At 61.9% G+C, this 55,430-nt stretch carries 59 protein-coding genes (2 of these 59 only partly in view); 8 read left to right on the top strand and 51 right to left on the bottom strand.

Annotated features, from left to right (window positions below):
* Positions 1-553: the start of an HlyD family type I secretion periplasmic adaptor subunit gene (locus ACQR1I_RS19530; protein ID WP_434866177.1), read on the bottom strand. It extends 902 nt beyond the left edge of the window; only the first 553 of its 1,455 coding nucleotides appear in the window; the start codon lies at positions 551-553; its stop codon lies beyond the left edge, outside the window.
* Positions 540-2,666: a type I secretion system permease/ATPase gene (locus ACQR1I_RS19535; protein ID WP_434866178.1), complete on the bottom strand. Its 2,127-nt coding sequence runs from the start codon at positions 2,664-2,666 to the stop codon at positions 540-542. Before ACQR1I_RS19535 ends, ACQR1I_RS19530 begins: the two co-directional genes overlap by 14 nt.
* A 490-nt stretch (positions 2,667-3,156) precedes the next feature.
* On the opposite strand from ACQR1I_RS19535, the gene ACQR1I_RS19540 reads away from it, so the two are divergent.
* Positions 3,157-4,293, top strand: coding sequence for an acyltransferase family protein (locus ACQR1I_RS19540; RefSeq protein WP_434866179.1), 1,137 nt, complete (start codon positions 3,157-3,159; stop codon positions 4,291-4,293).
* A 378-nt stretch (positions 4,294-4,671) separates the two neighbouring features.
* Positions 4,672-5,823, top strand: coding sequence for a phosphatase PAP2 family protein (locus ACQR1I_RS19545; RefSeq protein ID WP_434866180.1), 1,152 nt, complete (start codon positions 4,672-4,674; stop codon positions 5,821-5,823).
* A gap of 279 nt (positions 5,824-6,102) precedes the next feature.
* On the opposite strand, the gene ACQR1I_RS19550 is transcribed toward ACQR1I_RS19545, so the two are convergent.
* The 10 genes from ACQR1I_RS19550 to ACQR1I_RS19595 all read right to left on the bottom strand — a co-directional run bounded on the left by ACQR1I_RS19550 (position 6,103) and on the right by ACQR1I_RS19595 (position 15,177).
* Positions 6,103-8,547 carry a hypothetical protein gene (locus tag ACQR1I_RS19550; RefSeq protein ID WP_434888758.1) on the bottom strand — a complete coding sequence of 815 codons (2,445 nt, stop codon included), beginning with the start codon at positions 8,545-8,547 and terminating at the stop codon, positions 6,103-6,105.
* 192 nt (positions 8,548-8,739) lie between these two features.
* The gene (locus ACQR1I_RS19555) at positions 8,740-9,057 is read right to left on the bottom strand and encodes a hypothetical protein (protein ID WP_434888759.1); all 318 of its coding nucleotides are present in this window, start codon (positions 9,055-9,057) and stop codon (positions 8,740-8,742) included.
* Between the two features lie 110 nt (positions 9,058-9,167).
* A complete protein-coding gene (locus ACQR1I_RS19560; RefSeq protein WP_434888760.1) occupies positions 9,168-9,449 on the bottom strand; it encodes a hypothetical protein in 282 nt (93 codons plus the stop codon).
* Between the two features lie 76 nt (positions 9,450-9,525).
* Positions 9,526-9,915 carry a hypothetical protein gene (locus tag ACQR1I_RS19565; RefSeq protein ID WP_434888761.1) on the bottom strand — a complete coding sequence of 130 codons (390 nt, stop codon included), beginning with the start codon at positions 9,913-9,915 and terminating at the stop codon, positions 9,526-9,528.
* 5 nt (positions 9,916-9,920) lie between these two features.
* On the bottom strand, positions 9,921-10,310 hold the full coding sequence (locus ACQR1I_RS19570) for a hypothetical protein (RefSeq protein WP_434888762.1): 390 nt from the start codon (positions 10,308-10,310) through the stop codon (positions 9,921-9,923).
* A 15-nt stretch (positions 10,311-10,325) separates the two neighbouring features.
* The gene (locus ACQR1I_RS19575) at positions 10,326-11,159 is read right to left on the bottom strand and encodes a glycoside hydrolase family 108 protein (protein WP_434888763.1); all 834 of its coding nucleotides are present in this window, start codon (positions 11,157-11,159) and stop codon (positions 10,326-10,328) included.
* 119 nt (positions 11,160-11,278) lie between these two features.
* Positions 11,279-12,130, bottom strand: coding sequence for a phage late control D family protein (locus ACQR1I_RS19580; RefSeq protein ID WP_434888764.1), 852 nt, complete (start codon positions 12,128-12,130; stop codon positions 11,279-11,281).
* A gap of 181 nt (positions 12,131-12,311) precedes the next feature.
* The gene (locus tag ACQR1I_RS19585) at positions 12,312-12,539 is read right to left on the bottom strand and encodes a tail protein X (protein ID WP_434888765.1); all 228 of its coding nucleotides are present in this window, start codon (positions 12,537-12,539) and stop codon (positions 12,312-12,314) included.
* On the bottom strand, positions 12,536-12,958 hold the full coding sequence (locus ACQR1I_RS19590; protein ID WP_434888766.1) for a phage tail protein: 423 nt from the start codon (positions 12,956-12,958) through the stop codon (positions 12,536-12,538). The genes ACQR1I_RS19585 and ACQR1I_RS19590 overlap by 4 nt, the downstream gene beginning before the upstream one ends.
* Positions 12,958-15,177, bottom strand: coding sequence for a hypothetical protein (locus ACQR1I_RS19595; RefSeq protein WP_434888767.1), 2,220 nt, complete (start codon positions 15,175-15,177; stop codon positions 12,958-12,960). Before ACQR1I_RS19595 ends, ACQR1I_RS19590 begins: the two co-directional genes overlap by 1 nt.
* Positions 15,178-15,529: 352 nt before the next feature.
* Between ACQR1I_RS19595 and ACQR1I_RS19600 the strand changes: the two genes are divergently transcribed.
* Positions 15,530-17,059: a hypothetical protein gene (locus ACQR1I_RS19600; protein ID WP_434888768.1), complete on the top strand. Its 1,530-nt coding sequence runs from the start codon at positions 15,530-15,532 to the stop codon at positions 17,057-17,059.
* A gap of 243 nt (positions 17,060-17,302) precedes the next feature.
* On the opposite strand, the gene ACQR1I_RS19605 is transcribed toward ACQR1I_RS19600, so the two are convergent.
* The 20 genes from ACQR1I_RS19605 to ACQR1I_RS19700 all read right to left on the bottom strand — a co-directional run bounded on the left by ACQR1I_RS19605 (position 17,303) and on the right by ACQR1I_RS19700 (position 33,726).
* Positions 17,303-17,680, bottom strand: coding sequence for a phage tail assembly protein (locus ACQR1I_RS19605; protein WP_434888769.1), 378 nt, complete (start codon positions 17,678-17,680; stop codon positions 17,303-17,305).
* Between the two features lie 14 nt (positions 17,681-17,694).
* Positions 17,695-18,231, bottom strand: coding sequence for a phage major tail tube protein (locus tag ACQR1I_RS19610; RefSeq protein ID WP_434888770.1), 537 nt, complete (start codon positions 18,229-18,231; stop codon positions 17,695-17,697).
* A gap of 27 nt (positions 18,232-18,258) precedes the next feature.
* Entirely contained in the window at positions 18,259-19,734 is a 1,476-nt protein-coding gene (locus tag ACQR1I_RS19615; RefSeq protein WP_434888771.1) for a phage tail protein, read from the bottom strand.
* 80 nt (positions 19,735-19,814) lie between these two features.
* Positions 19,815-21,188 carry a radical SAM protein gene (locus ACQR1I_RS19620; protein ID WP_434888772.1) on the bottom strand — a complete coding sequence of 458 codons (1,374 nt, stop codon included), beginning with the start codon at positions 21,186-21,188 and terminating at the stop codon, positions 19,815-19,817.
* Positions 21,189-21,848: 660 nt separating this feature from the next.
* Complete coding sequence (locus tag ACQR1I_RS19625; protein ID WP_434888773.1) at positions 21,849-22,739, bottom strand: hypothetical protein; 891 nt, start codon at positions 22,737-22,739, stop codon at positions 21,849-21,851.
* Positions 22,740-22,745: 6 nt separating this feature from the next.
* Entirely contained in the window at positions 22,746-23,726 is a 981-nt protein-coding gene (locus ACQR1I_RS19630) for a hypothetical protein (protein ID WP_434888774.1), read from the bottom strand.
* Positions 23,727-23,728: 2 nt separating this feature from the next.
* Positions 23,729-24,079 (bottom strand): hypothetical protein, encoded by a 351-nt coding sequence (locus tag ACQR1I_RS19635; protein WP_434888775.1) that lies wholly within the window; start codon positions 24,077-24,079, stop codon positions 23,729-23,731.
* 10 nt (positions 24,080-24,089) lie between these two features.
* The gene (locus ACQR1I_RS19640) at positions 24,090-24,884 is read right to left on the bottom strand and encodes a hypothetical protein (protein WP_434888776.1); all 795 of its coding nucleotides are present in this window, start codon (positions 24,882-24,884) and stop codon (positions 24,090-24,092) included.
* Positions 24,885-24,963: 79 nt separating this feature from the next.
* Positions 24,964-25,242, bottom strand: a complete 279-nt coding sequence (locus tag ACQR1I_RS19645; RefSeq protein ID WP_434888777.1) for a hypothetical protein — start codon at positions 25,240-25,242, stop codon at positions 24,964-24,966.
* 46 nt (positions 25,243-25,288) lie between these two features.
* On the bottom strand, positions 25,289-25,597 hold the full coding sequence (locus ACQR1I_RS19650) for a hypothetical protein (RefSeq protein ID WP_434888778.1): 309 nt from the start codon (positions 25,595-25,597) through the stop codon (positions 25,289-25,291).
* A 45-nt stretch (positions 25,598-25,642) separates the two neighbouring features.
* Positions 25,643-25,945 (bottom strand): hypothetical protein, encoded by a 303-nt coding sequence (locus ACQR1I_RS19655; RefSeq protein ID WP_434866202.1) that lies wholly within the window; start codon positions 25,943-25,945, stop codon positions 25,643-25,645.
* Positions 25,946-25,951: 6 nt separating this feature from the next.
* Positions 25,952-26,152, bottom strand: coding sequence for a hypothetical protein (locus ACQR1I_RS19660; protein ID WP_434866203.1), 201 nt, complete (start codon positions 26,150-26,152; stop codon positions 25,952-25,954).
* Positions 26,153-26,361: 209 nt separating this feature from the next.
* Positions 26,362-26,979, bottom strand: coding sequence for a hypothetical protein (locus tag ACQR1I_RS19665; RefSeq protein WP_434866204.1), 618 nt, complete (start codon positions 26,977-26,979; stop codon positions 26,362-26,364).
* A 230-nt stretch (positions 26,980-27,209) separates the two neighbouring features.
* On the bottom strand, positions 27,210-29,462 hold the full coding sequence (locus ACQR1I_RS19670) for a hypothetical protein (RefSeq protein WP_434888779.1): 2,253 nt from the start codon (positions 29,460-29,462) through the stop codon (positions 27,210-27,212).
* Positions 29,463-29,479: 17 nt separating this feature from the next.
* Positions 29,480-30,709: a phage tail protein I gene (locus ACQR1I_RS19675; protein WP_434888780.1), complete on the bottom strand. Its 1,230-nt coding sequence runs from the start codon at positions 30,707-30,709 to the stop codon at positions 29,480-29,482.
* Between the two features lie 4 nt (positions 30,710-30,713).
* Positions 30,714-31,628, bottom strand: a complete 915-nt coding sequence (locus tag ACQR1I_RS19680) for a baseplate assembly protein (RefSeq protein ID WP_434888781.1) — start codon at positions 31,626-31,628, stop codon at positions 30,714-30,716.
* Between the two features lie 6 nt (positions 31,629-31,634).
* A complete protein-coding gene (locus tag ACQR1I_RS19685; protein WP_434888782.1) occupies positions 31,635-32,042 on the bottom strand; it encodes a GPW/gp25 family protein in 408 nt (135 codons plus the stop codon).
* Positions 32,042-32,635 carry a phage baseplate assembly protein V gene (locus ACQR1I_RS19690; RefSeq protein WP_434888783.1) on the bottom strand — a complete coding sequence of 198 codons (594 nt, stop codon included), beginning with the start codon at positions 32,633-32,635 and terminating at the stop codon, positions 32,042-32,044. Before ACQR1I_RS19690 ends, ACQR1I_RS19685 begins: the two co-directional genes overlap by 1 nt.
* Positions 32,636-32,638: 3 nt before the next feature.
* Positions 32,639-33,334, bottom strand: a complete 696-nt coding sequence (locus ACQR1I_RS19695; RefSeq protein ID WP_434888784.1) for a hypothetical protein — start codon at positions 33,332-33,334, stop codon at positions 32,639-32,641.
* A complete protein-coding gene (locus tag ACQR1I_RS19700; protein WP_434888785.1) occupies positions 33,331-33,726 on the bottom strand; it encodes a hypothetical protein in 396 nt (131 codons plus the stop codon). The genes ACQR1I_RS19695 and ACQR1I_RS19700 overlap by 4 nt, the downstream gene beginning before the upstream one ends.
* 150 nt (positions 33,727-33,876) lie before the next feature.
* Here ACQR1I_RS19700 and ACQR1I_RS19705 point away from each other — a divergent pair, with 150 nt between their 5' ends.
* A complete protein-coding gene (locus ACQR1I_RS19705) occupies positions 33,877-34,197 on the top strand; it encodes a nucleoside triphosphate pyrophosphohydrolase family protein (RefSeq protein WP_434888786.1) in 321 nt (106 codons plus the stop codon).
* A gap of 642 nt (positions 34,198-34,839) precedes the next feature.
* Here the strand turns inward: ACQR1I_RS19705 and ACQR1I_RS19710 are convergent.
* From ACQR1I_RS19710 to ACQR1I_RS19735, 6 genes are all read right to left on the bottom strand, one after another.
* Positions 34,840-35,865: a major capsid protein gene (locus ACQR1I_RS19710; protein WP_434888787.1), complete on the bottom strand. Its 1,026-nt coding sequence runs from the start codon at positions 35,863-35,865 to the stop codon at positions 34,840-34,842.
* A 30-nt stretch (positions 35,866-35,895) separates the two neighbouring features.
* Complete coding sequence (locus tag ACQR1I_RS19715) at positions 35,896-36,270, bottom strand: head decoration protein (RefSeq protein WP_434888788.1); 375 nt, start codon at positions 36,268-36,270, stop codon at positions 35,896-35,898.
* Between the two features lie 63 nt (positions 36,271-36,333).
* A complete protein-coding gene (locus ACQR1I_RS19720) occupies positions 36,334-36,783 on the bottom strand; it encodes a hypothetical protein (RefSeq protein ID WP_434888789.1) in 450 nt (149 codons plus the stop codon).
* Between the two features lie 10 nt (positions 36,784-36,793).
* Positions 36,794-37,723 (bottom strand): S49 family peptidase, encoded by a 930-nt coding sequence (locus ACQR1I_RS19725; protein ID WP_434888790.1) that lies wholly within the window; start codon positions 37,721-37,723, stop codon positions 36,794-36,796.
* A complete protein-coding gene (locus tag ACQR1I_RS19730) occupies positions 37,720-39,327 on the bottom strand; it encodes a phage portal protein (protein ID WP_434888791.1) in 1,608 nt (535 codons plus the stop codon). The genes ACQR1I_RS19725 and ACQR1I_RS19730 overlap by 4 nt, the downstream gene beginning before the upstream one ends.
* 128 nt (positions 39,328-39,455) lie before the next feature.
* On the bottom strand, positions 39,456-39,935 hold the full coding sequence (locus tag ACQR1I_RS19735) for a hypothetical protein (RefSeq protein WP_434888792.1): 480 nt from the start codon (positions 39,933-39,935) through the stop codon (positions 39,456-39,458).
* Between the two features lie 444 nt (positions 39,936-40,379).
* Between ACQR1I_RS19735 and ACQR1I_RS19740 the strand changes: the two genes are divergently transcribed.
* Complete coding sequence (locus ACQR1I_RS19740) at positions 40,380-40,955, top strand: hypothetical protein (RefSeq protein WP_434888793.1); 576 nt, start codon at positions 40,380-40,382, stop codon at positions 40,953-40,955.
* Positions 40,956-41,078: 123 nt separating this feature from the next.
* On the opposite strand, the gene ACQR1I_RS19745 is transcribed toward ACQR1I_RS19740, so the two are convergent.
* From ACQR1I_RS19745 to ACQR1I_RS19760, 4 genes are all read right to left on the bottom strand, one after another.
* A complete protein-coding gene (locus ACQR1I_RS19745) occupies positions 41,079-41,951 on the bottom strand; it encodes a hypothetical protein (protein WP_434888794.1) in 873 nt (290 codons plus the stop codon).
* A 184-nt stretch (positions 41,952-42,135) separates the two neighbouring features.
* Positions 42,136-42,363, bottom strand: coding sequence for a gpW family head-tail joining protein (gpW, locus tag ACQR1I_RS19750; RefSeq protein WP_434888795.1), 228 nt, complete (start codon positions 42,361-42,363; stop codon positions 42,136-42,138).
* Positions 42,360-44,396, bottom strand: coding sequence for a terminase gpA endonuclease subunit (locus ACQR1I_RS19755; RefSeq protein WP_434888796.1), 2,037 nt, complete (start codon positions 44,394-44,396; stop codon positions 42,360-42,362). Before ACQR1I_RS19755 ends, gpW begins: the two co-directional genes overlap by 4 nt.
* Positions 44,296-44,817 carry a hypothetical protein gene (locus ACQR1I_RS19760; RefSeq protein ID WP_434888797.1) on the bottom strand — a complete coding sequence of 174 codons (522 nt, stop codon included), beginning with the start codon at positions 44,815-44,817 and terminating at the stop codon, positions 44,296-44,298. Before ACQR1I_RS19760 ends, ACQR1I_RS19755 begins: the two co-directional genes overlap by 101 nt.
* A gap of 191 nt (positions 44,818-45,008) precedes the next feature.
* Here ACQR1I_RS19760 and ACQR1I_RS19765 point away from each other — a divergent pair, with 191 nt between their 5' ends.
* The gene (locus ACQR1I_RS19765) at positions 45,009-45,335 is read left to right on the top strand and encodes a DUF3489 domain-containing protein (RefSeq protein ID WP_434888798.1); all 327 of its coding nucleotides are present in this window, start codon (positions 45,009-45,011) and stop codon (positions 45,333-45,335) included.
* Here ACQR1I_RS19765 and ACQR1I_RS19770 read toward each other — a convergent pair.
* Together ACQR1I_RS19770 and ACQR1I_RS19775 are read right to left on the bottom strand one after the other, a co-directional pair.
* A complete protein-coding gene (locus tag ACQR1I_RS19770) occupies positions 45,317-46,594 on the bottom strand; it encodes a site-specific DNA-methyltransferase (protein WP_434888799.1) in 1,278 nt (425 codons plus the stop codon). The two genes, ACQR1I_RS19765 and ACQR1I_RS19770, sit on opposite strands and share 19 nt — an antisense overlap.
* 337 nt (positions 46,595-46,931) lie before the next feature.
* Positions 46,932-47,465 carry a hypothetical protein gene (locus tag ACQR1I_RS19775; RefSeq protein ID WP_434888800.1) on the bottom strand — a complete coding sequence of 178 codons (534 nt, stop codon included), beginning with the start codon at positions 47,463-47,465 and terminating at the stop codon, positions 46,932-46,934.
* A gap of 216 nt (positions 47,466-47,681) precedes the next feature.
* Here ACQR1I_RS19775 and ACQR1I_RS19780 point away from each other — a divergent pair, with 216 nt between their 5' ends.
* Together ACQR1I_RS19780 and ACQR1I_RS19785 are read left to right on the top strand one after the other, a co-directional pair.
* Entirely contained in the window at positions 47,682-49,121 is a 1,440-nt protein-coding gene (locus ACQR1I_RS19780; RefSeq protein ID WP_434888801.1) for a serine hydrolase domain-containing protein, read from the top strand.
* A 179-nt stretch (positions 49,122-49,300) separates the two neighbouring features.
* The gene (locus ACQR1I_RS19785) at positions 49,301-49,639 is read left to right on the top strand and encodes a HigA family addiction module antitoxin (protein ID WP_434888802.1); all 339 of its coding nucleotides are present in this window, start codon (positions 49,301-49,303) and stop codon (positions 49,637-49,639) included.
* A gap of 85 nt (positions 49,640-49,724) precedes the next feature.
* Here ACQR1I_RS19785 and ACQR1I_RS19790 read toward each other — a convergent pair whose 3' ends face one another.
* From ACQR1I_RS19790 to ACQR1I_RS19820, 7 genes are all read right to left on the bottom strand, one after another.
* Complete coding sequence (locus ACQR1I_RS19790) at positions 49,725-50,393, bottom strand: imm11 family protein (protein WP_434888803.1); 669 nt, start codon at positions 50,391-50,393, stop codon at positions 49,725-49,727.
* A 55-nt stretch (positions 50,394-50,448) separates the two neighbouring features.
* Positions 50,449-50,904 carry a DUF6362 family protein gene (locus tag ACQR1I_RS19795; RefSeq protein ID WP_434888804.1) on the bottom strand — a complete coding sequence of 152 codons (456 nt, stop codon included), beginning with the start codon at positions 50,902-50,904 and terminating at the stop codon, positions 50,449-50,451.
* Positions 50,897-51,094, bottom strand: coding sequence for a hypothetical protein (locus ACQR1I_RS19800; protein ID WP_434888805.1), 198 nt, complete (start codon positions 51,092-51,094; stop codon positions 50,897-50,899). Before ACQR1I_RS19800 ends, ACQR1I_RS19795 begins: the two co-directional genes overlap by 8 nt.
* On the bottom strand, positions 51,091-51,408 hold the full coding sequence (locus ACQR1I_RS19805) for a ribonucleotide reductase (protein WP_434888806.1): 318 nt from the start codon (positions 51,406-51,408) through the stop codon (positions 51,091-51,093). Before ACQR1I_RS19805 ends, ACQR1I_RS19800 begins: the two co-directional genes overlap by 4 nt.
* Positions 51,405-51,818: a hypothetical protein gene (locus ACQR1I_RS19810; protein WP_434888834.1), complete on the bottom strand. Its 414-nt coding sequence runs from the start codon at positions 51,816-51,818 to the stop codon at positions 51,405-51,407. The genes ACQR1I_RS19805 and ACQR1I_RS19810 overlap by 4 nt, the downstream gene beginning before the upstream one ends.
* 554 nt (positions 51,819-52,372) lie before the next feature.
* Complete coding sequence (locus tag ACQR1I_RS19815; protein ID WP_434888807.1) at positions 52,373-55,249, bottom strand: DUF927 domain-containing protein; 2,877 nt, start codon at positions 55,247-55,249, stop codon at positions 52,373-52,375.
* Positions 55,250-55,260: 11 nt separating this feature from the next.
* Positions 55,261-55,430, bottom strand: the end of a protein-coding gene (locus tag ACQR1I_RS19820) for an ATP-dependent DNA helicase (RefSeq protein ID WP_434888808.1). The gene runs 1,123 nt beyond the window's last position; only the last 170 of its 1,293 coding nucleotides appear in the window; the start codon falls outside the window, past its right edge; its stop codon occupies positions 55,261-55,263.

The raw sequence follows: 55,430 nt of genomic DNA on the forward strand, positions 1-55,430 counted from the left end.
TGGACAGCTGCTCGGCGGCCTGGGCCTGCAGCGCGGCGCGGGTGCGCGCGACGTCGGTGGGCGCTGCGCCCTCGGGCACGCTAAGGGGCCGCAACGCGGCGAGATCGGCGAAGCTATCGCGAAGCACGCTCAGCCGGGTCACATCGAGCCTCGCCTGCATCAGGCCCTGCGCCACGCGGCGGCGCTCGGCCTCGGTGACGGTGCGGTCGAGCTCGACCAGCACGTCGCCGGCATGAACCTTGTCGCCGTCCTGGACATGGATCGCGGCGACCACGCCCGCCTCCAGCGGCTGGATGGTCTTCGTGCGGCCGGTCGGCACGATCTTGCCCTGCGCCGATGCGATGATGTCGACATGGCCGATGATCGACCAGCCGACCGCGATCGCGAAGAACAGCATGATGGTTCCGGCCACGGCGCGGCCGGCGGGCGAGGCCGGTGTCTCGACGATCTCCAGCGCTGCGGGCAGGAACTCGCGCGCGTCGTTGCGCCTGCGGCGATGCGCGTCCAGCGAAACCGGCGCGTTGTCATGCCGGTGTGCTTCAGCCGACGACATGCAGGCCCGCCTGGATCTGATGCAGGGTCGCGTAGCGCCCGGCGCGTTTGATCAGTTCGTCATGGGTGCCGTCCTCGACGAGGCGGCCGTTCTCGATGGTGATGATGCGGTCGGCGTTGCGAACCGCCGACAGCCGATGGGCGATGATGAACACCGTGCGCCCGGCGCAGATCCTGCGCATGTTGCGCTGGATGATGTTCTCGCTCTCATAGTCGAGCGCCGAGGTCGCCTCATCAAAGATCAGGATGCGCGGATTGGTGACCAGCGCGCGGGCAATCGCGATTCGCTGGCGCTGGCCGCCGGAGAGGCTGGCGCCGCGCTCGCCGACAACGGTGTCATAGCCGTCCGGCAGGCTGAGGATGAACTCGTGGGCGCCGGCGAGCTCGGCCGCCTGGATCACCCGCTCCATCGCCATGCCGGGATCGGCGAGCGCGATGTTTTCGCGGATCGAGCGGTTGAACAGCACGTTCTCCTGCAGCACCGCGCCGATCTGCCGCCGCAGCCAGGTGACGTCGGCCACCGTGAGATCGACGCCGTCGATCAGGATGCGACCGCCCTCGGGGACGTACAGCCGCTGGATCAGCTTGGTCAGCGTCGACTTGCCGGAACCGGAGGGGCCGACGATACCGACGACCTGACCGACCGGCACCTTCAGGCTGATATCGTGCAGCGCCAGAGGCGCGTCGATGCGGTAGCGGAAGTGGACGTGATCGAACACCACCTCGCCGCGCACCGGCGGCAGCGCCGCGCGCCCTGGATTGAACGCCGGCTCCGGCGTGATGTTGAGGATGTCACCGAGCCGGGCCACCGACAGCCGCGCCTGGTGGAAATCCTGCCACAGCTGCGCCAGCCGCAACACCGGCTGCGCCACCCGCCCGGCCAACATGTTGAAGGCGATCAGCTCACCGACGCTCAGACTGCCTTCGATCACCAGATGCGCACCGAAATACAAGGTCAGCGCGGTGACGATCTTGCTGATGAACTGCACCAACTGGCTGGCCCAGTTGCCGAGCGACAGCACATCGAAGCTGGCGCCGACATAGCCGGCGAGTTGCTCCTCCCAGCGCCGCTGCATCTGCGGCTCGATCGCCATCGCCTTCAAGGTCTGGATGGCGGTGACGGTCTCGACCAGGAAGGCCTGGTTCTCGGCGCCGCGATCGAACTTGACGTCGAGGCGCTTGCGGAAGATCGGCGTCACGCCCGCCGACAGCGCGATGTAGAACGGGAACGAGCCGACCACGATCCAGGTGAGGTACGGCGAATAGTAGAACATCACCCCAAGGAACACGAAGGTGAAGGCGAGGTCGATCACCAGTGTCAGTGCCGAGCTGGTGATGAAGTTGCGGATGTTCTCCAGCTCGCGCACCCGCGCCACCGAATCACCGGCCCGTCGCGCCTCGAAATAGGCGATCGGCAGCGCGACCAGATGGCGGAATAGCCGAGCCCCGAGCTCGACGTCGATGCGGTTGGTGGTATGCGAGAACACATAAGTTCGTAGACCGCCCAACGCGGTCTCAAAGATCGTTACGGTAACCAAGCCGAACACCAGCACATCGAGCGTGGTGTAGCCGCGATGCGTCAGCACCTTGTCGGTGACGACCTGGAAGAACAGCGGCGTCACCAGGCCGAATAGCTGCAGGAAGAACGAGGCCAGCAGCACCTCGCCGAGCAGTCGGCGATACTTGTGCATCGCCTGCAGGAACCAGGTGACATCGAATCGCCGCGCGAGATCCGTGAGCGAGGCGCGGCGCGCCATCAGCACGATCGTGCCGGTCCAGTTGGCCTCGAACTCGGCGCGCTTGAGACTCTGCGGGCGGTTCACGAGCGGGTCTTGAATGAGCGCCGTCTCGGCCGTGACCTGTCCCAGGATGACGAATGAGCCATCGGGCCTCGCAACAATGGCCGGCAGTGGCAGCTTTGTAAGTCCGCCCCACGTCTGCCTGACCGCACGAGCCTTCAGCTTCAGCTGCTTGGCGCAGCGAAGCATCTCGGTGACGCCCACCGGCTCACCTGCCAACTGATGTGCAATCTGCGCCGGATCCACGGCAACCTGATGGAACCGCAGCAGCAATGCCAGGCAGTCAAGCCCCGTATCCCTCTGCCCCGCGTCCATTGCCCCAGCACTACTTTAAGTCGTGGTGCTATAATACATACTGGAAACGATCAGACAAGAACCGAGTGCATCAACTTTCGGCATCGTCTGTCTGCTCCAAGATGACCTCGTCGATAGTCGGAGGCGCTCTCACGTGGGAACGGAGCCTAAGATCACCGCTCTCGTCCGATGAGAATAGGCGATTCATGCAACCGAACGGCACGGCTAAACTCGACGAAACTCGACTCCGTCGAGAAGCTCATAGGTGGAGTTCGCTCATCGACCAGTGCTGAGCAGTACGGAACGGGTTGATCGATGCATACGTATTCATCTCCGAAAGCTTTCATTAGGGACAACCAGACGCGGGCAACAACGTAAGGCTGCAGATGGTTGATCGAGCTTTCGCAGACATATTTCGACACATACAGTAGCGATCTGCAATTTTAGACGGCGGTTCGCTCATGCTCGGTCCTGTTTCCCGTCTTGTTATCGTCGTTGGCGAGCACTCAGCGTGAGCTTGCCCCAGGTGGCCGACCCCGCCAACCCGGCCAAGGCCGTCCGTCATTCCGTCCTCGACGGCTGGCGCGGGCTCAGCGTGCTCGTCGTTGCGATCTCCCATGTCACTCTCGGTCGCCTGTCCGATGCCGTGTCATCCGGGCCGTTCGTCGACAGAGTGTCGGAGAACACCCAGGCCTCCATTCTCAGGCTGGCCGAGAAAGGCGGTGTATTCGGTGTCTCAATATTTTTCGGCATCAGTGGACTGCTGATTTCGGATATCCTCCTGAAGCAGGAGACGGCGGATGGTGCAGTCTCATTTCGCCGCTTTTATCTCCGGCGAGCCTTTCGTATTCTCCCCGCGCTCCTCGTCTACGTTTTGGCGATCCATGTTTTGGCGCGCCTGGACCTTATTGACGTCGGCTCTAGCGATTTCGTACCGGCTCTGACGTTCACGTGTGACGCCACACCCTGTCACTGGTTCTTCGGACACCTGTGGACGTTGTCGGTGGAGGAGCAGTTCTATCTCGCCTGGCCGATTCTGCTCGTGCTTTTCGGATCCCAGCGCGTCATCTTCGTCCGACTCCTATGTGCCCTTGCACTATGGAGTGCCGGGCTGCGCCTCTTCGACGCCTACGCACCAACAGGCGGCGGCTTCGCCAGTATCGCGTTAGGCAGCCTATACGCCATCGATCCCTGGTTCAGAACGGCACTCCAAAGGATTGCCTCGCCTGGCGTGTCGACCATCTCCCTTGCCGTTTTCGTCAGCCAGACCGTCCTTCCTCAGTCCTTTGCGGTTCAGCTGACCTTTGGCTTTATCAATCCCATCTGCATCTTCCTGATTTTCGTCGAGACGCTCAACGAGCGGAGTATTCTCCGCCGGGCTGTCGGCTTAACCGTGTTTCAGCGCCTGGGCTTGGCCTCGTACAGCATCTATCTCTGGCAGCAGGTGTTTACGGCCAAGCCGATCTTCTATCTCCAAGACTCCTTTCCTCAGTACTTAGTTCTAGCCCTGACCGCGAGTTGGCTCTCATTTCGCTTCGTCGAAGCTCCGTTGATCGAAATAGGACGGCGGCTGTCGAGCGGCCCTGATCCCAGTGGTCGGCTCATTCATTCATCCTCATTAACATCAGCGCAGTCGTCGATTCGATGAAGCACGCGCCGGATTCGTCACTCAGGTCGATCCGGTGGGCGCTATGAACCACGCGGTCGCAGACGACGTCGATTTGAGTGGGATCGCCGACCAGCGCGCGCTGACATGAAGCCGGCTGGTGACGTTGGTGGAGCGGCGGTAGCAATCCTGGAGGATCTCCAGGAGATCGTGGCCGTGTACTCGGTTGATCTTTTTCGAACGGCCTCCTTCGAGATCAATTCGATTCACATTGCGCAGCGCTCGTTAGAGCTTCGCTAAGCATATCAACACGGTATCATCTTAAAGCACACGTTGAGAGATTGCCTCCGCTCTCGGCTTTTGCGTATGTAAGTACCGACGGAAACAATCCGAAACAAGCCGACACAGAAGTGGACGTCCATGCTGGAGCCCACCATAGGCACCCTTTTGCCTGCACTCTTTCGTCGCTTCCATCGACCGTCGCAGGCCACAGCGCAGATTACGACGATTCTGCGATCGAACAGCACCGGTCTCCGGATAGGAGACCCTATATCTCAAGGCTTTCAACGTTCCTCGCGCGAAACTTCCTCCTGGGCTTCTGAGAAAAGGCACACCACCGGCCTTTTGGAATCATGCGTCTGGATTATTTGCATTGTCGCTGCCACATCCTCGGTCTTCCTAATCCATCGCTCCGGAGCCGCTGTTGATGTCGCAAGCCTCTTGGCCGCGCTCGCGATATTTGGCTTCCTCCTCACCGCTCACATCGTCTACCGCCAGCTAAGGCCATCGCCGGCTTTGAGCAACCTGTGCGGAGGACTCGCAGCAATATTGCTGTCAGGCGCGACGGCCGGGATCATCAGCCTGGTTGGGCTTCGCAACAACGCCCCATTCATCGACGCAGAGCTTGCAAACTGGGATCGAGCCGCAGGCGTTGACCTGCCCGCTGTCATCGCATGGGTGGCCGATCATCCCTCCTGGTCTCACCTTCTGGCAGTCACATACGGCAGCTCGTTCCCACTGCTGTTCGCCGTAACGACGGCGCTCGCAATCACCCGTCGTTTCGATCACCTATGGATTCTGACATTTACTTTTGTTGTTACCATTCTCGCCTGCGCGGGCATCTCCGTGATCTGGCCGGCGAAAGGCGCTTTCGCGTTTTTTGAGTACCCGGCCAGCTTGCTTGAGCATCTCCCGACGGGTTCGGGACTCTATCACTTGTCAAAATTGGATTACTTTCGCGGCGCCGCATCTCCGCTCTTGTCGTTTGCCAATCTGCAGGGCGTTGTGACCTTTCCATCCTTTCATTGCTGCCTCGCCCTCATGCTCATATTCGCAACTTGGACTATTAGATGGCTATTCCCTATCTCGTTGGGCTGGAATTCTCTCGTGATCATGTCGACCATACCGATCGGCGGGCACTACGCCATCGACCTTCCGTGTGGCGCGATCGTATGGATCGTAGCTACAGGAATTGCCGTTGTATTGGCGTCTTTGCGGAGGGACGACAGCTCATTGGAACGGCAAAGAGATCTCTCCGATGGACACCTTTCTCTGCGCCTGCGCCTCTTCTAGCGGACCCAGCTAATCCCCTCGTCGTAAGCGGTCGACGAGAACGCCTGCACACCCCTGGGCGCGCATGGGGTGGGGGCTTTGCTCCTCCGACAACGCAGATTCGCGTATGAGGTGTTATGGAAGAAGCGGGCCAATGGCCTACTTTAGTAAGTGCCTGCCCGTCTCTTTCGTCGCGTTCATAGGTTACCGTTTAGGAACTCTAGAAATTCAATCCACCCTCCTACTAAAGTCAACATCAGGCGGGTCAACAGGGTTGCTGCTTTGGAAGTTGACGCTTGACTACGCGGACGGACGCTCCTCTCCCGAAGCTCGGTTCGTCTTTTTGCTTCTCGTACCTCGAGGCCCGCGCCAACCGTCTGTGGCAGACAGCGCTCTAAGCCCGATTACATATCCGAGATGCCGATAGCTTTCGAACTGAGACTCAGAGAACCACTGATTAGTCGTCGGTTCATGAGGAAATTCTGGATGACGAGCTCGATATGCAAGAATGTCAGTCGGCAGATATTCCCAAGATCGCGGCAGAGACGGCTTCACATACACTAGCTCGCCTCTGAAACCTTTCTCGTTTCCAAGCGCCGGGTACTCAATGGTGCCAATCGTAAATGCCTCTTCGCTAACTCCCTTAGCATCGACCTGAAGTGCGCCTAGATCGATTCGTATATCCACGCCAAGATCTACACGGCACTTCTGGACGGCGTTGCCGAGATCAGAGAACGTTCTATTTGGATCCGCGCCGGCATCAACGCAGAAGATCCGCGTGCAGCGGCGTCTTACCAACTCATAGACGCCAAGATTTTCAAAATGACCACCATCCGATACGTACACCCAGCTCGATCGTTCGTTGGTCGTTCCTAACAGCTCCCGCAGATACCAAAAAGCCCCGAATCCCGGGCTGGATTTCTTCCACAACGGGGCCTCAGTTTTCCGAGCGGTATTGGGCAGCCAACGCCCCAACCGCAGGTTTAGCAGCGTCAAAGCGAAGGCAAGCGGCCCACGACTCGCGAAGCCCATCTGCGAACTAACTGCCGCTCCTGATGTCGCGATCGCTGTACCGACCATAACACCTTCGGAGTCCCTTCGAAATGCACCGGGCTCCACAACGTACTGATCCGTTCGAACATACCCTCCCCTCGTGAGACCGCCTGTGATGCGTGACATTTCGGTTGACTCCAACCAGTAGCCACACCAGCGCGGCGAAAAGACAAATGCTGCGGCCTTTCGTTGCTGCCATGCCAGATCTTGGCCCTGAGTGATGTTAAGCGCAGCGTTCATCAAAAGGTAGGGACGCTGATTCGCAAACTCGTGAAGGGCAAAATCATCACGCGGATCAAACCCCGCGTAGGGATTCGGCAGACGACTAGCTCCATGAGCAGCACCGAGATAACATCGCACGAGGCGGTTTCGATATAAATTTTGTAGAGAGAACGTATTAACATCTACGCAAACGAAGGCACAGATCGCTAAAGCTCCAACTACGAAAAAGGTCGTGATTGCCGGCATCGCAAATAGCCAGCTGATTGGGCTCGCCAATTTTGGTCGCCTAAACGAGAATACGTCCGCCAAATCTGCAATCTGACCATTCAATATCTCAGCAAAAGTGTCTCTCGATGCGCCACTATGCAGTTTGGCGAAGACCGAGAGGAATACGTCCTGGAAAACCACGGTTACCGCAGCGATAAAGCCGCAAACCGATAGCCAACACAGCGCCATCAAGATTGGACGCTTGGTTTCCGCTTCCGATTCGCTGTACATGCGCTTGCTTTTACGAAGTTGCGCGACTGACGCCACCAATACTGCGGCACCGACGAATCCGGCAGTGGCAAGCTGATAGTTCTGAACGAACGTGTAGGTATTCGCGCTGCCCCAGCGCCATACCGGCCGAGCATATAGAATCAGGCTTCCAGCTATTATCCAAAGGCCGGCAAATCCGGACAACTCGCCAAGAAATCGATTTAGCCACTCGCGAGTGAATTCCGAGTAAGTGTTGCCAACAATTCCCATCCACAAGACAAAAAGGAACCAAAACAGCACTACGCCTACGGCAGGGCCGAGCGCTATGACGTGAATTGCGCTTTCTGCGTCCAATCCTGAAAGCCTGAGGAATGAAGATCCAGTCAGCAACAAACAGTACGCAGCAAGCCCACACACCAGTATTGCGAGAACATATCGGCGGAGCTCGTTCCGAGAATCTCTAATTGCTCTCCGAGCACCTAGCTTGAGAAAGATAAAGGCTTTTGAGATTTTGCTAGCATGCCTGATCCGACGGTACTGCAGCAGCACATAGGCACATTCCCAACCCAGTCCAATCGACACGACAGCGACCGCAATCGTCAGACCAACTTCTTTCAGACCAATACTCTTTAGATTGATACAAATCCAAACCGAGCCCGCAATGAGACTAAGGCTGAGCGGCACCACGACGATCCACCGGGGCCGTCGATTGAACAGCATTACAAGCTTAGTTCGAGCATCATTTCTGTCCTGACCTTTGAGAGCTCGCACGTCATAGCTTTGTAGAGTCAAAAGAACAGACAATGCAGATAGAGCAAAGAAAAACAAAAAAAGCGTGATCGCTCCCAGCCAGTCACTTTCCCCGTTCACGGTAAAGTCTGCCACTTCAATAGCGATCAGTGCATGGAACGTTGCCAAAACACAAAGGGTAGATAAGACCCCTAGAACTAGGTTCAACAAGAGATTGCGCAGAAAGCCTGACATCGCAGCCAATGTATCTCCGCTCACCAAGCCAAGGCGCGGAGTCAGGTAGTTGCTATAAGCTCGAAGAAATCTTATTTCAGGCGCCTCATTAATTGAGTGTCTTATGTTTTGTGGAGTCAATCGCATCTCGACGTCACGGACGGGGTCAAAACTGTCACCAAGCCGCGCACGACGAATGCAAGCTGAAAGCCAACTACCAATTTAGCCTCCCCCAGAAACGGTGGAGATATAGTCAATACTCGAGATACGCCTTCTTTGGGCGAAGGCTTGGATGACTCCCAACGAAAAGGTGGCGCTTCGGATGCCGCCGCCTGAAAGCGCGAGCCCGAACAGCTCGCTGCCTGAACCGATGGATTTTGGTGCGATGCGAGACCCTTCCTCCGAGAAGGCCCGAGGTATTTTCATCCGCAACCGCCGCCGCTGGGCGTCGCGCAAAAAGTTGAGATGCTCTAATTCGTCGTCGAGCACCCGTCGGAGATCTGCCCAAGCGGTCTCCCTTTCTGGAGTCTTCTCAGCCATTTTATGCATACCGCTCCCGAAAAGGCTCTGATCACGTTGATAGGAAACTTCCGTTTGGAGGCAGTCTTGCAGCTAGTAGTTGCAATGTCTAGCTTCAAATTCCGACGATGCTATCTCCGAGTTTGTCCGTCCTCCAGACGATCCACCCGCCGCTCGATCGCGACCAGTCGCTCGTCCTGACGCGCCGTGACGACCAGGACGCTGGCAAGCTGATGCAGCGTGCTCTCGATCTTGGCGACCCGCTGATCTACGCTTTCGAGCTCTGCCCGCATTCCATAGAAGGCTCCGGCTCCCGCGACGATAAAGCTCACGGCCGTGAGAATATGGCCGTAGTTGATCGTTGGGTCGAATAGGGCTTTGTGCTGCCGAGACTGACCTTTATCTGGTCGCATGGGTGCTCCGTAATCCCGGTTCAAGAGTGAGGTCTTGCTCTACGCCAGGCGCGCAGTAAGTCGCACGGGAGTACGGCTATCGCTTGAAGATCCGGGCGACCTTCTCAATGGACCGTCCGCCGACGTAGGCGGTGAGGATCATCCCGGCCCAATCAGCGATCATGCCGTTGAGCGGGTCGGTGCTGCCCCATCCCAGCACCTTGTCCCAGACGATTACCTTCCAGAAGTAGACAATGATGGGGAATGCGAGCAGTGGCCGGATGATGGCGGTGTACCAGCGGCCCTGCTCGGCGATGATGATGGCGGACGCCTGCGCCCGCGCGGCGATCTCGGCCTCGATTTCCTTGGCGGCGAGATCGGCCGCAATGCGATCCTGCGTGTTGGCGGCCTCCAGCCTCGCCTTGTAGGCATTGATGAGACCGCTGATGATCGGGCCGCCGATCAGGCTCGCTAGCCAGGTCCACATGCCACTTACCCTGCATGGCCCGGCGACGTCACGGCGGCCAATTCGGCGTCGTGACGTTTGTCGGCGAGGTTGCGCAGGAACTGGAACAGCGCCGTCGTTCCGATCAGGACAAGCGGCCAGGCCCACGGTGGCATCTGCGAGGTGAGAGAGCTCACGTCGACACCGCCGACGATCGGCGCGAAGAAATCGTAGACGCTGACGGCGGCACTGGCCGAGATCACGAGCGCCGTCGAGAGCTTCTGCTTGATGCCTGCGAACTTCTCACGCGCTGCGGCGAAGGCGCTGGCCTCCTTCCGGTAGAGATCGTGGAAGGCCGGGCGGGATTGCAGGATCGGACGAATCCAGAACCAGTAGACGGCGATGATCGTGATCGCGACCAGCACAAATGCAAACATCGGATTCTCCTTGTTTCAGGCGGTGGTGAGTTCGGGAACGATGGGCGTTGCAGGAGTGGCGGCATCCTGCTGGCTCCGGTAACGGCGATTGAGAGCAGAGAGCGAGCCGCCCACGGCCAAGGCGACGCCACAGCCGAGCGCGGCGCTTTCGAACGGATGGGCGATGATCCAGCCGATGAAGCCGCCGCCGGCCGCGACGGGAGCAGCGGCTCCAGCGCCGACGATGAGCTTCCTCATCCCAGCCGGCGCCGGCACGACGCCCTTGCCGGGAGCCTGCGCGATATGAGGTGCCGGCGTGTTGGGTCGGAAGGTCGCCGAGGCGGGCACACCATTGCTCGTCATCCGAAGGCTCGCGGAATTGACATCGTCGACCCGACGCGCCCAGCCGCGGCCGAACACAGGCCACGTCTTCAAGCTCTTGAGGAAGGCCAATCGCTCGACGTTGACGGCATTGATCAGCGCCCTGGGATCTCGGCCAGCGACTGCATGCAACACCTCGTCGGTCACCAGATGCGTGTGATCGGGAAGGCCGACGATCCGGCGCAGCACCTTGCCGCTGCGGCTGATGCCGGAGTTCACGCCGTAGTCGAGAATGCTGTAGTCGACGCCGCCAGGCAGTTCGTCGCAGCGCTGAGCGTCCCAGTAACGCCGACGATAGATCGCCTTGGCCTCATCAAGGGTCATCGCCCTGACGTCGGCGGCGGTCGCGTTCGGCTGCACATATCTGCGGTAGTCGGCGATCGTGATGCCGTAATTCGTGGGGCCGCCGGGATCAGAGGGATGGTTGGTGTAACCGCCCTCATGAAGAAGCAGGCGCCGAAGCGCCTCGTCGTAGGTCGAAGCCGCCATGTCGGTTTTCTCCAGGCACAAAAAAGCCGCCCCGTGGGGCGGCTGAACGGATTGGACGAGATCGCAGGGATGCGCGCTCCTCGGAATGAAGCCGGGATGGCGGCTCGACCACTACCGATTCACCGGCTGTCCTTGCCGGCGTCGCCTTGCGGCTGCTTCAGCGACAGCGTGGTGGTGAACCCGTCCGAGCGCGAAAGCTCATGATCGACGACATCGATCCGGTAGAGGCCGTCGATGCCAGGCCGCGCTCCGATGACGAGACAGGCCCCTTCTGGTTGAGCGTTGATGTTGCCGAGGATGCGGACCGTACCCTCGCCCCGGTTGCGCTCAGAGGCGGTCTTGCCGTTCTCAGCCGCGCGCTCCGCCTCGTCCTTGGTGGGTCTGGTAAAGCGCGTGGTGGCCTCGGCTTCCGCCGACCGGTCCTCGACATCGGCGGCCTCTTCCTTCCACCTGGCTTGCTTGCTGTCGTACCAGCGCGCGCGCACCTTCGCGTATCGCGGCCGGCCGACCACGGGCGCAATATCCCAATTGATCAGATTGACGCCCCATTGTGCCGTGACGGTCGACAGCGTCGCACCTGAAACGGACAAGCCGGAATTGCGCTTGGCCAGAATGGCGCGCCGGCCGAACACCTTGAACGTCCCGCCGACGTCGCGGGCGATCCGGTGCCCAAAATGCAGGAAGCTTTCCGCCGTCATGCCCCACCAGTCGCGCTGAAGGGAGCCAAGGGCGGGATCAACCATCATGGTGAGCCCGGCAAGACTGGCGGCATCCTGCATGACCGTCCCAAGGCTCTGCTTGTCCCAATGTTTCTCGCGGTGCTGCTTGGTTCTGGTCCGGGTATCGGCGCTCTTGGCCGAGATGTGCAGAGTCCGCCCTTCGCCCCGTGCACCCCGCGACTTCACGTCGTCGACCGTGCCCTCGAAAACCCGGGCAATGCCGCTCGATCGCCAGCCGAGGTCGATGGCCATGTAGGCGCCGTCACGGGGAAAGGCGATGCGACCGTTGCTGTCGTCGATATCGATTTCGGCGGTGTCGCTAGCGGTCCCCGCGGCGTCATGGACCCGCAGGCTCAGCAGGATCGGATTGAGCAGATTGCTGATGTCATTGCCGTTGACGAGGACACGGTAGATCGCAAGATCCGCCGTCATCTCAGGTCCACAGACGCACTACGGCAAGTTCGGCAACCGGCGCAGGCGTCACGAGCGGCAGCTTCACCAGCGTTCCCACAGGCAGAATGGGCCCGAGCGCCGCCAGTCCTGGATTGCTGTCAAGCACCGCCTCGATCAGGCCAGGCATCGGGCGTCGGTATTCCCGCCAGATCAGGAGGTCGAGCGAGACGCCCTCGCCCGCGACGCGGATGATCTGCACCGCGCTCATCCGATCAGGCTCAGCAGCGCCGCCATGTAGCCGTCGGCGCCTGGCGCATCGGCGCGTTTGCAGGAGATCTCGATTTCGATCACGCGGCCGACGCCGTGGGCGTCGAGATAGGCGGATTTTTCGCTGACCTGCTCGACCACGAACCAGCCCTGCGGCACGCCATCGCCCCGCATCAGAAAATGCGGAACGCCCGACGCGCGCATCGCGTCCAGCGTCGTAAGCGACGACAGGCCGCCGAACTTTTCCGGAAACAGTTTTGCGTCGATCCTGATCGTCTCCGGCCCGTCGCCGGTGAATTCCAGCGGCGGTCGCCGGCCGATGACGGACTTTTCGACCCAGGACGCTTGCGTCGTGCGATCGGTCGACTGCGGATTGAACGGTGCGATCTCGAAGGTGACGGGCCCGAGCGCCATCAGCATCAGGCGATATCTCCGGCCAGATCATAGTCGGAGTAGAGACCGCGGGCCGCGGCGCGGGTGGGACTGGCACTGGGGGCGGCCGGCGCTGGCGCAAAGGTCGGAGCCACGCTCGGGCGCGCGGTGAAGTCGAGCTGCGAGCGAATGCGGCCGATGATGTCCCGCACCTGGCGCTCGGCCTGCATCAGCTCCTCGATCAAGTTCTCGCGAAATTTCTGGCCCGACTCGCGGCCGGCCTGGCCGGCTTCGTCGGACCTGCCCTTCAATTCATCGGTGAGCTTGCGGCTCAGCGGCGATAGGCCAATGATGTCGTTGAAGCCGCCGGGCACGGCCGTAAAGCCCGGACTGCGCTCCAGCGGCTTCTGCTTGAGCCGGCCCGAATACCCGAATGTGTAGTCCGGGACCGGCGCCATCAGTTTCAGACGTTCGATCCTGTCACGGTGATATTCCTCCCAGGAGCGGCCATCCCGGGTCTTCGCCATGATGTCGGGTGTGGTGGCGATCGAGAGCGCGCCGCCGAGCCATGGGAACAGGCGAAGCAGCGATCCCGCCTTGCTCGCCGCGCTCCCGGCAACCGAGCGTGCGGTGCCGGCAGCCTCCGCCGCGCCGTCGCCGCGCAGCCACTGCAGCCCCTTCTTGCCCAGCAGCCAGGACAGATAGCCGCCACCGGCAGCGGCCGTGCCGCCCACGACGGCGCCGACGGCCCCGGCCTTGGTCGGATCGTCACCGAGCGATTTCGAGAGACGACCGATCGCATCTGCCATCGCGTTCAGAACAGAGGCCGCCTTCTCGCCATGCGGGCCGCCGATGGTCTGGACGAAGTTGACCATCTGCTCCCTGACGCCTGCCAGCGCCACGAACGGATCTTTCGACCGCAAATCCTCTGCCGCCTCCATGCCCTTGGCGGCCTTGAGCCGCTCCATGTCCTTCCGGATCACCTGCTCCTGGATCAGCATCGCGGTGAAGAACTCGCCGACATTGCGATTGCTGAACATGCGCTGCACTTCCGCGATCAAGGATTCGCGGTTGGCCTCGTCGATCGTGAGACCCTTCGCGGCGAGGTGCGGCTTGAGATATCTGGTCGCCCATTCGAAGGGGTTGGCCACGAGCTGGCTTTCCGCGATCACGCGGCCGTCGTCGCCGAGCAGACCGTAGCGGCGCATCACTGCCTGGGCTGCCTTGGTCTGCCGTCCTCCGATCAGGGCAGAGAAGGCCGAGGCCTGCGACGTCCCGAACTGGGCGGCGGTCTCGTGCTGGATCATGGTCGGCACGACGCCGGCCAGGTAGTCCTGGCTCAATCCGTATTTGGACGCCTTCGCGCGCGTGAAATAAGTCCGGATATCCTCCCCAGTGATCGTGTTGCCGAACAGCGAGGCGCCCTTCACGAAGGAATTCAGGATCGACTGAAACTGTCCGGGATCGATCGCCTTCCCAGCCCCCTCGAGCCCCTTGATGACGTTGTCGAGGTCAACGGCTGCCCGGTCCAGTCCGCGCAGCGAGCTCAGCACCACGAGCGATCGAACTATCGACGGCAGCGCCGTCTCCGCGTGATGGAAATCGCCGAAGGTGCCAACCGCCGTGCGCAGCCGTTCCATGACGTCGACCTGGCCCACCGACGGAAACTGCTGCGACAGATTGCGCGACAGGGCCACGGCGCGGGCCGTCTCCTCCGGCGTCATGCCGGCGAGCCACTGCCTCGCCTTCTCGCGCGGCAATTCCGCCGCCTTCTCGACGGCCGTGCGGCCATATCGCTCAACCGTGTAGGCCGTCACATAGGGCGCCATCACATGGCGAAACGCGCGAGCGGCCCGGCCCATCTGCTCCTGCTCCCGTCCGACGCGCCGCAGGCTCGCCAGCGTCCGGCGTTCCCATGCCTCCATCGAGGTCGCCGCCGCAGCAAGGTTCACCCGGCCACCGGCATTGAGGGTCGCGAGCAACTCCCGCCAGGACTGCTTGATCCGGTCGAGATCCTTGGCCTTGAGATTAAGCCGATCGACCTGCTGAGTGAACCCGCGCGACCAATCGGCCTGAAAACCTTTGCCGGCCGTTGCCGCGGCTTTCCCGACATTCTGCAGCGACTTCGCGAGGCGATCGGCGCCCTTGCTGTCGCCGAGGCCTGCAGTGGCCTTGCCGAGGCCGGCTAGAGCCTGGGCTGCCTTCTTCGCGGGTGTGCTAACCTGATCAATCAGCGAGATGATGAGCTGAGAGGTCAGGCTGGGCATTGTGTGGGATCTCAGAATTTCAGAGTAGGGGACACGGAGTACCTAAGCGCGATCCACGCTGGCGCATTGGATTTACGTCTGTGTCGTGAGCGTTTCGAAAGCCAAAAGCGCGCCGCGTCGGGCGCGAATAGCTCTGGGCTGCCACAACCTCGAGGCGCAACCAGTCGGCAGCTGTTAGAAGTGGACCACCCCTGGCATCGCCGCACCCAGACTGGCAGCACGTGATCCAAAGCGGTTCTCATGAGCTGTTTGACAGCGATATCGAGACAATCACACAAAGAAGCATTAATTTCCCTATGCAACATGTGGACGTCGGGCGGCGTTGCTGCAATTTGCACAACAAGGTGTGTTCATGTTCGTCTGGACCGGCTTTCTTGATCGAGCGGCTTACGCCCGGAGGTCGACAATTGCGATCGCGCTTCTGGTCGGAACGATCCTTCTTTCGCCATATCTTTCACGCGTGATCGTGCTCGCGTCTGATTGTGGCCTCGCATGCGGCGTCGTCACGCACATTGCGCCCTCGATCTTTCGGCCGATACTTTTTGTTGCTGCCGTCGCAATGGTCCTAAGCGCATGTGTCCGCAGGACGCGCGATGTCGGACTCCGCCCGTGGCTGGGTGCGTTTCCGCCGCTGATGTTGATTGGCGACGAGGCGTTCCTGCAGTATGCCGGGATGGATCCGACTCATCCAATGTCGATGGGCAACCTAGCAGCTAATCCACCGATCTGGGCTCTGTTCGGAACGGCGCTGATGGCCCTGCTTGGAGTCCCATCACGCGATGCCCTTCGTAACGGCGGAAGCCGCCTCCTGGACAGGTCACTTCTGATCTTGGCCGCATTGTTGTCGGTCAGTGCCGTGCTGCGCGCAGGCGTCATTCCGCTCGCCGCCTTGGCATCCATGGTCCGTTATGTGGCGATCATGCTTACGTCCTACGCGGCATACACGATGCCGGTCTTTCTGGTGTTGGCGGCCTATCGCGTTTGGCGACCGCATCCTATCGCTTCCGCAATACCGTCACCGCCTTCGGTCCCCATCTTGGAGACGCCGAACCTCTGGCGACCAGGCCGCGCGGCGCTGATCGGCCCGGCAATCGCCTGCGCGGTTCTGCTATGGACGCTCCTGTCGACCAGCCTCATGCCCGTACCAATGGTGCTGATAGCGCTTGCGGCCAATCTGTTGCTGTTCTACGTGCCAACATTCCTGATCTATACGGCACTGGTCGCGGCGGTCCTGCGGTTGACGGCGAGGCGGGACGCAGTCGCGGTCACCGTACTCTTTGTCGCGCTAATCCCATTCGGCCTCTGGGCGACGTCGCTCTCGTCGGTCCTCACGGCGAAAGCGCGCGAAAGAGAGGCGATTGCGGCAATTCCCAAGGTTGCCCTGCCCGCGCAGGCCGACGTCGTAGTCGTTGAAGGCGAAGAAGGGTCGCTCATCAATTGTGCGCGGAGCAGCATCCTCTCCGCCGACCGCGGCGTGGGCGAGGTCTTGACTCACGGGCGGCGTTGGAAAAGCTGGGGTCCTTATCTCCGGTACACGCGGACAACAGCCAATGCGCCGGTGAACAAGGGTGTAGCCGTGGACGGCGCACCGGCCGAATATGTGCTCGTTCGATTCCCCGAGCGACCGCCAAGCTTCGGAGATGGAGTCCCCCTCGACAATCATTCGCCGCCAGTTGAGATCTTGGCGTTTGGAAGTGGTGGGACGCAACTCGTTGCTGCGAGCTATACGGCGCGAAACCCGCCGCCGACCTTTCCGCCAATGTTGACGACGTTCGGCTGGTATCGCGGCGAGAACTCGACCACGTCCGAGGAGACATGCAAAAATGTCGCGGATTTCCTTCGGCGAGAACTGCTTGATAAATTAAGGTTCGGCCGGAGTTAAGAGTTCCGACACTCAACTTTCGATGTGCCGGTGATAGACGCCAGCGATCCCGACTCTGCCGTCCCTCGCCATTGAAATAAGTCGTCGGCTGCCTGGGGGTACTGCGGACATACCCGGCATCGGTCTAACCAATATGCTGGATCTTGAGCGCCTCAAGCGCGTGTGCGCATTCGTACCACGCCAGCAGTTCGTCCCATTGCATCGCGAGCAAATTCGGAATCGGGGTGCTGAGGCCGCTTGCAACTATCGCGGAATATTCTCGCCATTTTGCTGGTTCGGCGCGTCCGCCTGCCGCAAGAGGCGGGGCAAAAAATCTCTGACGGCCTCGTTGACCTTTTCCGCGTCATCTGGATCGAGCGCATCGATGATCTCGGGCGGACAGTCGAACATTGGGAGCCGCATATCTGACCCGGCTTCGGTCGATGCCGCCGCTACGAACTCCCCAACCTCCGCTGTCGTCATACGCCGGACGGTGATCCGATCGTAGATCTTGCCATCGTACTGCAGGGGCCAATCAAGCAGCACATCGCGCGACCGCGGCTTGCCCCCGACGAAACGCGGCAGCTCCGGCCCTGCCTGTGCAGGTTCATCGGACGCCTGTCTGCTCGCATCGCTCGTCATGCTTCCCTCCCACATCAAACCGACGCCGGCACGCGCAGGATCGTGTTCTCGTCGCTGTTCTGGTCGACGCCGTCGATGCGCACGGAATTGATGAAGAAGTCCCAGTAGAACTTCTCCCGGCGATCGAAGTAGAGCTCGTAGTGCGTGACCTCGTTGATCGCGTAGTCGTTGGCCAGGAGGTCACCGCGCTTGAACTCGTCGGGCGCGATCTTGCCGAGCCGTCCCTCGATCACGGCCTTGCCCTCGATCGCGGTACCGGCGCGCTTGTCACGGATGATCTGGTAGGCGGTGAAGCGCTTCTTTCCCTTGGCGCCGAGACCGAACTGGGACAGCAGGTCGGGGTCCCAGCCAACCAGCTTGAAGGTGGGCTCCAGCTTCTTGATCCCGAGACCCACCTCGATGGCGACCCGCGCCCCTCCGGCGTGATGGTCCTGGAAGATCTCCTCCAAGGTCGGCAGGCGGAGGTTCTGCAGCGTCAGGTGCTTCGATTTCGTGGGATCCTCGTCGCCGCAAAACAGGTTGGCGGCTTCCCAGACGTAGAGATTGGACATCAGGCCTCTCAGGTGGATGGGCCGCGATCAAGCGGCGAGCTCGAGCTGGGTCAGAAGATCGTTCAGCAGCGCATCGAGCGCCGGCCTGTAACGGGCGGACTGGATCACCAGGCGGCGCAGGACCGGGGGCTCCTCGGCCTGGAAGCGGACGGTGAACTTGCCCAGGCGCAAGCTCTCCGGGGAGTTCTGGTCCTTGGTGAAGCCGACCGTGTAACCCAGCACATGCTGGTCGGCCTTGAGGTCCCGCAGAGCGAATTCCATGGTGTTCAGGACCGACTGCACGGTCTGGCCGGTGATATTGAACTTGCCGAGGTAGTAGCGGAGCGTCCGCAGGAACATGAGGTGGATGTAGTCCCGCCCGCGCACGACGTTATAGAACCGCCAGAGGTCGTCATCGGCACAAGTGTCGGTCCCGACATAGACGAAGCCGCCATCGGCGATGGCAGTTTCGACACCGGCCTCGCCGCGGATCAGCACGCCGATATTGTTGGCGAGCAGGTCCTGGCCCTCCGTGGCGCCGTCCGTCAGCGAAAACGCGATGCCGCGGCTCGGGCCGACGATGCCGTTGATCGGCTGGTTGGCCCAGGAATGGAACGGGAAGCCGCCCTTCTCGTAGTCGCGCCGGACCGCCCGCCCGATGACGTAGGGCGACAGAGGCTTGATCGCGATGCTGCCATCCGCCGCCATGATCTTGGTTGCGGGCTCGACGGGAATGATGCGCTTGGACGAAATGGTTTCGCGCCAGTCGACGGCTTCCTGCCTGTTCGTGCCGGGCCCATCGACCACCGCAACGCCCAGCAACTTGTCGAGAACCGCGGGGAGCGCGGTGCAGATCGGATTGGCCAGTTGCTCCAGTGCGGCCGTTGCCGCGGCGCCGGTGCCCCCGCCGCCTTCGAAGTTCACCACGGGCGGCGTCAGATACTCGCCGGGGTCCTCGATGCTGATGCCGGAGACCGCGCCGCCTGTGAGCTTGGCGGTCGCTTGCGCGGCACGGACCGGCGTGCCGCCAGTGAGAACAACTTTGGGCGGGGCAACATAGTTCTCGCCGCCCTGAAGGTTCGAGAAGTGATCGATGCCGCCAAAGCGCAATCCGGTATAGCCTGGCGCGCAGATCAGCCGCGGCACCACGCCCAGGATGGTCCCGGCGTCCAGGAGCGCGTGGATGCCGGTCTTGGCGTTGGCGTCGCCGACGATATTGGCGACGGTCGCGGCGGGATTGGCGCCCTCGGCGACCCTGACCACCACCACCTTGGCGGCGATCTGCAACTCCGCGAGCTGGCCGTTGATCGCCTGGAGGGCATCATAGATCGGACCGGGACCGAGCTTGGCCGTGGTCGCAGCCTGGTCGGAGAACACGAGGACCGGAGTATCGAGCGGAAACGCGGTGGCATCTGCCTGCGGCGACGGCGCGACGATGCCGACCACCGACAGGTCGGAGCCGACGGCAGGACGCGGCTCGTTGTCGTCGGCCAGGAAGCTGATGCCGAAGGTCGGCTCGGTCATTCCGGTCTCTCCTTTTTAGACACAGGCGGTCGGCCGCGCGACCCGCGCGGTTGCCATGTCGATGGTGCGGAACGTTGCGGTCAGACGGCCGCAGTTGCGGCTGGCAGCGAGATGACGGGGATGCGCCTCGGCAAATCCTCGCGTCGCAGCAACGGGCCCTCGATCTCGACCAGTACCAGCCTGGTCAGCCAGTAGAGTGCGCCGGCGAGGACCGCGAGATTGTGCTCAAAACTGTTGTCGCAGGCCTGGCGCCAGAGCCGGTCTTCCAGGAACAGGCAAGCGCCCTGACAGAGCTGGAGCACCGGACAGCGTCCGCATTCCTCGCGCGTCGACCAATGGTGAGCGGTGTCGAGCCTGATATCCTCGAAGGCCTCGATCGAGCCGATGCGATGTCGGGTGGCAGCGCTGGTGTTTTGGCAGGTCAGGACATTGCCCTTGAGGTCGACAGCGATGTTGTCGGACCGGTCCATGCCGCACTTCTGACCGAGCGTGGAGGCCGGCCGGCCTTGCGCGATCGACCGGAAGAAGCTTTCGATTTTCGAGCGAACGGTGGTCACCGACATGCTCTGGCCGCGGACGGCCTCCCAGAAGATCGCCTCGCGATAGGCGCCGTGTTCTGCTTCCGTCGCCGGCGACAGACCCATGCCGCCTTCGTCATAGGGCAGCAGGATCTCCTCGGTGGAGAGCGGGATTTCGCCGGGCGGCAGGGCCAGACGCGCGGCGATGTGCTCGCGGATGGCGACGAGCGAGGTATTGTGCTTGTGCAGCACGCAATTGAAGCCGATCCGCCCCCAAGGTTTCAGACGATCGTAGAGACGGCGGATCGCGTCGCGGGATCTGGGCTCGTCGAGCGGGTCGGGTCCCCGAAATCGCATCGCCGGGCCGTCGTGGCTGATGCCGACGTCGAAGCCCAGCCTATCCAGCCACTCGATCTTCTCATCATCGAGCAGGGAGCCATTGGTGATGATGTTGAATTTTGTCTTGGGATAGGCCGAGCGCAGGGCGCCGGCGAGCACCCGCAGCTGTTTCCAATAGACCAGGGGTTCGCCACCCCAGAACTCGAACCTTACCCCGGAGCCGTCGCCATTCTCGCCGCCATCGAACCAATCAGGCAGCTTGCGCAGGAAGGCGTGGACGTCCTCGACGTTGCCTCCGCGCTCGTGCGGCTGTGCCCCCTGGTTGCAATAGGCACATGCATAATTGCATTTGAGCCCGAGCTGCATCTTGAGCGTACGAATTCTGCCGCTCTTGCGGCCGGGGTGTTCGGGTGAGACGATCTCGGCCGGTGTCCAGTCCGGCGGTGCGGGATCGTAGCTCATGCCGACGGCACTCAGGTCGATGCGCTCGTCGGTGTCCTCCCAGAGCAGTTCCGACGTATGTGGCCGGTAGAGAAGTCGGCGCAGATAGCCGTTCCGGCCCGCCATCGCGAGCCGGAATTCGTTCAGGGTCGTCACGCGAGCGAACCTCATTCTTGTGTTAGCGAGCTATCATCCAGATCGTAACTATCACGCAAGGTGGCGTGTTACGGAGCGGCCCAAGCCGATCCGGAGGACATTGCAAGATATGACCGCTATTGACAGGATCTGTCCTTGCGGGACTAGATGACCCTGCGAGCACTCTTGGTACCTCGTTCCGTGGCTTTGGCCGGCCGCTTTGAAGCTTCAGACATTATCGATCGAGATAGTTTGCCTACCAAGAGCCCCTTCACGAAGACATTCCGGCAACGCGCGTTGCTGAAACGACTGAAATGCGGATGTCCGCAACACCCAGCCAGTCAAGAGGAAGGTGTCATGAACATTAGATCGATAGCCATATTGGTGACCGCTTTCTCTACTGTACTCGCCCTCGCTTCGGCGGCCCCCGCGGTAGCACGTTCGAGAGGGATCGGAGCAACGACACCCGAAGGAACGAAAGTCGATACTCAGGAGGGTGAGTCCGAAGCCGCATGCATCAAACGGCAGATGGCCATCGTCGATCCGGTCTCCAAGATTCACATCCAGCCAGGTGATGCCCAGCGGTTTTGCAGTCGCCGCTCCAGAAACCGCAGATAGCCTCGCAGTGTCGCGCCATCTTCGGATTGCGCGGGCGGTCGGGATGCAAGGCGGCAGCATGGATCATGCTTGAACCACCCGGAACGTCAGCTCGCTCACGCCGGTAAAATGCCGGAAACCCGCCTTCACCCGAAAGCTGTCGCCGGCTAAGAGCCCGAGCGCGCCGACCCGGAATTGCACGCGGCCTTGCTGCGTTGTGACACGCTGTTTGGGCAGATAGCCCCCAGTCGCCTCAAGATGGAGTTCTGCGTCAGCTTCGGTGATCTCGCTGCCGGAAACGTCGACCAGTTGGGCCGTCACAGTCGCATACGCATCGGACTTGAGATCGAGGCTGTCGGCAGTGAGGGCAATATCCGCGAACGCCGGCCGGGCATCGTTCAGATTGTCCTGTTTGGTCATCTCGGCACCCGGATCGAGGTTGCCGACAAGCCCGAATTCCGGATGAAGCGCGATGCTAAAACTGCTGGTCAGGAAGTCGCAGCTCGCGAAGGGCACATGGACCTGCAGCGGACAATTCCGCCCGAGGATTGCGAGATGTCGAGGTGCCCGCGCCTTCGTCTCCTTCGTGGCCGCGTAGCGATTGAATGGCGCCTGCGGCCGACCGACGAAGTCCATCGGGAAGATCCAGTTGGCGTGATCGTCCCACTCGCGCTTGCCGAGGTCGCTGTCGAGATCGAGGCAGACGCCGCCGATTTCCTCGAACAAGCGGCCCGCCAATCGATCCGCAAGGTCTTCACCCCGGACACGCCGTGCGCCAAACAGGGTCGAGCGTCGGGTGTCGGCATGCTCGCTGAGAAGGCGCTCGACCTCCGCTGGCGTCAGCAGGTCGGGATCCTCTGCTACGGTCTTCACCTCGCGAAGCGTGCGCAGCGTCAGCTTGCGAGGGTCGCGGCGCACGAGAACCAGGACCGGAGTTTTCAGGAAGAAGGAGTGGCAGCTGGAGGGCGCGATCATTTAACCTCAGGAGCCGGTGAAACAGTTGCAGTCGCAAGCGCAATTACAGTTGCAATTACAGTTGGAATAGCAGTTGAAGGCCCCGCAATTGCAGTTGTTGTAGTTGCGGTGATATTCGCCGCCGCCGATCTCGTCGGCCGTCAGTCCATACGCGGAGTAGACGAAGCCAACCGACACCGCTTGATAAGAAACGGTCGCACCGCCGGCAAAATCGAACCCATTCGGATTGGCCGGCGAAAGGCCGAGGCCCCAAGTCCACCAATTGCCATTCGGCGGCGTCCATTGCGCGTTGCCTAAACAGTTTCCGGTCGGGAGATAGCCAGTGCAATTGTTCGCGCGATCGTCAGTGAAGCGGTTGTAGCGGTTGATCGTGCCGATGTCGGCGCCGTCGGCCGTCTTGAATCCGGTTACGCGCGAATTGCCGCCGGCAGCGCTCGACTTGAACGTGAAGGCACCGCCGGCGACCGCCTGCCCCACCTTGAGCGGCGTCATCAGCTTGTTGTCCGCCGTCCCAGCCGCCGCGTCGGCCGGGGAGGCGACTGCCGCCGGATCAATGTTGGCAAACGCGATCGCGAGCGTGTTCAGGCCAAGATTGGCCTGGGCTTGAGCTTTCTGCGCGGCGCTGAGCGACTGTGCGGCATCGACGCGCAGCCGATTAGCAAGGGCCGCCGTGATGCTGCCGGCGAAATTTGCATCATCGCCGATGGCGTCGGCGAGCTCCTTCAGCGTGTCCAGAGTTCCTGGCGCGGCCGCCACGAGGGCGTCGATGGCCGCTTTAACGAAGGCTGTCGTGGCAACTCGAGTTGAGGCATCGCCGGCAGCCGGCGTGGTAGAGGCCAGCGAGATCAGATTGAGCGACCGGACGGCTCCCGAGGCATCGCACCAGAACAGGTTGCCATCAGCCTCGTTGATGGCGATCTGGCCTGACGCAAGCGAGGCCGGCGCGTGACCGGCAACCGTCGAGCGCAGGATCTTGACGACGGGCATGGTTAGAAGGTTCCTCCATCAGCGCCGCCGGGAGCGAGCGCCGCCAGCTCGCAACCAATCATCCGCCAGTTGCCGGCGGCATCGCTCTCGACATTCCAGATATCTCCTGGCGATGTCGTGATGTCGGCGCCGCCGGAGAGAACGAGGCTTGCCGGGTTTGCCGTCACGGTCACGCTGCCGGCCCAGCGCAGGCGGATGCGCCGGTTGGCCGCGGTGCCGAAACTCGTAATGGCGTTCGATCCCGTGATGACGATCCGATCGGATCCAGCCGCGCCGAGATCGCAGATAGTGGTCGATGCGACGGGCACCTCGGCCGGAGCGGTGCGCGCCGAAAGGTCTGGTCGTACGGCCATCGATCGCCGATCAGCCGACGACGATCACGCGCAACGAATTGGCGGCGGGCGCCGCCGCAAAGTTCAGCCGCGCCGTGTTGGCGTCGGGCAGCGAGACCGCGCAGTCGGCAAAGTCATATGCCCCCGAATTCGCCCTCAGCTCGACCTGAACATCCCTGGTGTTCAGATTGTGGGAGACGTCGATCTGGGTGGCAGAGCCGTCGCCGATGGTGGCGACCGCCTTGCGCAGGCGGCCGGCCCAGTTCGACAGCGTCGCAGGCGTCACGATCCTGGTGGTATCAGTGCCGGCATCGACGTCGGCCTGGCTTGCCAGTTGCGCCTTGCCCTTGGTGGCCGTGGTGGCGTCAGGCGTTGCTGATCCAAAACTCGTCCATAGAATGGCCGTGGTACCGAGAGTGATTCCGGTCTGGGTCTGCCGCCAGGTCGACCCGCCGTTGACGGTGCCTTCGTTGATGCCGACCACGGCCGAGTTGAAGTCGGCGCCGGCTTGGGCGTCCATCGCGCGGGTCAATGGCGAGGTCGCGCCATTCCAGACATAGAGGCCGTTCTCGGCTGCCGCGGTCTGGTCCTTCAAAAGCACGCGGTCGCCATTCCCGAGGGCAATGCCATCGATCGTATTGCCTGGCGACGCGATGTTGACGTTCGCCGTCGAGGCGACGCGGACATCATCCTTCCAGGCCAGGTTCTCCTTGACGGCATTGAGCTGGGCCAGCGTCGCCGGCTCCTGCGGGGTCTGGGCGTCCGGCAGGCTGGTGATGCGGGCAACCGACCCGAAATCAAGATTGGTCAGGACCTTGCGGGCCATGTTCTCTCCTTATCCTGTGCACCTGCCATGCGGCTCGGTGGTAGACGCCCCGTCTGCGCGGGAGCGGCCGCAACACGTCTCAGCAGCATCGCGCCCGGCCCGCCATCGGGAGGGCAAAGCTGATACGGCACTGATTGACCGAGGGATGAGCAACCGCTGCCAGAACGGCGTTGCCACCGTCGTCCACGACGGCGACTGAGGGACGGAAGCCAAGATTGTGGTTGACGATCCACTCGGTGAGCGGACTTGTCTGGACGTACTCGAAGAAGGCCGACGCTGGTCCAGGCGGCCCCATCGGACCAGGCGGGCCAGGTTCGGCCTCGCTGATGACGATCTCGATCGGTTCGAGCGAGGGCATGTGTCGCCTTCAATGACGGCCGGCTCCGACCGAGCGCGATCCCGCGTCAGGTCAGCCCCTGATGATTGATGGTTGCGAACCGCAACAGCGGCCGTGTTGGCTCTGGCGTCAGGCGCATCACCTCGAAGTCGATCCGCCCTTCGCCGAGCGCCGCACAGTCTGCCTGGCTCAAACTGATCGCGAGGCGTCCGTCATCGCCGATCATCAACCGACCGTTGATCAGGTCGAGCGTCAGCGCGCCGGCTGCCGAACGGGCGACGCCGCCGAGCACCCAGGCGCGGATATCGACCGGCTGAGGCGAGGATCCCGCCCGGAATGCAATCGGCGGCATTTGCCAAGCCGCGTTGGTCTGCATCCGCGGCACGCGGAACCGGGGCATGGCGGCTCCTTCGCCCGCTGGTCAGAACGTGCCGCCGTCGATGGCCTGCTCGTTCTGCAGGCCTTCCAGCAGCGTCCTGATCTCCGCCGTGAGTGTTGTCGCATCGGCGAGCTTGTGCTGGACCTCGATGATGGCGGGCGTGAACGTGTCGTTGAGCCGGGCAAGCGCAGCTGCCGTGATCTGGTCGACCGCGCCGGCGATCTCCTTGCCGTAGAGCTCGTTCTGGTGGATGCGCAGGTCAAGATCCTGGAAACGGTCGTTCCAGAAGGCGGGATCGGCGAGGTTGTCGCCCCGCTTGACTCGGTAAAACTCGAACCGGCGCATGAGGCCTTACAGCTTATCGGCGCTGTCGATGGCGTCGCGGATCGTCTCGGCATAGGCCCCGGTGACGACGACGTCATGGGAAGGTCGCAGCGGATTAGGGCCGTTCATGACGACGCGGTTGAGAGTGAGCCTGTAGTGCGCCGCAAGGTCGAATTTCTCGGGCAGAGTTGCGCCGGCGCTAACGCTCGCGGCTTTGGTCTTCGCCATACTTGACACCTCAACGATTGGAATTGAGAGTTGGCCCGATCATCTGCGGAAACGGCGCCATGTCTTGCTGGACGCGGCCGCTCACACCAGCGCACCCTGCGCCCCGCGTCGCTCCAATGACAACTGCCTCTATGTTATCGCCACGATTGCCGGGACGCACTCATGTAAGGAAGTCGATCCGGATAGACAGAACTACTGAAAACTTCGCCCTATCCCCTCTCTACTTGTTCAGGTTCGTCCGGCCATGCACGCCACTTCTTCACCCAGTGACGAGCCTGACGAAGCGTGGCCACTGTTGCGCCTCTTCCCAGCACGAGCGCGGCACCGATCGTCAGTTTCGCCATGAATTGAAGGATTTTCACAACTTCAAAACGATTCAAATTCGTCCACACCGATTTGAAGCTCACCGAGCCGTTCAGCTCATGGATGGTCACTCCAAGAAACGCGAACTGAAGCAGCTCGGAGAACCCGTCTACCAAGAAATACAGGCCGATGACGGTGACGAGGCTAGTTTCCATATCTTTCAACTCGTTCGACGCCGCTGGCAAACTTCCGTCCTCAGCCCCTTGGTGAGTTGCCTCCACTAACCGGCGGCTCCACCATATCAGGCCGCAGCCGAACGCGGTGTAAACGGCAATCGGGCCAAAATAGACAGCGACAGACATAGCCAACGCGGAAGACCGGTCCGGGGTATTTGCCGTCATCCAGTAAGAGTAGACCTGATCAAAAATGGATATAGTCCCCGGTAACGTGACTGCGGTGCTTAGCAGAACAAGCAGCCCAAGTGCTTTGACGACAAGTCGAGTAACGTCTCGGCGAGTGAACATTCTCGATCCTTTGCAGGGAGCACGATCGTCGAACAGGCGAACCGGGTTTTGCAGTCGCTCAACCTACGCGCCTGCTCGGCGTAAACAAGTCTCTAGGTATGGATGGGGTATCGGCGCGGCTCAGCCACACAACCGCTGATGTTTTTTCACCATCCAGAATGACGACATAGTTGTAGATGACGAAAGTGCACTGCAGCGCTGCAATGCTGTTCGCTTGCCATGTCTTGCACCTACGTCGACCAATACAGCTCCTCGGCGATATGAAAGAGATTCGCCGGCGAGTTGGTCGTCCCGATTGCCCGGATCGAGAACGTGTTGGTGGCCGCTGCCAGGTTGAAAGTGCAGACCCGCTCGTATCGCTTGGCCGCGTCGTCAACCAGGGTGGTCGTGACCGTGCTCGGATTCACCCAGGCATTGCCGACCCGAAGCGTCACGTTGCAGGTGTGCGGCGTCGCGTCGAAGCGCTCGAGTACCAGCTTGACGGAGATGTGGGTGCTCGACGCCGCCAGCGTCACGTTCTTCCAGATGTGGGTGAACACCGTCTTCGGCCGCGTCACTTTGCAGCGCGATCCGGCGAGCGCAATGCCCGGCGCAATGTCGGGGGTGCCAATGAAGCGGCCCCGGAATTGCGCCAGCGGTGGCGCATTCGACAGCGCCGAGATATTGTCCTGCGTCAGCTGCAGCCACTCACCGGAGCCATTGGGCCGCACTTCCAGTACCAGATCTGTCGAGGCCGGCACCATCATCCGCGCCTGCAGATCGACGTTGCGGAAGCCGCCGTCCAGCGTGATCGGCGCGAACTCGATGGTGACCTGGGACGCCGCGAACTGGGCGCACCAGACCTCGACCATCAACTCCCTGGTGAAGTCGCCGAGATAGTAGGCGCCGTCCATCGAGTAGAAGAAGGTGCCGTCCAGGTAAGAACCGCCGGAAGCCATGCCGACCCGGTGATTGGCCGCCGAGGTCAGCACCACGGCATAGCGGCCGCCCTTGGACAGGAAGGTCGGCGGAATGTCGATCCGGTTCCAACCGGTAACGATGCTGGCAGCCGGATAGACCTGGTGCAGGATCGCCTTGCTGATATCGGGGACGCCGGTCGTGACCTCGACCAGCGAGACAAAGATGTTCTCGTCCGCCGCTTTGCTGGTGACGTAGAAGCCGAGCCGAGTCGCCCACATGTCGTTGGCGACCAGGAAGGATTGCGCGATCTGGGCACCGTTGATGTTGTGCTGGATGGTCTCCAACTCCCAATAGGGTACGGTCCAGGAGTCCTTCCAGTAATAGTCGGTACGGTACCAATGCCCATCGAAGGTCGTGGTGGCGTTGTATTGCTCTGTGGTGAAGTCATCGAGCCACCAGGCGTTCGTCGTGGCATCGCCGCCTGACCACAGGACTGCGCCATTGACGCAGCGCATATATGTGCCGCCGTAGCGGATGCGCTCCTTGTGCAGCTTCTTCTCGACCAGCTCGTAGGTCTGGTAGCCGTATTGCGCCATGCCGAGATCGGTCGAATAGGCGCCGGTGCTGATCTTGAGCCGGTGATCGTATTTCGGGAGCAGGAAGCCGCCCTGCAGGGAGGCGTTCTGATCCAGCTGCGAAAACAGCGTCACCTCGAACTCGTTGGCGGCGGCATCGGGAAAGCGGACGCCCTCCTCGACCTTGGCGTCGAAACCGAGATGCAGGCTGTCGGTGAGGTCGCTGACATCGGGATCGGCCCAGATGAAGTAGGAGGCTCCATAATCCGAGTACGTTGCCGGCAGATGGACCTTCTCCTTGACCTCAGCCAGGTCCTGCATGATGTGGATGATGTCGATCTTCTCGCCCTGGCCGTTGATCTTGTTGGCGAGCGCTGCGAGGTCCGAGGCGAGCGAGGCAACCCGGGGCTCGATCAGCCGCTTGAACGCCTCCAGCACCGCGGCACGGATATCGAGATCCTCCGTAGAAGTGACCTGGTTCTCGGTCATCATGGTGACCGCCAGCACCTGGGTCGGATCGAGCAGGACGCGGGCAATCTCGACACTCGACACCGGGATCGCCGGCGGCTGCGGGTCCGCACTCTCGGCGCCCGAGACGATGGTCAGGATGGCGTCACGTGACCTGGTCGTGGACACCGCATCCGGTTCGGTTCGGCCGGTGGCGACATCGACCAGGAAGTCGCGTTCCTCGACGTCGGTCTCGTTCTCGACGCCATAGGCGGTCAGCGAGATCACGCGCTTGGCTGCAGCCGGCAGATAGGTCAAGACCGACTGCACCAGCGTGGTCGCGCGGTTGTAGATCGCGCCGTCGTTCGCATAGAACCGCCCCGGCTGGACCTGCAGCTCGGCCTGGGCCGACTTGATCGTGCTGAAGCCGGAGTAGCGACGGGTCTTCGTCACGCTGTCCTGGACCAGGTGGTCGATCGAAGCGCGGGCAAAGTCCTGCAGGTCCTTATGGTCCTGGGCGGTCTGCTCCTGGTAGTCGCGAAACAGTATCTGTCGTTCCACTTCGGATGTCTCTCTGTTCAGGGCTGACCAACGACCAATTTGTCCATATCCGCGAAGAAAGGCGCGCCTCCTGCGACGAAGCGCGGTACGGGTCCGATCCTGAGCAGGATCTTGTCCGACAGCCGCATCGACGCCCGAATGCCGAGGCGAGCCTCGCGCAACCGCGCGGGATCATGCGGCATCCAGAAGCGGCGGCGCGGCACGAACACGCCATCGCCAGCGGCGAATTGGCTGCGCTTGCCTGGCGCCGACAGATGGACCCGCGCGGTGTGCGCCGGAAAGCCGTAGCGGCCGATCCCCATGAATTGAACCGCCGGCCGTCGCGGCGTGGTGTCGGGCAACAGCACCGGGTAGCGCTCGTAGATGCGGAGCGCTGCCGATGAAGGAACGAAGAACGCCCTTCCTGTGATCGGCACATCCGAGAAGACCGAGCATCCGCGCATGCCGGCGACCTTGACCCGCTCGGGCTCGCTCTCGACCGCCTGCAGCGTCGGGACGAGCGCCGACCGCCACGGCAGCACTGCCGTCGGCGCCACCGTGACGATGCGCTTCCAGGCATCGGAGACCACGAAATAGCGCCGGCCGATCGGTCGATGGGGGAATACCTTCAGCCCGGCCTGTCCTTTGATGTGCAGGCGCAAGTTCGAGCCTTCGTTCGAGACCCGCGTGTCGGTCTCGACACCGTCAACGACCCATCGCGCGCGGCGCTGCAGATGCTGCTTCGCGATCGATGGCGTCGCCGCCGTGCCGGCAAAGAAGAACCGGGACGAGTGCTGCCTCAGGCGCGATCGTCCACCAAGAAACGCCTTGTGAGACGCCGCCACGCCCTGCTCGCGCACCCGCCACAGCCGGATCTGAGGTAGCGAGGCAAGCCAGGACTCGCGCTGCGCCCGTGTCAGCGACGCCCCTGAAAATACCCGCATCGGAGGGCGCTCGATTTTCAGCACGTTGCTGTCGGCATAGCGCGCATATTCGCGCAGCGTGTAGGCGGTGCCCTTCCTCTGGTGCAGCAGGATCGAGGCTGCCGTGATGGCGCGGCGCCGCGTCAGTGACCACCCGGGCTTCCATTCATCCACCGAGAGCTCGAAGGCGAGCGCCGGCAGGAAGGGTTCGGGCACCTCCAGCGGACGCTTCAGCAGATCGATCGGGACTGGGATGTCCTGGACCCGCGTACTGACCGCGGAGATGACCTGTTCCAGCGCCGTCGCATTGGGCGGCAGTAGATGATCGGCGTAGGCGATCGCCACCAGGTCAGTCCGATACGTTCAACGTGATCAGCAGGTCAGCGAGTTGCGGGACCTGCGTGTCGGAACAGATGACGTCTTGAGCGGGCGCTGCCAGCGCTACGCTCTCGACCCCGCCCACCTTGGCGGCGGCGATCAAACCTGACGTGTAGACGTCGGTGCCGATCCGGTAGCGTTTAGCCGCATAGGCACGAAGAGCTTGTTCGACCCGGCCCTTGATCAGCACTGGGTCGGGACCGCGCGGAAACGAGACCGAGACCGCTACCGAATATCTGACCATCTCGGCCCGGCGCACGGTGACGACATCGGTCAGCGGCACGGTGTCCTCGCGTCCGAACCGGTCGACTAGACGGGCGAGCACCGCGTCGCTGACGCCCTCGCCATTTGCACCGGCGACGACAACATGCACCTGGCCGTCGCGCGGCGAATAGGCCCAGGCATCCGCAATCGACGGGTCGAGGGTGAGCGCAAAGAAGATATAGGCGCCCCGCGGCCCCACAGTCGAAAACGCCTCCGGCGCCAGCTGGATGCGGCGCCGAAAGCGATCATCGCTTTCCAGGACCGGCGGATTGCTGCCCGGGACAAGCACGGCCCTGACCACTCCAAACAGCGCGCCGAGATGGTCGAGATCAGAGCCCGAGGCATAGGCGATCAGGACAGCGCGGGCCTTGTCGTTGACGAGAGCCCGCAAGAGCGTCTCGCGATAGGCGAAGGCCTCCAACAGGATGGTCAGGGGTTCGGTTTCCAGGCCGAGCGTGTCGAGGGGAGGCAGATCCGGACGATCAACCCGGATATCTGCCCATCGCGCCAGGATCCAGGCCTTCTGTGCGGCCAGGATGGCTTCACTGTCGATGACCTCGATCAGGTCAGCCGGCTGCAGCTGCGTCAGATCGGGCGCCAGGAAACGGGAGGTGACAGACATCCGTGCTCAGGCCCCCACCAGTCCGGTCGAGCTTTGGGTGAGTGTGATGTTCCTGATGTCCTCCGGCGTGAAATCGCCGAGATGCCCGCGCGGCATGTAGACGCCCGAGATCTCGATCCGAAGCTCGCCGGTCCGGTCGACCTTCCTCGGGGTGATCTTCGTGATCCTGAACCGCGGCTCCCGCGGCAGACCCGTGTCGCGCTCGCGGACCTCCAGCGAGGTGACGATCGCGGCAAAGAACGAGACGACGGTCGCCTCGGTCAGGCTATTGCCGAGCAGTTGTGGTACCGCAGAGCCGAACCAGCGCCGCAGCATTCGTTCGCCAAAGCCGGTCGTGAAGATCACCATGATCGACTGCACCACGTGCGGCCAGCCATTGAGCAGCCTGCCGGTCTGACGGTCGAGGCCGGCCATCAGCCCGGCAGTGCCCAGGTCTTCTCGGCAGGCCCGCCTTCGGTGTCGACGGGATCGCCGTCTGTAGCGTCCTTGCGCTCCTGCCCGAGATAGGTCTCGCCGACGGTGATGATCTTGTCGGACACGATGTTGATGGCGTCCTCCTTGATCTCGAGTTCCGAGCGGCCAGCCTTGAAATGGATCTCTTCAGCATTCTCGATCGTCAGGTTTCCGTGTCTGAGCGTCATCTTGAACTTCGGGTGCGTGATGACGACCGCGTCGGGGTCATCGGACGGCGGCAGATGCTGGTCCGACCAGAACAGCGAGGTCGCGACGCCCTGCTGAAAATCCCCGGCCGGCGACAACAATGTCAGTTGCTCGCCCTCCTTCGGCACACGGTGGACATTCAGCCCCTCGGGGCCGCCATTTGGCGAGACATAGGGGATCCAGGGCGACAGGAACGGTTCGTCCTCGCTGCCGCCGATCCGCATCCGCACCAGCCAGCGACCGTCGATCTGCTTGCGCTCCGCGACCGGCCCATGGCGGAACAGATTATCAAGCTTACGCTCGATCTCCGCGATCCGTGTCAGCGCCTCCAGCACCTCCATCGACATCGGCTATGACTCCGGCGCGAGTCCGATTCCGCCGACACCGGCAGCGGTGAGGCCGAGGGCCACCTGCGCCTGGCGCCAATCCGGGGCGATGGAGCCGGCGATCAGCTGCCGCCAGTAGCGGGCGATGTCGGAGAGTTCAAAATCCGCTTCCATGGCAGCCAGCACATCCGCCCAGACGCCCTCGGGCTCGGCCCCCGGCAAGGGATCGGCGACCGGCTCGACCCGGTAGATCGCCCGGAGCAGCGCCTGGCGTCGGCCCTTGTCGGCGATGGCGCCGCGGTCCCACTCGCAGAGATCATGTGCAGATCCACGAAACCAAAGCCGGCGGAACAGTTCCGGCCATGGCGACGGGTCGGCGAGCAGCGCCTTCTCAACCTCGTAAGCCAGACTGCGCAAGTACAGCTCGTTGCCCTCGTCGGAGGCCGGGATCTGGATTTCGATATCGCCCGCGTCGACCGTCACGGCTCTTGCCACGAACATGTCGATGGATAGCTCGATCACCTGGCGAGCGCCGAACAGCTCGCGGCCTTCGACATCGCGTTTCCCTGTGTCGCAGGAGATCACGACGACGGGCGCGCCCTCGTTGCGCAGGCCATCGAACGGCTCGACCGCACTGTCGAATACAGCTTCGCCTGCTGACGTGCGTCCCTTGAGAGAGCGTACGGCGGCGATCTTGATCGCGGCGACCGCAAGGCTCACGGCTCGATCCCCACCAGTGACAACAGCACCCGCGCGAGCCCATCGCTCTCCACGACCGTGATCTCAAAGACAGGTGCATCCGGACGGTCGACCGCGATCAGGCGGTCGCCAGCCACGGGCCAGTCGCCGCCGAGCCGTGCGTTGTCGATGCTGGCAATCGTCTGGGCTTCGACCAGCGCAGGATTGAAATCGCGACCAATCGCATTCTCGTCGATGTGCCTGCGTTGCGGAGTTTCGGTGATAATGGCCGGCAGCAGCCGCTCCGGCCGGTTGGGATCGATGACCGGCGCGGCATATCCGCCGGGCAGCATCGGGACCAGGCGGATGGTTTCGGCGAACACCTCGTCAAGCTGGTGCTGGCGGGCAGCCCAGGTTACGCTGAAGAGACGCATCTTAGAATTCGGTTCTGCTCTCTGGCATAGGCGGACATCGGCGTCTCGGCGATCCGTTAGCTCGCGACGCGAATGACCCAAAGCGGTCCTTTCGCACACAGAGTGGTTCGCTCTATCAGCCGATCCGACGTGCGTCCTGGAGTTCGAGCGATGACAATCGATGAATATGCCGATTGGGCGGCCGGTGTTGCTGGGGTCGAGCCAGCGCCCTCAACCGACAAGCTTTCATATTTGGGACTTGGCCTCGTCGGAGAGACCGGTGAGGTTGCGGATCACATTAAGAAGCTGCTGCGTGATGGAGGACTAGATAGTGACGGATTCACGGAGGAGCTTGGTGATGTGATTTACTACTGGGCGTGCCTTTGTGTGGCTTCGGGCCAAAAGCCGTCAGCTTTGCTCGCGAAGAGCCGTGAAAAGATTGCACACAGGATAGCAAACACCGCGCCACCGAATGGCGGTGATTCATCTTAGGCGAGGATAACTGCTTACTTCCTCGTTTGGCTTTAAACTGACTAATGCCTCCAGCAGCACGGAATCGTTACTGGGATTGGGGCACGAAAGAGAACAAGATAATTTTTCGGAGAGCCGGCAATGCGTAGACTTTTATCCCTCATTGTTTTGCTAGAGCTGATGTCGCTATTCCAATCACGGAATGCGTCGGCACAGCTACAGGAATGTCCAATAATTTTTTGCCAAGCGTATATTTTTTTCAGTTCGTGCAATGAGCCGCTTCCCGGAGCAATAATCTATTCTGGTCGCGTGACTGCTTTATCAAAGAAATGCCCTAACGACTATTCGAATAACCTGATCAGATTGAAACTTGATAGAGACAATCGCGAAGGGGTTGGGTCCGAGATTGATATCGAATTTGGCACGTGCATCTTTTTCAAAGAATCTGTTGGAGACACTACCCGAATTGCCATCTACAAGCTTCCAAACCATCCTGACTCGCTTGCTTGCAGACGTTTTTGAACCTAAGCGAACTAGAGAGCGGCTGTGTAGTGTCGCCGATTGGCCCATCGCGTCGTGTGCTGCGTTACGGCATCTCGTCGCGATCGGATCATAGCGGACTCCCGGCACGGGCGCCGATGAACGAGGGGCCCTGATCCCTGTCTAGTGATGCAGCCCCTTGATCAGAGCTCGCGGCCGCAGACACAGCGATAGCGGATTGGTCTGCATTTCCAGCCGCACCGACTTGCCATTGTCTGAGGGGATCGCCTTGGCGTATCGCGGCAGGCCCAGCGTGTTGACCGTCTCGATGTAGTCCGCCGGCGAGAAGAACGTCTTGAACAGGTTGGGCACGCCGAGCGGAAAGAAATGCGCCTCATTGGGATCGATGAATGGCGTCACGGTATCGCCGGTGTCGGTGCCGCCGCCGATCCAGCCGCGATAGTTCTCGAAGGTGATGCCGCCATATTTGAGGGTCGAGAACACGACACCTTCGCGCAGCCGAACACCCTCCTGGTAGCGATAGGTGTCGCGCACCTCGGGGTGCTCGATCAGGTCGTCCCAGAACGTATCTCCGCACAGCGCATACACGCTGGTGAAGGCGACCCCGCCTAGCGTCTGCGACATCGTCCGCACCAGCTGGCTGCATTTCTTGCGGACGGCTGTGTTAGCATTGCCCAGGGCAAAATTGATCGGCGCGACGGCGGTCACGCCGAATTCCGAGTAGAGGTCATAGATGGTGTCGCCGTCGCGGTCGACGATCAGGCCCTTGATGGCGCCGACTTTCTGGAATTCGGTGGTGACGTCGAGCTGGGCGGTGAACATCTCCATGCGGCCCGACAGATAGGTCTCGACCGAGCGCGGCTGCATCTGGGGACCGAATTCCCGGACATTCTGCACTTCCTCAGCCAGCACGTTGTCGTCGAGCTGGTAGTGCGGGACCTTGAGGACCCGAGCGCGCCGCAGCGGCTTTGGCCGGGTTTCGCCAGGCCCGCCCCGAGGGGTCGGATTCACCAGACTGAGGATGCCCGCCTGCTCTTCGAGCGCGATCGACGTGGTGGGCACCGGTGCCTCGGTGAAGAGCCCGAGCGAGCCGAGGCGTCCCGGGACGAACGGGAGCTTGTTGATCGAATCAGTCAGCGCGACGAAGCCGAAGGCGTCGCCGCTGAAGACGTCGAGAATGGGTTCCATGCGGATGATTGTCCTGTTGTCTGCCTACGGTCAGCGAACGACGATGCCAGCGGCGCGCAGTTGGTCCCACTTGGCTGACTTCTTGGCGTCGTCGTCGACTGTGTGGTCGTAGAGGAGGCCGAAGCGATTGACCTCGGCGTGTCGCATCACGCCGACGGCGTGTGCATCGGCATTCGCAGCATCGACACGCCCGACCAGAATGGCGGCGGCGACCTCCGAACCATCGGTCGCGGCCAGCGGTGAGGGGACGAACTTGCCGCTCGCGCTGATCTTGCCGAGCACCGTTCCCGGCAGCAGCACGCCCGCGCCTGAGGCGATGGCGATGTTGTCCCGGGACAGGCGGCCTTCGTCGTCTTCCGACAGGATGAAGTTGCCGTCATGCGGGTTCTCGTAGAGCACGGACATAAACTCTCCTGTTCGCGGCATCACCGATGCCGCGCCGATACGTGGAATTCTGAGGTTGCGGTCCTACTGTCGGGACGCTGCCGCAACCGCAGCCCGACGGCGGGCATAGATGTCTTCGGTGCTGATCATGCGCGGTCGCTCGGCGGAGGAGCGCTCTCCGCCCGGCCCGAGCCTCGGCTTGACTTCGTTGGCCATGGCCTGGTCGAGACTGCCTCTGGCTGCCGGTGATTTCGTCAGCGCCCCGAGCGCGATTTCGGCCGCAAAATCGGTCTCGAACGCGAAGTACTGGGCCAGGGCCTCTCTCCCTTTGGCGCTCTCCGCCATCAGAATCGACTTGATCCGCTCGCGCTCCTGCATGCTGCCCTGCCGGATCCCCTCGGTGAGACCGGCAGAGCGCGCATCCCTGATCTGGCTGACGACGTCGCTCCCCTGCTCGTTCGCAGCCTGGTGCGCAGATATGGGGGTATTCTCGGCCGCCGCTTGACCGGCAGCCGCGAGGATGACGTCTCGCATGATGAAACTCCTATGAGGCCAACCGGCCTCGGTTGATTGCGGCGACAAAGCCATCGAACGCCTCCAGCGCATGTCCAGTGGCATCGGCAAGCCCAAGTGCGACGGCGTCTGCGCCGCGGTAGTCCCTGGCCTCGGTCCCAAGCGCGGCCTCGGCGCTGAACCGCGTGCCGCGGTAACGCCCGACCCGGCCGGCAAAGGATTGCCGCGCCGCTTCGAGATCGCCGATCATGCGCTGCGCAACATCGTCGCCCAGTGTCTCGAAGGGGTTGCCCGCCATCTTGTGTGCGCCCGCGCGCAGGACCGTGACTTTGACCCCCTGGCGCTCCAGCGCAGCCGACCAATCGGCATGCAGCGTCACCACGCCGATCGAGCCCGCGCGCCCATGCTCGGGCATGATGATCTGCCGTGCTGCCGAGGCCAGCAGATAGCCTGCCGACAGCGCGTGGTCGGTCAGGATCGCCAGCGTCGGTTTTACGGCGGAAAGCCGCGCGATCATGTCAGCGGTCTCGAAGCTGCCGGCGAGCTCGCCGCCAAAGCTGTCGACCTCGAAGACCGCAGCCTTGACGGCCGGATTGCGGATCGCGCGCAGCACCTGCGCCTGCAGGCCCTCGTAGGAGGTCCGCCCCGACACCGCGCCGACATAGGCGCCCTTGTGGACCAGCGTGCCCTCGATCGGGATCAGCGCGACGCCGTCGACCATGTCGAATACGGGCGCCCCACTCGCATCGTATCGTCGTCCGGTCCGATCGGCGATCCGGCCGGCCAGAGGACGTCCGTTGCCGAATGCGACGTGATCGACGGCGTCGATCGAGCCCTCCAGAACAATCCCGCCTTCGACGATCCGGCCGCCGATGCCGGCGAGCACTGCATCGAGCTTGCCCGGATGCATCAGCAGCGGCGTGTTGAAGACGCGCGCGGCCAGTTCAGGGCGCAGGATCATGCCGGCCCGGTACCCCGTTTGGCCGGCCGGTCCTGTTCGGCATCGTCGGTAGGTACGGCCTTACGATCTGTCATCAGATCCGGATCGAGCCCAAGTGCGATCATCTCTTTGCGCTCGCGAGCCCGCTGCTGGATCGTCTCCAGATAGTCCTCGCCCTGCTCGGCGCACTCGCGCTCCAGGGTCGAGAGCCCGGCCGACATGCGCTCCGTTGCCGCTGTGGCTTCCTTGTGCGGGTCGACCCAGCCGCGGCCCGGGCCGATCCAGCGAGCAGCGCAATAGGCGGCCTTGGTTTCCCGAAACTCCGGCGCACCTTTCGGCAAGGACACAGCGCCGCGGTCAATCGCTTCCTCCAGCCAGGCCGCATAGATCGGCGCCATGAACTGCTGGGCAAAATGGTCCTTGCGGGCGGCAAAGCCGCGCCAGACCTCGAGCAGTGCCGCGCGCGCCGACGAATAGTTCACCTGGCCCCAGTCCATCGACAGCTGCTCGTAGGTCATACCCATGGCGGACGCGATATTGCGCAGGCTCGCCCGCTCGAAGGCCTCGAACACGCTGTTCGGATGGTTGGGTTTGGTGAGAATGACCTTCTCGCCCGGAAACGTGAAGGCGATCTTGGCGCCGCCCACATTGATCGGTGCCGCCTGGTAGTAATCGAGGCGCTGCTGCTGGTAGGCCGACAATTCTTCGCCGCCGCCAAGTGCCGAGGCAAATTGGTCGTGGTCGAATGGGCTCTCAACGAACGCCGCCATCACCGCGTTCAAGACCGCGGCCTGCAGTTCTGCCTCGTCGTAGCGGCCGAGCATGCGCAGCCGCTTGATGATCGGCGCCAGGATAGAGACACCGCGATACTGACCAGCGCGCCCGGGCTCGAAGGCATGCACGACCATCCGGCGGCCAAAGCTCGTCTCGCGGGGAATCCGCTCCCAGGTCCAGAACTTCGGGTCGAACACGTTCTGGTCGCCAGGATGCGACCGCCTGATGTGGTAGGCCAAGGGCTCGCCGTGCTCGCCAAGCTCGATGCCCTGGCGTCGCCAATAGGTATCGATGCCATTATAGGGATTCGACAACCGATCCGGATCGATCACCTGCACCGACGTCGCAAACCGACCGCCGCGCGGCAGCCACAGGATCGCAGCCAAGGCCTCGCCGTCCATCAAGCGATGGCGAAACGCCAGCGCGAGCATTCCTCCCATACTAAGCCGGCGCTCGGCGTCACACCAGCAATCCGGGTCCTCTGCAAAATCCTTCCAGGCCGCCTCGATCTCCGAGGCAAGGTCCGATGCAACCTCCGGGTCGATCTTCAGCGAGCGTGCATTCGGCTTCGACGACAGCCGCCAGCCGGCGCCGATAACGGCGTCCACCTGGCGGGTCACCCCGCCAGACGCCCAGCCGTCGTTGCGCGCGAGATCGTGGATGCGCGCCGCGAGCACCGGCCGATCCGGCGATAGCGCCGTCTGCGCCGACCATAGCGGCGGGCGCCATTGCGCGAGATCGGGGTCCGTGACCGACGCGCCCGAGTAGCCGGCGGCCAGCATGCGCGCCGTTGAACGGGGTGGGCTGAGAATTTTGACGGGCCGGCCGTCGGGCCCGAGCAATTCAGTCATTCCGGGTTCGGTGGATCAGTCGCGATTTTGGGGGTGATTTCGGCAATGCCCCGATAGCGACCCCGCCAGCGCTGGCAACAGCCTCCGCAGCGATTTCCGGGGCGAGCCACGTGCCGGGGCCACGATCCTTACGTCTGCAATATCGTGGAATAAGCAACCTTCTTGGGAGCAGCCCAGTATTGAGCGAGAAGATCTTCCGCCTTGGCACGCTGGGTAGTATTGCCAAGCTCGATGGGATCACAACATGTTTCTACCAGCGTCAATTCGATAGACTGAACGGTCAGCTGCCTTACCCAGGGAGCGATGATTGGATGATCAGCTGGAATGACGCGCGACGCTGGAAAGGCAAACTGCTCGCTGCGAAAGCCGATGTACCAACTGAACCGCAAGTCGAAGTCCGGCGTGTAGCGCGCAACCGCCGTTTGCATCTCCTTCAATTGCCTTTGGGGAATACTCAAGGCCCCAGCAATCTCGGTGCGGCCGCTGCCGGCTCTCGTTCTAAAGTCTTCGGCTTCAACTTCGCTGAAGCACAAATCAATCTGCTCCTCTGAACAGTTAAGAGGCGGGAACAGCCTTTTGCCGTCCCATTTGTCTTTTATGAAAAACATATTAACGTGGTCACTCTCCTCCTTCGGATAGGAATATGCTTCGAGTGGGCTAAATGCCCAACTAACGAAAGCCTCACAACAGGGTAGCTTGAAAGGATCATTCGACCAGCGCGAATGAAGGTGACTAGACACATACAAATTTCTATGTCCGGACTTCAAGCTCCCCCCGAACCATTAATAGTGCGAGTCAACCCTTTGAGATAGGCAACCGAGAATGACTGACCGATCCTGTGGTAAATATATTCGATCTTTGCATTGATCGAAAGCGATCTTCCGGCAATCCTGCGGCTGACGTCCGGTTGCACTCTGACAACGGAAGGCGAAAGATCCGGAATGGGCACAATCGCGGGCATTCGCACAACTCGAAGGAGGGCCTCTCATATGGTAACTTTTCGGCGTCGCGCCTCTTTTTGGTACCCGTCGGCGAAGCGAGGAGAGTAAGACATGCGCTTTGCGACAGTCTTGGTCTTGAGCTTCGCGATCTCTCTTGCCTCGTACGCGGCCGCTGCGGCACAGGGGGTGAGTTTCGACGCAATCGCTGCATGGCCTGGAGCGCAAATCACGACGACGACAAACAACGATGGTAGCGAGGTCAAAGTAGTCAAGCTTCCCAATGGGGTCGTTTTTCGCCAAGAGCGGCGAAACGGTAAGACGCTAACCTTCGGAAACGACACAAGTGGTCATGGTGCTGTGATGTGCAGCTGGAATATCTATGTCATCGTGGCTGCCGCCCTTGAGATTTGTCCTGAGTTTCGAAACGAGCCACTGAAGACCGATCTGGCCGGTGCCATCGACATGATCAACGACTTCATCGTCGCCAACAGCCTGTCTGCCGTCTCTAAGGCGGAGCTTGAGCAGCGGGCGGCTTCCGTAAGGAAGGATGTGCCGCAGCTTTGCCGGTCAGATAGCGTGGCTGGAATGATTAAAGCATTCGGCTCGATGTCGCATGATAAATTTACGACCAGTGTGGCCGACTTATTGTCGGTACCACGCCCGCCCGTCACCAACCCATGCCTCTAATCAAAGCGATCGGCGCTTGCTAGTCTGGTCACCCCAACGAACGATGGCCCATGGTCCGCAATGGGGCAAACGCTGCCTTCCGACAGTCCGACTGCTTACTTCCTGTTCTACATGCAGCGATGACTAATCGCTGCAGGTAATACCCGGCACTCCTCCAAGAAGCTTGCATTTTGGAAGCGGTGGGCGTTGCTGGATGAGTCCTGAGTTGGCGGCAGGAACAGGGCTGCTCTGCCTCGGAGCTTCTGTTTTGGGTTGCGGGATGGCTCCTGGGTTGGTAGCAGGAAACGAGCTGCTCTGGTTCGGAGCTTCTGGTTTGGGCGGATGATCGACCCTATTGCCAAATTGAAGCTCCCAACCGTTCGTCGAACGAAGCAGTTTTGCCTCCTGGTCATAAGGTGGATTCCCGTTGATCCACGTCTTCACCAAGATGTGCGCGTCATCCTCCCAAGCGACTATATCCCAATTTTCGTACTGCTTGGCTTGATATTTGAATTCCAGCTTGGGTGGATCGGTTTTCAGGTCCCAGATTGCTATATCGTATTTGCGCTCGCAAGCGTCGTTCTGATCGATGGAGAGCAGATATTTTCCATTGGGCGAGATGACAGGGAGCGCAGACAGAATCGTCTCGCGTCCAGTACGCCCGCTGACGAACAGGTAGTCCCCACACTCGTAGTACGACTTGCTTACCAAGAATGATCGAAGCGTCGGGAAGTAGGTCAACAGGTTGAACGAAATGCATTTGGAGACATCTACACTCTCGCCGTCGCACGCGGCTAGGTTGCTGACGTAAGTCTTTGATTTTCCCTTATCCAATCTAAGGGTCAGCTTTTCGCCGTTGCGCGTGATGAGATTTTTTAGCTTCTCTTGGCACGTGGCGTCTTCCACGTTGTTCTTGATTTCACAGCTGATGGGTGACTGATTTGGCGTCGTCTGGCCGAAGGCCAAGCTTGAAGATAAATTCACGCCGAAGAAGATACACAGGACAAAATATAACATCGGCATTCGAACGAGACCTCTATCGAATAACTGCATTGATTTTATGCGATGCGCTGGCCACGGTCCATATCGAGATTGCTGATCAATACAACCGAGATCGACAGGCGCGAAAACGGCCATGCACCGCAAGGTCTGACCGGCCCCACACCATCCGCGGCAAAAGCGCGTTTCTCGATACGCACGATCAAAAAGTCACCCGGCGCGCAAAGCCGCGGCCGTTCTGGCCAAGTTTGCCTTTCAGCTCGGCGATATAGGCGCGCAGATCCCCGACATTCTGCGCATTCCACTCCATGCTCTTGTCGCCGTGCCGCATGCGGGCGATGCTCCCTTGCACCAAGATCGAGTGCAGCGCGGCTTCAGCTTCGATCAGCTGCTGACGCCAGAGCGACAATTCTTCTGCCGTCGCCATCATCGCCCCATGTTGAGCCGCGCCATGGCAGCCATGCTGGTCGTCGCCTTCGGGGCGACCTGCGTCGGCGCTTCCGGCACCCTGGCCTTTGGTTCCGATCTCGGCCGCTGAGCCGAGTCGGCGATGCGCTGGACGCCGAGCATGTACGCCGCCGCGTAGGCCATGGCCTCGCAATCCAAAAAGTGGTTCTCGCGGGAGCGTTGCACCCACGTGTACCCGCCTGACGGCTTCTTGACGCGACCCTCCGAGACGATCTGGCGACAGTAGGCTTCTGTCGCGTCCTGCGGTAGATGCCAGCCGCCGGGCTGGTCGTCCGGCCAGCGCACACGCTCGTGCACCCACGACTTGAAGAAGTCGCTGTCGAGCCGAACCAGGTCGAGCCCGTACTTCGCCGCCTTGCCACGCGGTGTCACGTCGATCCGTTTGACCGAGAGCGGCTGGTCGCGATGATCGAAGCCTTTGACCGCATAGGCAACGCGCGCGTGCCGGCGGCAGAACTCGTAGACCCGATGCTCCGGCACCTCGTCCTTCTTGCCCGGACGGAAGCCGGAATCGATGAAGGCGCGCCGGATCATCAGGTCGCCGATCGGCCGCGACAGCATGTCCGCGAGATCGATCCAGACGGCCTGGTGCTCCGTCTCGCCCCAGAGCTCGCCCTGCTCGATCAGCCAGCTTTCCTGCCGGACGCCAAAGCCCCTGATGACATAGACCAGCCGGCTCTTCTGGACGTCGACGCCGGCCGTGAGCAGGAGCACGCCCGCAGGCAATTCGCGCGAGCGGTAAGGGATCCGCAGACGGGCAACGTCGGCCCACTCCGGCGCATCGCCGCCCGCGGGAGCCCACAGCTCCCCAAACCCGCCATTGATGACGGTCTGCACCTCCTCCTGGTCGCCGGAATTCAGCGCCTCGACATAGCGGCCGGCGCGCTCGCCGAAGGAGACGAACGGCGAGGCCAGCCCCGATACCCAGAAGCTGACAGTGGCGCTGTCAGGGGGATCACCAATCACCCGACCGTCCGGCTCTACGGATTGCCGAGGCGCCACGTAGACGCCGCGGGCGTTCATCTCGAACTTGTGCTTCTCCTCAATGATCCCGTCACAGCGCGGGCATTGCAGATGCGCCAGCCGCCGCGCCTCGATCGGTGTGGCGTCCCGCTCAATCCGTTCCTCGCGGCCCTTGAGCGTGATGTCGATCCTGGGAATGACCAGGCATTTGAACCGAGGAATGAAGTAGGCGCCGCAGTGCGGGCACGGCCACGACCAATGATACCGCGTTCCGCGCTGCCACAGCTTCCAGATCGGACTGTCGAGGCTGGCCGCATCCTCGGCATCGACCGGCTTCCAGAACTCCAGTCCGCTTGAAACGTCCCTTTCGATCTCGACCGACCCCACCGTCGGGGTCGAAGTTACGCCGAGGGTGAAGTCGGCGTGGGTGTCGCCGCGCACCTCAAGCAAGCGCACCGGATCGCCCTCGCCCTTGACGTTCTTGATCATGCCGTCGCGCTCGTCGACGATGGCAAGCCCGGCGGGGTCAGACTTCAGCTGGTTGGCCGAGCCGGCCCATGCCAGGCGCACGGGAACGCCCGACACGATCTTGCGGGTCTTCTTGTTCTTCTTGCCGCGCGCCAGCTTGACGGCCAGACTCGCCGACCGGTTCAGCGCATCGTCGAACCGCGGCTCGAACTGGTCGGTGACGAAGTTGCGGTCCGGGCCGGCATAGATGATCGGCACCGGGCGCTGGTCGAGCCGGGACAGGATGACGTCAATGACGGAGTCAGTCTTGCCCGATTGCCCCGCACAGACGAGAACGACCGTATTGTAGAGTGGATCGTCGAACGCTCGAACGAAGGGGATCACATAGGGTGTGACGGCCGGGTCCTTTGGGCCTGGCCGTCCCGACGACAAAGGATAGACCCGGTTGGCACGAGCCCATTCGTCAACCCTGACCTTCTTCGTCGGCCGCAGGATCGTCGTCGCCCGATCGATAAGCGTCGCGAAGTTTCGCGATGCGATCGGCCACTTCGCTGAGCGCGTCATCCACTTCTCGCTGCAAGACCGCGCGCTGCTCGATGTTGCGGGTCACGCGCGCCGGAATCGCGTTCACGCGGGCAACCACGGCGCCAGCGACCTCGTCGACCAGCGTCATGGCCTCTGCCAGCGGGACCAGTTCGCGCTCGGCCTGGGCGACCGCCAATTCCTCCTTTCGTGTCCGAACATCCTGCAGCCGGCTGTGCGACGCCGTTTTGCTGGAGCGCCGTGCCTCGTCCTTCAGAAAGCGAATGTAACCCTGGACCACGTCGACAACGCGATAGCGTCCGCGCTCGACCTTCGGAATCCAGCCGTCCTTCGACAGCCGCCTGATCCATTCCGGCGTGACCATCAGCAGCTTGGCCGCCACATCGGGCGCAATGGTGCCCGCCGCTTCATCCGCGCCTCGTGCGCCCGCGGTCTTCGGCATTGTCGATCACCTCTGTAGCGCCACGTTCCAATCGAGTGGCTCAACATTCCGCTTGGCTTCGCTCGAAATCGGAGCGTGTATGGCGACCGACGAAGCGGCCGTGAGCCAGCCCCCGCGCATCCAGCGATGGCGGGGCGTGAGGCAGTAGCAGGGCTTGCGATGGTCGCGGCCCCCTACGAGGAGCACCCACCATGGCCAAGCTTTCCAAGCCTGCGAAGAAGCCAGCGGCAAAAGCCGCAGCAAAGGCCAAGAAATCCCCGAAGTCCAAGCCAGCGGCCCGAAAGCAGGCCAATCCCAAGAAGCCCGGCGCACCGCGCGAGAACAGCAAGCAGGCTCAGCTGATCAAGCTGCTCGAACGCTCCCAGGGCGCGAGCCTCGACGAGATCGTCAAGGCGCTGGAGTGGCAGGCGCACACGGTTCGCGGCGCCATCGCCGGAGCGCTGAAGAAGAAGCTCGGTCTCAAAGTCCAGTCCAAGAAGGACGAACGGCGCGGGCGCGTCTATTTCATCACCGCCTGAGGCGTCTCGAACGGCTGACCGGTGGCGGCGTGGACAGCGCGGCCACCGGTTATGTCTTGCCAGCGTTGTACGATCACATCGACGTATTTCGGGTCCAGCTCGATCAGCCGTGCCCGCCGGCCGGCCCGCTCTGCCGCGATCATGGTCGTGCCGGAGCCGCCGAACAAGTCAATCACGACATCCCGGCTCTTGGACGAATTGCGAATGGCGCGCTCGACCAGCGCCACCGGCTTCATGGTTGGGTGCAGGTCGTTCTTGACCGGCTTGTCGACGAACCAGACGTCGCCCTGATCGCGCGCGCCGCACCAGAAGTGCTCGGCCCCCTCCTTCCAGCCGTACAGGATCGGCTCGTATTGGCGCTGGTAATCCGAGCGCCCGAGCGTGAAGGTGTTCTTGGCCCAGATGACAAAGGTCGACACCCGGCCTCCGGCATCCTTGAAGGCCTTCTGCAGCTTGCCAATTTCGTAGGTCGACATGCAGATGTAGACAGCCCCCTTGGTGACCGCGAGGATATTGACCGAGGTGTCGTAGAGCAGCACCCCGAACTCCTCGCCCAGCGCGTCGTTGAGGATCGGTCGCCGTTTCGAACCTCGTTTCGCCCGATTCCCGTCCTGGGCTGATTTGCCGTAGTCCACGTTGTACGGCGGGTCGGTAAAGGCCATGTCGGCCAGCTCGCCATCCAGCACCTTCTCGACATCCGACAACACGGTCGCGTCGCCACACAGCACCCGGTGCTCGCCGCAGATCCAGATATCGCCGGGCCGGCTGATCGGGTCAGCCGGCGGCTCCGGAACCTCGTCGGGATCGCCGTCGAGATCAGCATCGATCTGCAACAGGTCGTCGATCTCGTCCTGGCCGAAGCCGGTGAGCGTCAGGTCAAAGCCGGCTGCCCGGAGGTCCCCCAGCTCGAGCCGCAGGAGCTCGTCGTTCCACTCGCTCGCTTCCGTCAGCCGGTTGTCGGCGATGGCGTAGGCCTGGCACTGCGCATCGGACCAGCCGCTCGCGACAATGGTCGGCACCTCGGTCAAACCTTCGAGCCTCGCGGCCTCAAGCCGGCCGTGGCCAGCAATCAGCATCCCGTTTTCACGGACCAGCACTGGCATCGTCCAGCCGAACTCCCGGAGCGACGCCCGGAGCTGTTCGATCTGCTCCTCGCCGTGAATGCGGGCATTGCGCGGGTTGGCCGAAAGCCGATCGATGGCCCACAGTTCGACCTTGGCCGCCGGCCAGGCGACCTGAGATTTGACGGGTGAATTCATGGAAGATGCGGGCTCGTTGAGCGGTCAAATCCAACTGACCGCGGTTTGCCTAATCCGAAGATTTCGAGTTCGCGGAACTTGATTTTATTGGGTTTTTCGCCTTCCAAACCCAACCAAACTGAGGTTTTTCGATTTGGAAAAACACGCGAATTCCGGGCGGCGGCGCCGCCGCTTATGAGGCCCCCGGGAGGAAGGACCCGTTCGCTCGCTCGACTACGCAGTCGCTCTCGCCGCTGCTGCGTCCGCTTCAATTCCATCGATCTAACATCCGGACTCAACGCTGTCAGCCCCCAAAAATGTACTGGTACATTTTTCGCTCTCTTACGCTCGACTGCGATCAGCCACGCGGCAGCATCCGTCCGATCTCATGACCGATGCGGTTGACCAGCGCAGCTACCCCGCTCTGCCACGCCGCTACACTCGTGTCCTTTACCAACTCACGTCCGATGTTCGGGCCGTAAAGCCAACGGATCGGCAGACGCTGCTTCGAGGTGCGCACAAAGGCCCGGCCGAACCTCGAAATGATGAAGGTGTGCTTGAAGACGCGTCGCTTGTTCCAGGGCGCCGCCGATACGCCCTTGATCCGCTGAATGCCGCCGAACCACGCGATGTTGGTCTCCTCGCCGCGCGCCTTGAGCCGATATGTCAAGGTCGCCGGCGTCGAGCGGATCGTCGCCATCGCCTTGTCGATTGCGCCGTACTTGATGCCGGTCTGCTTGGAGAGTGCACGCTTGACCTGGGTGCGTCCCTTATCACCTTCGTGGTTCAGCGCGCGGGACATTGCCGCTCGCGCCTGCCCACCGCCCAGAGCCGCCAATTGATTACCGAACTTGGCAAGCACCTGGTCCTTGGCGTTGACCAGCAGTTTCATCTTGAGAGATGATCGCCCCTCACGACCGTGGCCATCATGCCAATTTCAATAGCGATTCCCCGGCGATTTGTCCGCGCGAAAAGTGTCCGGCGAACATTTTTCGCTCGGCTACGCCTACGCACCGGCAGATACCCGCTTTTGACCCATTTCGGAAGTCGCGGCGCAACAACGGAACCTGTAATGTAAGGATTCATACCCCACGGTTGGAGGTTCCGATTGAACGCCTTGGCTGCACAACTTGACCCCTTCATTGCCGAGGTACAGCAGCATTGGGGCGTGCCGGGATTGGCCATCGCAGTGGTTCGTCGCGATGGCCCTGTACTCGTGCGGGCCTATGGCGTGCGCGATGTCGCTACCTCTGTTCCCACGGATATCGCGACCACCTTCGCCATTGGGTCCTGTACAAAGGCCTTTACTTCAGGGGTGGCTGCGGCGCTGGTCGACGCTGACGTGATTGGCTGGGACGATCCGATCCGAAAATATCTGCCGTCATTCAAGCTGCATGACTGTTGGATCAGCGACCGCGTAACGTTGCGAGACGTGCTGGCCAATCGGACAGGACTATCGCGAGCAAGTGTCGCAGAATATGGCTCCGACTTGAGCCGAGCGGAGGTTTTGCGTCAAGCTCGCCACGTTCAACCCATTGCGGGCTTTCGCGACCAATTCACCTATTCCAACATTGGCTACGTCATTGCAGCTGAGGCAATGGCCATGTCTGTCGGTCATTCATTCGATCGTGTGATGGATGAATATCTCCTCAGACCACTCGGATTACGTGGGCGCGAGGTGTCCGATGCGGCCCGGGCGACTAACAATATTGCCGCTCCGCACTACCAGATTGATGGCAAGGTCCAGAGTGTTCCGTCATTATCCTTTGACAATCTTTTGGGAGCGGTTGGCCACTCAATGAGTGCCCAGGAGGCCGCGACATGGCTGGCTTTCCATCTCGAACAGGGTGGGCGCGGAGGCGTTCAGGTCATCTCGCAGCAGCAATTGAGGGAGACGCATCTTCTGCAAACCGTCCGCAGAGATCGGACTGCGAATGACGGATATGGCCTTGGCTGGCACGTCCGCAATCAGCGCATTCAGCATGACGGAACCGTTCGCGGATTTCGAACCAACATTTGGTGCGATTTGGAGGGCGGCGTCGCTATATTTGTGGCGACCAACATTGGTTCTGGCTTTGCTCATTTCGCAGTTACCAACCGAATAATTCAAGCGATGCGCGGCGAACCCTTCATCGACTGGATCACCTACTTTGATGACATGGCAAGAGTAGAGCTGAGCGAACGCGTCGCACGCTTCGATAAGGAGCGATTGGCAGAGCCAATTTCCGCATCCCGATGGTCGCAAAACGATTTCGTCGGTACCTACAGGCACGAAGGCTTTGGTCTGCTGCACGTCGAACCGAGAAGCGACTATCTATGGTTTCGGATTGACGGCTTGTCTGGCTTCGACGGTCCGCTAATGCGCTACTCCAGCTTGAGTTTCGAGTATCAAGGTGATCGCGACGCTATGGCCTGGCCCACGATGGCTGTCCCAAGGGCACCACAGGGTGAATGCGCCCGGGTTCGGTTTTGCGCTGCCGAAGACGAAGTCAACGCACTGACGTGGTATGACTGGTTCGGCAGTGCTGATTTTGTGCGGATCAAATAGCATTGCGTTCGACTCGAATACATCGAGCCACTTCCGCTCGTGGCCCATTGCGACCTTTTTGCGATGTCCCGGACGTTGCCTTCGTTACGCCGCCAGTTATCGGTACGCGCATCCGTTTTGTCTGGCGCGATGGCGATGTGTGGGACGTCGAAGTTACGGACTATCATTGAGGAGCATGGATGATGAGCATCAAGCGAGAGGATGTCGATCGCCGAAAGGTCGACTTCTCGGATGTACGGTCCGGCCGTCGGTTGCCGCCGATTCATCCCGGGGAAATTCTACGGGATGAGTTCCTGACCCCCATGGACATCAGCGTCTATGAGCTTGCGCACGCGATCAAGGTGCCGCGTTCGCGGGCCAATGACATCGTGCGTGGACGCCGCGGCATCACAGCTGACACTGCGATGCGTCTTGGCAGGTACTTTGGAATGACCGCAGAGTTCTGGATCAACTTGCAATCTCGATATGACCTCGATGTGGCAGATCTCACCGATCGGCGCGGATCGAACAGGAGGTGAAGCCGCGTGCGGCATGACAGGCCGATAGCTCGTCCGATCAGCTTTGTTCCTGGATGTGCCTGATCCCTCACCGCTGAAAGGCCGCCTACCTGGACCGGTCGTCAAAGGAAATGCCCTTCAGCTCCGCAGATCTGCAGGCCTGCCTGAATTCATCATCGCAGACGACCGCTGCCTCGAAATACTTCATCCGAAAAACGTGAGATCGTCCAACGACTTCTTCCTTGAAAGCAAGGATCGAGTCACTCAACAGTCGATAATATCTACTTCCATCGGATGCGGTTGCGGCTTGGACGGTTGACCGCGGTTCGTCGACAGCATCGAGAATCCGGGTCACATCGCAGAGGAATCTCGGAGGTTGCCTCTCACCTTCGGCCGATCTCACCTCGCACTCAAGAAACTCGAAGGCCTCCGGATCGATATCCTGCAACACACGTTTCATCTTCACCGAAACAAACCAGTATCCCGAATACTCTTCGAAATCCCGATGAAGGCGGCCGATTCTTGCATCGGCCATGAACACCGGACGCTCAGGATAGTCTCGGAAGCCTCGTCTCCCGAGCGGCGGCAAGAACGTGCGCGGACCAGTTAGGAAAAGCGCCTGGCCGTTAAGTACCTCGAATCCACTTGCCCGTGAGGCCGTGCGGCCTCTTATCGTACAGAATTTGCGCTTCTTGGCTGCGCCTCGTAGAGGCCCACCAACATCGGCGCTGGTCTCCACAAACTGGCCCGAGCGGCGGTTCTGCGTTCCACTCATGTTCTGGCTCGCTTTAATTGGGGCAGCCCGTAAGTAAAGGATAACCCCCTTTCCTTCATTTACGGAAGCCTCCGGGCTTCTGACGGACCCCCTCAATCAGCCGCCGTTTGGAGGTCACGGGTCGGCCTTTACCGCCGCTCAGCCGCCAAGCGACGACGCAAAGCGCATAAAGCCAGCGCTCGTTCGCCGCCGAGCGTTGCAGGCCGACCTTCCAGCAAATGGCCTTCCACCGGTCACCGGAGGCTCGCAGCCATACGATCTTGGCGTCCTGCGGCTCGAGCCACCGCAGCCATTCGAGGGTCTCTTCCATCCGACTGATGGCGTCAGCTGGGGGTGGTGGTCGCCGCATCGGCCGCGGCTCCTGGCCAACGAGGTCGGAGAACTCACGCATCATCGTTGGCCACGTGTTGAAGTATCCGGGGACGCGTACGCCGGGCAGTCGACGCAAGACATCGGCCGCCTCGACAAAGCGCGCCTCGATCAGGGACGGGTTCAACCGAGCGTCAGACATCGGTCTTCTCCTTCGGCTTGCGTTGGCCGTAAAGCTTTGTGCCGAGCTGCTTCACCAGTTCGCGCTCCGGCCAGCTAAGGCGTTCATCGTCCACGCTGACGACCAGAATGTTCTGCTCGTGCCAGCCCTCGTGCTTGACCTTGTCGGCGGAGCGACGCTCTCCACCGAAACCTCGGGGTGTCCACCTCATGGCTGATCCTCCCGAGCGAGGAGATCTGCCAACGCGCCGATGATGGACGCGGGCTCGTTGCCGTTGCCCAGCCGCCCCATGCTTGCAGCCAGGGCTGCAGGCTGAACGCCGTGCTGCAGCAGCAACGAGAGCGCAACGCAGGCATCGTTCAGGATGCCGTCCATGGTCGAGCCATTCTTGGCGCCGTGGGTGAACACCTCGCCGACTCGGCCGGTGATGAGATTGAAGCCGAGCGTGACGGCGTACGATCTGCAATCATGGACCAGCTCCATGGTGACGCAGGGACGACGGTTGGGCAGCCGCTGGCGGATCATCGCACGCCTCCATCGGTGGCGATGGACCACAGCAGGATGGCGAGCGCATCGGCCTCGTTGTCATCGACGGGCGCAAATCCTCTTGCCTTCACCGCGGCGAGGACAGCGGCCTTGTCGGCATTGCCCTTGCCGGCGATGAAGCGCTTGATGGTGCCCACAGGCACACCTTGGTACGCAACCCCGTGCTCTTCGCACCAGGAGCTCAGTGTTGCGAGGAAGCCGCCGTAGAGATGCGCAGCATCCGTGCCGGCATGCCGCCTGACTTCCTCGAAGTAGATCGCGGCAAGAGCAGTCGTGGTTATCCCATCGAGCCACCCGCGAAACCGCAGATAGCGGATGCCACCTCCATCGTAGCGGCTCGGCCGGAACGATACTGTGCCACTTTCGATGTGACCGCTGACAAGCCTCATGGCCCAGCCGGTCGTGGTGCCGAGATCGAGCGCGAGGATTGACGATCGTGGTGGTTCCGCTGGCTCCAGACCCAGCGGGACTGGCTTCGCTTCAGGCAAAGCTAGGTCGTTCGCGGCGCCGGAGGCGCGCGTTGCTGTCGAGTTCATCGATGAGATCCTTGATTGACGTGATTGTGTGGTGCGCGCGGTCAGGCGCGTGGTCTGGTCACATCACGAGATCTCTGGAGGAGGACGGGCTCGATAGATTTCGGGGCCACAGTGGCCATCGCAAAATTCTGCGTGGCCCTGACTAACCCTTTGATGGATTAGGGCAGAAGCCAGAGTAGCCACCCTCACCACCTTAAAAGATAAGATACTACGCGCGACCCCCGCCACATCTATGGCAATGAGCTTCCCATATATCTTCGTTCTGAGGTGGCCCCACTGGCTCGCTGGCTTCCGCGTGTATTGCCAATGACTTGAGCGAAGCCACATCCCTTCCGGTGATGGCTCTGCTGGCTCCGCATTTGCGATTTCGGGGCCACCACCGTGGAAGAGGGCGAAATCGATAGCGCTCATTGATCGTCCTCCTCACGGAGGGATGGGCCCTGCCATCCCGAGGGGCGTCCGAACTCCTGACGCTTGAGCGCGTAGGCATCGATGCGTCCGACCTGGGGCACATGCCGTACGGTCGCGCGTTTGGCGCTGTGACGTTTGGCCAGCAGGTTGCGGTCGATCAACGCCTTGACGATCTGCTGGGCTTTGAGGGTTTCGCCGGAGGCCTCGCGCAGCCGCTGGACCGGCAGATAGATCGCGGTCGCGTCGTACCAGGCGACGGCCTCGCGATTGTTCAGCTTGCGGTCGTAGTAGTCGGTACCGGTGTCGACCGACTTGATGGTGACGTCCCAGCGCTCCGCGATCCAAGCTCTGATGTTGGCGATCGCCTGTTCGTCGGGCGCGAGCGCATCAGCGTCTGACGATCGGGTAAACCGCTCCCACGCCCAATGGATCGCGCCATCAAGATCGATCGACCAGGGCAACAGGTCGAAATCCTGCGCCAGGCGGCCGGCCACAAGCGGCAGCGCCAGGCAGGTCGCCGCCCTCAGGCGCGCTGCGTCCGACTTCGGGCCTGCAAGCTTGCGTGCGGCTTCGATGATCTCTTCGCGCAGCACATCCGTGGCGTGGTGCCGCTGGCGCTCGATCAACTTGGCCACGAAGAACGGCCCGGCATGACCGAAGTGTTTCTCGACGCCGGCAATGGCGCGCATCAGTTCGGTCGGAACTGTGCGATCTACGTCGGTGACGTCGACATCGACAATGCGCACCGCCATGCCGGCGATCCAGGATGCGCCGTCGGAGCGGACTTTTTCCTCCAGCGAGCATTCGCTCGATAGCACGGCATAGGTCGACCAAGCGTAGCGCTGTTTCAGCAGCGCGCCCGCGGTGAGACGGGCTTTGCCCTGGCCGCCGGCGATGGCGTAGATCAGCCTTGCGACCGCGCGGCCATCGGCGTGGGCGAGTTCATCGAGCGCCAGCACCGTTCCGGAGGCAGCCTGGGCGAGCACCTCGATGGCGTTCTCGGTCGAGCGCATGGATTGCAGCAGGCCGGCGCCGATCGACGGCGATGTCCAGGGCGAGACGGCCAGGCGCTGCGCCGTCGTCTTGCCGCTCGATGAGAGGCCGGAGAGGTTGATGCCACAGCTGTCGAGGCCCGCGAGGGATTGCACGACGCCGGCAAAGCCGCAGAGCACGCCGAGCAGGAAGTGCGGGCATCCCCTGACTTCGGCCGCGGCCGCGACGGCAGCCTTCCAGCCCTCGATCGTGCCTCGAGCAACCGAGCCAAAGCGCGCTGCTGTCGCAAGCTCCAGGCGCGCCTTGTCGTCGCTCAGGGCCGATCCACCTGGCGTCACGAACATCGGATGGTCCATGCCGTCGACGCGGTGCCAGCCGGGGCGAGAGACGACCACGATCTCATCGTCGGGATCGGCGGCTTTGAGGATCTGCGCCGCGAGACTGTCGCCGTCGCCTTCGGTGCGCAGCCCTGCGGCGAACAGCGCAGCCTTGATCTCGCTGGCGCCGACCCGGGCAAGCGACGCCCGGTCGAAATCGACCGCCCGTATACGATCATCCATGGCTTCGACATGGACGCGCAGCCCGAACGCCTCCTCTTGGTCGAGGTAGCGCAGGCGCGCGACCGGACCGAACGGGGTCGCCACCGCTTCCCAGCGGTCCTGACCGCGTCGGTCCTTGCCTGCGTTCTTGTAGACCCGCACCGAGCCGTCGCTGGCATGACGATAGTCGACGAGGAGATTTTCGAGACGGGGTAGCGGGTAGAGCTTTCGTGTCTCCTCGATGGTCCGTCGGGTGGATGGCGGTTCGCCGATGATCGATGCTCCCAGCACCGGAGATTTCGGCACGAATTCGATCGCGGCGCCGAGGATCGTGCGGACCGCCGACACACCGCCAGTTGCGAGCACGTCGGCAAAGTCGGTGTCTGCCTGAGGCGGCAATGCGATCCAGACTCGTCGACCTTCACCGACCAGCCGCTCCGCAAGGCGGTCGGCAGCCTTCAGTCCTGCACCATTGGCATCGTGGTCCGCCGCGATGAGGACCTCGCCGATCTTGGGAGGCAGCTGGCATTCGGCCAGGTGGCCCGCGGCGATGGCCGCCCAGACCGGAAGGTCCGGCCTGGCGGTGCGGATCGCGAGTGCCGTCTCGATCCCCTCCGCGATCACGACGAACGAGGCAGCAGGGAACAGCCGGATTGCTCCGCCACGAATGGTACCGATCGATTTCTTGGGCGTATCGAGGGCGGCCTTTGCCGGCGCGACCGGATCGAGCCACGTCCGGTGCAAACCGACGGGCTCACCAGCGACGTCGCGCACAATCGCAACCAGCGCCGGATATCCCGCGCGCGTCTGAAAATGCGTGAGATCGGGGTGGAACAGCAGATCCTCGACCTGCGTCGCATCCAGCCCGCGCGCGCGGAGATACGCCTCTGCGTGGCTGCCCGGCAGCGGTGCCGCACGCGACAGGACGAAAGCAATCTCTCGCTCGGTCGCTCCTTGGGACGACGCCCCCGATGGATTGGCGCTGTTCATCGAGCGGTGCGGCAAAGCTCCTGCAAGATCCGCCGCAAACGACAGCAGTGCCCGGCCTTCCAATCCGGTCGCCTCGGCGACGGTCGACAGCGGCCCGCCCCCGACGTTGCCGTCGAACTCGAACCAATCGCCCGCGTGTGGTCCCTTCAGGTGCACCACGCACGAGCCCGTTTTCCGCGGGGCATCGCCGCTGATGTTGGCGAGCCGCAGGACATCGTCGACCTTGCGACCGTTTGGAAACAGCCGAGGCGCCCAGACCTGCACGGTCTGGCGCAGCGCCGCGCTGAGGGCGTCGATGTCGATCGACGGCTGCTCGATGGACTGCCGGCCGGCTTCGTTGAAGTCATACATCCGGCGTCTCCCTAGTCGAGCAGCACAAGGCCGCGCTCGGCGCGGGTGATCGCGGTGTAGAGCCAGCGGGCACGGTCCTCCGCCGTGCGGCCGAGCCCGTCGTCGTAGATCACGATGTTCGGCCAGGATGAGCCCTGGCTCTTGTGGCAGGTGATGGCCCAGCCCCAGACGCATTCGACCG

It is taken from the genome of Bradyrhizobium sp. HKCCYLS2038, from assembly GCF_051167655.1.
Taxonomy (GTDB): domain Bacteria; phylum Pseudomonadota; class Alphaproteobacteria; order Rhizobiales; family Xanthobacteraceae; genus Bradyrhizobium.

Coding starts and splice junctions, on each gene's coding strand:
- ACQR1I_RS19755 (WP_434888796.1), bottom strand. CDS start 44,396: ATGACGCGCTCAGCGAAGTGGCCGATCGCATCGCGAAACTTCGCGACG.
- ACQR1I_RS19630 (WP_434888774.1), bottom strand. CDS start 23,726: ATGCCCGTCGTCAAGATCCTGCGCTCGACGGTTGCCGGTCACGCGCCG.
- ACQR1I_RS19700 (WP_434888785.1), bottom strand. CDS start 33,726: ATGCGTCTCTTCAGCGTAACCTGGGCTGCCCGCCAGCACCAGCTTGAC.
- ACQR1I_RS19730 (WP_434888791.1), bottom strand. CDS start 39,327: ATGACTGAATTGCTCGGGCCCGACGGCCGGCCCGTCAAAATTCTCAGC.
- ACQR1I_RS19735 (WP_434888792.1), bottom strand. CDS start 39,935: ATGTTTTTCATAAAAGACAAATGGGACGGCAAAAGGCTGTTCCCGCCT.
- ACQR1I_RS19680 (WP_434888781.1), bottom strand. CDS start 31,628: ATGTCTGTCACCTCCCGTTTCCTGGCGCCCGATCTGACGCAGCTGCAG.
- ACQR1I_RS19600 (WP_434888768.1), top strand. CDS start 15,530: ATGTTCGTCTGGACCGGCTTTCTTGATCGAGCGGCTTACGCCCGGAGG.
- ACQR1I_RS19760 (WP_434888797.1), bottom strand. CDS start 44,817: ATGCCGAAGACCGCGGGCGCACGAGGCGCGGATGAAGCGGCGGGCACC.
- ACQR1I_RS19685 (WP_434888782.1), bottom strand. CDS start 32,042: ATGGCCGGCCTCGACCGTCAGACCGGCAGGCTGCTCAATGGCTGGCCG.
- ACQR1I_RS19720 (WP_434888789.1), bottom strand. CDS start 36,783: ATGCGAGACGTCATCCTCGCGGCTGCCGGTCAAGCGGCGGCCGAGAAT.
- ACQR1I_RS19645 (WP_434888777.1), bottom strand. CDS start 25,242: ATGCCCTCGCTCGAACCGATCGAGATCGTCATCAGCGAGGCCGAACCT.
- ACQR1I_RS19545 (WP_434866180.1), top strand. CDS start 4,672: ATGCTGGAGCCCACCATAGGCACCCTTTTGCCTGCACTCTTTCGTCGC.
- ACQR1I_RS19725 (WP_434888790.1), bottom strand. CDS start 37,723: ATGATCCTGCGCCCTGAACTGGCCGCGCGCGTCTTCAACACGCCGCTG.
- ACQR1I_RS19535 (WP_434866178.1), bottom strand. CDS start 2,666: ATGGACGCGGGGCAGAGGGATACGGGGCTTGACTGCCTGGCATTGCTG.
- ACQR1I_RS19660 (WP_434866203.1), bottom strand. CDS start 26,152: ATGGCGAAGACCAAAGCCGCGAGCGTTAGCGCCGGCGCAACTCTGCCC.
- ACQR1I_RS19580 (WP_434888764.1), bottom strand. CDS start 12,130: ATGGCCATCGACCTCGGCTGGCGATCGAGCGGCATTGCCCGGGTTTTC.
- gpW (WP_434888795.1), bottom strand. CDS start 42,363: ATGATGGCGACGGCAGAAGAATTGTCGCTCTGGCGTCAGCAGCTGATC.
- ACQR1I_RS19640 (WP_434888776.1), bottom strand. CDS start 24,884: ATGGCCCGCAAGGTCCTGACCAATCTTGATTTCGGGTCGGTTGCCCGC.
- ACQR1I_RS19710 (WP_434888787.1), bottom strand. CDS start 35,865: ATGGAACCCATTCTCGACGTCTTCAGCGGCGACGCCTTCGGCTTCGTC.
- ACQR1I_RS19665 (WP_434866204.1), bottom strand. CDS start 26,979: ATGTTCACTCGCCGAGACGTTACTCGACTTGTCGTCAAAGCACTTGGG.
- ACQR1I_RS19650 (WP_434888778.1), bottom strand. CDS start 25,597: ATGCAGACCAACGCGGCTTGGCAAATGCCGCCGATTGCATTCCGGGCG.
- ACQR1I_RS19745 (WP_434888794.1), bottom strand. CDS start 41,951: ATGTTATATTTTGTCCTGTGTATCTTCTTCGGCGTGAATTTATCTTCA.
- ACQR1I_RS19740 (WP_434888793.1), top strand. CDS start 40,380: ATGCGCTTTGCGACAGTCTTGGTCTTGAGCTTCGCGATCTCTCTTGCC.
- ACQR1I_RS19785 (WP_434888802.1), top strand. CDS start 49,301: ATGATGAGCATCAAGCGAGAGGATGTCGATCGCCGAAAGGTCGACTTC.
- ACQR1I_RS19575 (WP_434888763.1), bottom strand. CDS start 11,159: ATGGCGGCTTCGACCTACGACGAGGCGCTTCGGCGCCTGCTTCTTCAT.
- ACQR1I_RS19615 (WP_434888771.1), bottom strand. CDS start 19,734: ATGACCGAGCCGACCTTCGGCATCAGCTTCCTGGCCGACGACAACGAG.
- ACQR1I_RS19795 (WP_434888804.1), bottom strand. CDS start 50,904: ATGTCTGACGCTCGGTTGAACCCGTCCCTGATCGAGGCGCGCTTTGTC.
- ACQR1I_RS19770 (WP_434888799.1), bottom strand. CDS start 46,594: ATGAATTCACCCGTCAAATCTCAGGTCGCCTGGCCGGCGGCCAAGGTC.
- ACQR1I_RS19790 (WP_434888803.1), bottom strand. CDS start 50,393: ATGAGTGGAACGCAGAACCGCCGCTCGGGCCAGTTTGTGGAGACCAGC.
- ACQR1I_RS19810 (WP_434888834.1), bottom strand. CDS start 51,818: ATGAGGCTTGTCAGCGGTCACATCGAAAGTGGCACAGTATCGTTCCGG.
- ACQR1I_RS19815 (WP_434888807.1), bottom strand. CDS start 55,249: ATGTATGACTTCAACGAAGCCGGCCGGCAGTCCATCGAGCAGCCGTCG.
- ACQR1I_RS19625 (WP_434888773.1), bottom strand. CDS start 22,739: ATGATCGCGCCCTCCAGCTGCCACTCCTTCTTCCTGAAAACTCCGGTC.
- ACQR1I_RS19705 (WP_434888786.1), top strand. CDS start 33,877: ATGACAATCGATGAATATGCCGATTGGGCGGCCGGTGTTGCTGGGGTC.
- ACQR1I_RS19635 (WP_434888775.1), bottom strand. CDS start 24,079: ATGGCCGTACGACCAGACCTTTCGGCGCGCACCGCTCCGGCCGAGGTG.
- ACQR1I_RS19595 (WP_434888767.1), bottom strand. CDS start 15,177: ATGCCCAGCCTGACCTCTCAGCTCATCATCTCGCTGATTGATCAGGTT.
- ACQR1I_RS19715 (WP_434888788.1), bottom strand. CDS start 36,270: ATGTCCGTGCTCTACGAGAACCCGCATGACGGCAACTTCATCCTGTCG.
- ACQR1I_RS19555 (WP_434888759.1), bottom strand. CDS start 9,057: ATGGCTGAGAAGACTCCAGAAAGGGAGACCGCTTGGGCAGATCTCCGA.
- ACQR1I_RS19775 (WP_434888800.1), bottom strand. CDS start 47,465: ATGAAACTGCTGGTCAACGCCAAGGACCAGGTGCTTGCCAAGTTCGGT.
- ACQR1I_RS19805 (WP_434888806.1), bottom strand. CDS start 51,408: ATGATCCGCCAGCGGCTGCCCAACCGTCGTCCCTGCGTCACCATGGAG.
- ACQR1I_RS19690 (WP_434888783.1), bottom strand. CDS start 32,635: ATGTCGATGGAGGTGCTGGAGGCGCTGACACGGATCGCGGAGATCGAG.
- ACQR1I_RS19655 (WP_434866202.1), bottom strand. CDS start 25,945: ATGCGCCGGTTCGAGTTTTACCGAGTCAAGCGGGGCGACAACCTCGCC.
- ACQR1I_RS19560 (WP_434888760.1), bottom strand. CDS start 9,449: ATGCGACCAGATAAAGGTCAGTCTCGGCAGCACAAAGCCCTATTCGAC.
- ACQR1I_RS19765 (WP_434888798.1), top strand. CDS start 45,009: ATGGCCAAGCTTTCCAAGCCTGCGAAGAAGCCAGCGGCAAAAGCCGCA.
- ACQR1I_RS19590 (WP_434888766.1), bottom strand. CDS start 12,958: ATGCTGATGGCGCTCGGGCCCGTCACCTTCGAGATCGCACCGTTCAAT.
- ACQR1I_RS19610 (WP_434888770.1), bottom strand. CDS start 18,231: ATGTCCAATCTCTACGTCTGGGAAGCCGCCAACCTGTTTTGCGGCGAC.
- ACQR1I_RS19570 (WP_434888762.1), bottom strand. CDS start 10,310: ATGTTTGCATTTGTGCTGGTCGCGATCACGATCATCGCCGTCTACTGG.
- ACQR1I_RS19585 (WP_434888765.1), bottom strand. CDS start 12,539: ATGAGCGCGGTGCAGATCATCCGCGTCGCGGGCGAGGGCGTCTCGCTC.
- ACQR1I_RS19605 (WP_434888769.1), bottom strand. CDS start 17,680: ATGACGAGCGATGCGAGCAGACAGGCGTCCGATGAACCTGCACAGGCA.
- ACQR1I_RS19800 (WP_434888805.1), bottom strand. CDS start 51,094: ATGAGGTGGACACCCCGAGGTTTCGGTGGAGAGCGTCGCTCCGCCGAC.
- ACQR1I_RS19565 (WP_434888761.1), bottom strand. CDS start 9,915: ATGTGGACCTGGCTAGCGAGCCTGATCGGCGGCCCGATCATCAGCGGT.